Here is a 56,721-nt window from a genome sequence, read left to right on the forward strand (position 1 = left end):
AGCACGGCACCTGGCTCGTGCCGACACTGGCCATCAGCCATTTGACGCCGAAGCAGGCCAAGAATCAGTGGGAAAAGACTTTCGCCGAAGGGCGCGGTTGGACGCACGCGGTGTGCTGCCGGGCGGAAGCGGCCTCGGACGTACACTCGGCATGGTTCCAGAAGGCGGTGAAGGCCGGTGTCAAAGTTGCTCTCGGTTCGGATCTGCGCCCGCTCAAAGACGGCGCACTGCTGGAGATGGGCCTTTGGGCGCGCGCCGGAGCCACCACGTGGCAGACGCTGGTGGCGGCCACCCGCAGCGGGGCCGAGCTCTGTGGCGTCGGGCATGAACGCGGCACGGTGGAAGTCGGGAAAATCGCTGATCTGATCGTTCTCAAGGACAATCCTCTCGACAACATCAACAACATCCGCTCCTTGCAACTCGTCATCAAGGACGGCCGCGTGATCTCGGATAAGCGTGCGGAAGGCCAGGCGAAGCAGACCTGCCTATGACGCAGCCAAGCCGCGCTTGAGACGAACCATCATGGGTCGTCAATTCGGTACCTGCCAGGACCGCGGCACGGGCGCTCTGGCGCACGCAGCGACGAAAAAGTTGACGCGACCACGGTTCAGGCAGGTAATGACGCGACTTACTGACGATCCAGGTACGTGGCGATCTGGCTTTCTTCGTGCGTGACCTGGGTTCTCAGGACGGAGAGAAAATCTCGCGCGGTGTTCGAAAGCAGCCGACCTGCCGGAATCGCCTGGATACACACCACCATCGCTTCGACTGAAAGCCTGCGAAAGGTCAGCCCACGCTTGCTGTACTCAAATGCAGTGATCGGATTTACCACCCCGATGCCGAGTCCAGCCAAGACGAGCTCGCACACGCTAAAGGCATAGGGTGCGTGGACCAGAATGTTCAAGCGGACATTGTGCTCTTCGAGAAATCGCTCGAGCCGCAGCCGAGACGAATCTTCGGGATTGAGCGCGATGAAAGGAACCTCAGCCAACTGGTGGGGTTGGATCACCTTGTGCCGAGCGAGCGGGTGAGCTTCCGGCATGACCACGACGCCCGGTTGTTCTGCAAATACCGTGGTCTCGATGCCTTCCGTCGTAATTTCGTCCGCGAAAAATCCGATGTCGAACTCGCCTGCAGCAACGCGCTCCCGAACCTGACAGGAGCTCAGGATTTGCAGCGAAACGCTTGGCCACTCCATCGGTTGCCTACCCTCTCTCATCCTGGCGAGCGCCCGTGGAATCAGGCCTGCGCCGAACGCGGGATTGCATGCGATCTGCAACGTCCTGACGCCAAACTCCCTCAACGTCCTCATGCGATGAGCGATCGCGCTAAGGCCTACGAACATCCGGTCGATATCGGGCAGCAAGGCCAGGGCCTCAGGCGTAGGCTGTAATCGGCCGCGAAGACGGAGAAAAAGCGGGAAACCCGCTTCAGCCTCGAGACGTTTGATCGATTTGCTGACCGCCGGTTGCGAGATGCCAAGCAGGTTGGCGGCTTTTCTGGACGAGCCCGATTGAAGAATAGCCCTGAACATCTCGATTTCATTGACACGCATGGTGAATATTCAAGAATATGGGCTATGAATTCGTTGCATCGCGTCAGCGAAAAAGCCGAGGCAAGACGTAACGCTGTTGAACGCCGCAACCCCACCGAGGGAACCGCTGGTGCGCGCAGTGCTAGTCACCGGCGCAGACTCTTTGCGGATTCTCCGGGGTCGGGTCTTCGGTCGCTCCAGCCGACCTGCCGCCCGCCCCTCCTCGGTGGTCATCCCGGCATCACAAGGTCAGGCCGTGGCGCGCGGAGAAACGCTGGCAATGCCGCTGCTTAACTGGGCGGCCGCGCTACCAATAATCTGTGCCACTTGGTCCGCCGTCGCAGCGGAGAGTGTCCAACCGAGGTGGCCGTGCCCGGTGTTGTAGAAGACGTTGGGCTTCTTGCCTCTTCCAACACGCGGCATCATGTCGGGCATCATGGGGCGCAGGCCCGCCCAAGGCACGACTTGCCGCGTGCTGACCCCCGGAAAGCATCGAGCGACCCAATCAGTCAGTGGGCGTATTCTGTCCGCGCGGATGTCTCTGTTATCGCCGTTGAACTCAGCAGTCCCTGCAATGCGGAAGCGGTCGACCCCAAGTCTGCTGGTGACAATTTTAGTTTCGTCATCGAGCAGGCTGATGGTCGGCGCAGCTGCCTGGCTGGCTTCATCCGTCAAGTTCACGGTGATCGAATAGCCTTTTACCGGGTAGATATTCACGCGGTCGCCTAATTGGGCGGCCAGGGCACGGCTCGCGATTCCCGCTGCGATCACCACAGCGTCGAAGCGGGCCTTGACTTCTTCCCCGTTTTGCTCAAACACGATCGTTGCTTCATTCCCATCGCTCATGACGTGTTTGACACTCGTCCCGTACCAAGTGGATACCCCCAAACGCTCGATGGCCGCAGCCATCCCGATTGTGAACTTGTGGATGTCACCCGTGGAATCGCTTTCGGTGTAGTACCCGCCGTAGTACTGACCCGCCAGTGTCGGCTCGAGGGCGTGAATCTCTTGCGGCGTCACGGCGCGCCGCTCGAGGCCTCCCGCGGCAAGCAGCGCAGAAACGCGCCCGGCATGATCGAAGCCTTTTCGATCGCGGTAGATGTGCAGAATGCCTCGTTTCACCAAATCGAAGGAGATGCCCTCGGCGCTCGCCCAGTTGAATAGCTGCTCGCGGGCTGCGATGGCGAGTCGAGCAGTCTTCGTGGTGTTGCTTTCGTAGCGCGGAATATTTGCCACGAACTCAGCGAACCACGACAACTTGTGCCAGCTGGGTTTGGGATTGACAAGCAGCGGCGCATCGGGCTTGAGCATCCATTTCACCCCCTTGAGCAAGGTTGAGGGGTGCGTCCACACCTCCGCGTTGGAAGCAGACAGCTGCCCTCCATTCGCGAACGAGGTCTCCATCGCTGCATACCGATGCTTCTCGAACAAGGAGACAACGAAGCCACGCTTTGCGAGCGCGTACGCGGTGGTCACTCCCGTGATTCCACCGCCAATGATTGCGATTGATTTCATGATCCAGGCCCAAACGTCAATGAGAGGTATGCATGCGCCAGCGCGCTGCATGCCCCCTCTGTTTGGAACCTGAGAGATTCACGTCACATCGTCGAGACGGACGCTTGCTCCTGCGGTGTGATGGTAGACGACACCATCTGCTCTTCAGAGTGCTATTGCCTGATCGGTCCTTTTGCCTGAGAGTTTCCGGGGCGGTTGCTCCTTCGGCGCCTTATGTCTTGCGACAAAGGGCTCTCCCGAACAGACCGGACGATGATATGTGATCAGCACGCGTTGCGCAAGCAAGGCTAACTTGCGCCAACCAGCATAATGGCCCACTAGATCCGGGGCATCTCGAACACGACCTCGCGTAGTGGAATGCGGCATCCCGGCACCCATCAATTCCGCGAGCAAGACCCGTCGTTGTACTGCTAATTGAAGACTGCGCGGCTTAGGATCGTCAGCGCTGCGCCTGTGTGTCCGTCCCATCTCTTACGGACGAGAGATGCTGATAGAGCTTGCTCCCTTCCCCAATCGCATGCTCACGCAAGAGCTTTTCAATAAGATTGGCATCTCGCGCCACCAATGCGTCAATGAATGGTTGGTGGTGGTTCACAACGTCCTGCGGCTTGGCAACGAAGTTGTAGGTAGACGCGACAAAGATGCGGATCTGCTGCTCGACCAAGCGATAGTGCTCGGCAAGACGCTTGTTTCCGGCCAAGTCCACAATGGTTCGGTGCAGGAGGAAGTCCTTATCCGCGATGATGTGGTATTTCCCTCCCGAGCATGCGGTCAAGAGGTTCGTGAATGCCGAGGTCAATACCCGCTCACGCTCATGGTCCATGCGCTCACACAAAATGCGCGCCGCCGTTCCCTCCAGCCCCGCTCGAAGCGTGTACAGCTCCCACAGATCTTCCGTCTCTATGGACGCGGTAGCCCAACCAGTGAACGGGGTCTGCTTGACCAGCCCCTCTTGCGCGAGCTGGTACAGCGCAATCCGGATCGTCCCGCGCGAAAGACTGAGCTGATCAGAAAGGCTGACCTCGGTGATTCGAGTACCCGGCAAGATTTCTCCGGACACGATTTGCTTCCGCAAAGCTTCCGTCGCCAACTGTTCTGCAGATTGCTTTTTGACCGCGGTCAGTGCCATACGGGTACCACTCGAAGCCGTAGAGTTCGAGATTGTACGAGATTGTCAGCAATCAGCAAAGAAAAACGTGCCCGGGTGCCCGCGGGCCAAATGGGGAATCGACGATCAGGCACGAGCGGCGCACATGCCGCCCTACTTCTCCTTGAGCTTCGTCTGCAGGAGCTGCTCCTCTTCCGCCAACTGTGTGCGAAGGGCCACTAGGAATTCTTTGGCGGTGCCCGAGAGCAGTCGTCCGGCGGGAACCGCTTGGATGCAGATGACCGTTGCATCGAACGATAGCTTGCGAAACGTCAGGCCTCTGGTGCTGTAATCAAGCGCGGTGATCGGGTTCACGATACCGACACCCAGCCCTGCCAGAGCCAGTTCGCAGACGTTGAGTGCGTAAGGGGTATGGACGGCAATGTTCAACTGGACGCCGTGCTCCTTGAGCTTTTCCTCCAGCCGCCGGCGCGACGAGTCTTCCGGATTCATGGCCAAGAAGGGGACTTCGGCCAGATGGTGCGGCTGGATGAGCGTGTGACGTGCCAGCGCATGATTTTGCGGCATCACGACCACACCGGGCTGCTCGGCGAAGACGGTGCATTCCAGCCCGTCAGTAACGACCTCGTCTGCAAAAAAGCCTACGTCGAACTCGCCCGCAGCCACACGCTCCCGCACATCCCGAGAGCTCAGGATCTGCAGAGAGACGTTCGGCCGCTGGTCTTCGTTTTTCGACCGCGCCATGCGCGCCAACGCGCGCGGAATAAGTCCCGAGCCAAAGGCGGGATTACTGGCGATCTGTAGAGCGCCGACACCGAACTCCCTGAGCGCCTTAATGCGATGAGCGATGGCACTGAGCCCGACGTACATCCGATCCACATCGGGAGCAAGCGCCATGGCTTCCGGCGTCGGCTGCAACCGTCCGCGGAGCCGCAGGAACAGTGGAAATCCCGCCTCGGCCTCAAGGCGCCGGATCGCCTTGCTCACCCCGGCCTGCGACAAGCCGAGCAGGCTTGCGGCCTTCCTCGCCGATCCTGCTTGAAGGATGGCCCTGAAGGTTTCAATTTCAGTGACGCGCATGGAGCACCCAGATTGTGCGATGTCGGCAAGCATATAACCAAACGATGCCATGTGATAACTGAACGTTCAACTCCGCGACAACGCGGCTGACAAAATTGATCTTTATGGTGCATGTAACACGCGCACCAACCGCCTTTATTACTTTGCGACGCCTCCGTTCGACACTGCGTCAGCCTGTGCTCGAAGAGTTGGAACGGAGGCAGGTGCAGGCCAAGGGGAGCTCCCCCTCGGGCAGTACCTTTTACTCGACCGATTTGGAAGGATCACCCTTGGAAAAAGCCGCGCTCTATCCCGCCGACATGCATGACCGCCTCAAGAGCATGCCCGAGTTCATGGGCTTCGCTGTGCCGATTCATCGGGCATCGACCATCAAGTTCAACACGGTCGAAGATTTCACCAACCGCCGTAGCAGGCTGTTCGATGGCTTCAGCTATGGCCTGTACGGCACTCCCACCGTCAGGTACATGGAAGAGGAGATCGCGAAGCTCGAAGGCGGCAAGTACTGCCTTTCCACGCCTTCCGGCCTGTCGGCCGTCAACCTCCCCATGTTGGCGCTACTCAAGGGCGGCGATCACATCCTGGTCGCCCAGAACGCATACGGCACCACACGCGAGTTCTGCAACACTTTCCTGTCGCGGCTTGGCATCCAGCACACGATCATTCCAGCAGATGCCACGACCATTCAGCCGTGGTTGACGCCCTCGACGCGACTGGTGATTCTGGAATCTCCAGGCTCGTACACCATGGAGATCCAAGACATGGAGAAGATTGCACACGAGGCTCACGAGCACGGAGCCCTGGTCTCCATCGACAATGCTTGGGGACTGGGCCTGACCAAGCCTTTCAAGCATGGAATCGACATCGTCTGCAACGCGCTGTCCAAGTACGCGAGTGGCCATTCCGACGTCTGCATGGGGTCTGTCACAGTCAATGATCGCGAACTGTATGAGCGCCTCAAGACGGCCTCGTTCATGCTCGGGGAAGGCGTTTCCTCGGACGATGCATCCTTGGTGCTGCGAGGCCTCCAAACATTCGACGTCCGCGTCGCGGAGCACGCCAAACGTGCCCTGACTGTTGCCGACTGGCTGAAGAAGCAACCGACGGTCGCACGAGTAATCTGCCCTTCTCACCCGGAAGACAGCCAGCACAATCGGTTCTCTCAGTACTTCAGCGGCGGAAACGGCCTGCTGAGCGTGATTCTGAAGAAGACAGCGGATAGCAGCGTGATCGAGATGGTCGAAGGCTTCAAGATGTTCAAAATCGGCGCCAGCTGGGGAGGAACGCACAGCCTCGTCGCGCCGATTCGAGCCAACACATTTCCCTGGCTCGACGAAGAGGAGCGTGGGAACTGGTTGCTGCGTCTTCACATCGGACTGGAACCGTTCGACTTTCTGCAGCGTGACCTGGAGGATGGCTTTGCGGCCCTGAGCGCGCGGCAGCGGGCGTAGATCAGATCGGGAGGGGGCATTGCCTGCTCCGTCACGTGCAATCCCAATTTGGTGCACTGGACCGACTTCGCGCGCCAGTTAGGTGCACTTAGCACCTGATAGCCGCGGATGACTCGTTTTGCAGGTGTAAACCCCTATTCATAAGAGACGCCCCAAGCTGCAAGATAGCTGCCGATTGTCAGCAATCATCAATTGTCTTCTACAACTGTTGCTTTGGGGTGTTATGAAAATCACGAGCGCGAACATCTACCTGGTCAAGGGCGGCCCGATCACTCCCGTGATCCTGGAGCTTGAAACGGACGCAGGAATTTCGGGCATCGGGGAAGCGGCCATTGCCTACGGGCTAGGCGCCTCAGCCGCCGCGGCGATGCTGGACGAAATGGTCACGCGCGACGTCCTTGGGAAAGACCCCGCCCGCATCGAAGAGATCTGGCACGTTCTCTACGACCAGTCCTTCTGGACGAAAGGTGGCGGCGCCATCTCATTCGCGGGCGTCAGTGCGATCGAACAAGCTCTGTGGGACATCAAGGGCAAGGCTCACGGCCTGCCTCTGTACGAATTCCTCGGCGGCAAGATCAACAACCGTGTCCCGGTCTACGCGAACGGTTGGAACTATCACTGCTACAACGCACTGGACTGGGCGCGCGCAAGCGAACGCCCCTTGAAAGACGGCTTTCGCGCATTGAAGTGCTACCCCTTGGCCACGCAGTTGCCCGGCGGAACCCTGCGCCACGTGACGCGCCGCGCACTGGACAAGGAGTTCATGCAGCTCGCCTATGACCGCGTCAAAGAGCTTCGCAATGCGGTCGGACCCGACGTCGAGATCATGCTCGACCTGAGCGGTGGGCTGACCACGGATGAAATAATCCGTCTCGCACGCCGGTACGAAGAGTTCGACATCACCTGGATTGAAGAGCCCGTCGATCCCTTCCATGAAGAGGCGCTGAAGAAAGTCTCAGACCGCGTCAACATTCCGGTGGCGGCTGGCGAACGCGTCTACACCTCGCGCGGCTTCCATCGCCTGATCGCAGAACAGGCCGTGGACATCGTACAACCGGACATCGGCAACACCGGTGGCCTCTTCGAAACCAAGAAGATTGCCGCGATGGCTGAGGCGGCCAATATGCGCATCGCGCCTCACAACTGCGCAAGCACGCTGTCGACTGCGGCAAACGTCGCGCTGGCAGGCTGCCTTTCGAATCTGCTGAACGTTGAGTTGTACCCGTACTTCTCGGATCATCCCGGCTACGTCGAGGTGCTGACCAGGCCGTTCGAACCCCGCATGAAAGACGGCTACCTGGAAGTTTCCGATGAGGTCGGCCTTGGCGTCACGCTCGACAAGACGCGGCTAAAGGACCACCTCTGGAAAACCGTGCGTTGAAGTGCCTACCGGGTGCGGATGCGAGCGCACGCAGGCGCACCTACATCCCCTGTTCCAAACTCACAAGAGGTGTTCCATGAAATGGCATTTTCGTGTTCTGAGCGCGATCGGCGCTTTGCTCCTTCTCGCCGCGCAAGGCGCGTTCGCTCAGGGCTCCAACTGTCTTCCGGCCCCGCCCAACCTTATCGAACCCGGCACGCTGACGGTCGGCATCTCGCTCGCCGCGCCGCCGACGGCCTTCATGAAGGACGACGCGGCCGCGGGTCTCGACCCGGAGCTGATGACCGCCATCGCACAGGCCATGTGCCTGAAGCCCAAGTTCGTGAACATGGCGTTCGCTGGCCTGTTCCCCGCGCTGATCGCGAAGAAGATTGATGTGATTCACTCGCAGGTCGGGATCACTGACGTGCGCAAGCAGTCGTTCGATTTCGTCACCGTTTTCGTTGGCGGTGTGCGACTCATCACTCAGGCGAACTCCAAGCTGTACTTCAACACCGAATCGGACACCTGCGGGTACACCACGGCCATCATGGGCGGTTCGACGCAAATGGCGGCACTCGAGCGCGTGAAGGACTCGTGTCCCGCGAACAAGCCGATGACGCTTCGGCCGTTCGGTGGCCAAGCGGAAGCCATGAACGAAGTGGCGCGAGGATCTGCGAATGCGGCCTTTGTGGACTGGGCCGTTGCGACCTACGCCGTTGCCCAGCGCCCGAAGGACTTCGCCATCGCCAGCCCCATCCTGAGCGGGAAGGGGCCGAACACGCAGCGCAACCGCATCGGCATCGTATTCCGCAAGGGTGAAACCGCCAACGTCGCCGCAGTGGAGGCAGCATTCAAGCGCGTCGTGCAAAGCGGCGCGTACGACGCGATGCTTGCCAAGTGGAGTCTACAAGAAGGCGATTTGCGAAAAGTCAACGACTAAGAAGAGCGCACGGCGGAGCGATACATGCATTTCGATTTGGCGTACTTTTTTGGGCTGCTTTTCTCGACGCGGTTCTTCGGCGCGGTCTGGATGGTGGTGTGGATCACCGTCGTTTCCATGATTCTGGGTATTTTGATTGGAACTGCAGGAGGGATCATCCTGACCTCGCCGCTGCCTAAGATACATCCGTTCATTCGGGCCTACGTAACGTTCTACCGTGGCATTCCTGTGCTTGTCCAGATCGTGTTCTGGTACAACGGATTGGCGGCACTGACCGGTGGCGCCATCAACTTGCCCGCCATTACTGCCGGCATCCTAGCGCTGGGTGTCAATGAAGGGGCTTACATGACCGAAATCGTCCGATCCGGCATCCAATCGGTCGACCGCGGACAGCGTGAGGCGTCCCAGGCTTTGAACCTCAAGTACTGGACGATGATGCGCAAGGTCATCCTGCCGCAGGCCGTGCGCGTTGCCATCCCGCCTACGGGCAACGAAGTGATCAATATGATCAAGAACACCACGTTGCTGTTCACGATCGCCATTCCTGAGGTTTTCGGCACGGCCGTGAACATCTATAGCCAGAATTTCAAGTATTTCGAAGTCCTCTGCGTCATTGCGCTTTGGTACGTCGCGATCGCTTTCGTCTACACGCAAATCCAACGGCAGGTCGAACGGCATTTCAACCGCGGCCGTCGCGGACTCTACGCCTAAGCTCGCCGTACGGTCGGGCGGCTTTCGGGCCGCTCGGCCCATCGTCTTCGCACCGATCGAATCCGATTCACAGCAACAAAAACGGCGCGCGTGCGCTCGTCCTATCACAGGATCTTTTGCAATGATTAATCCTACCCTTATCCGGGCGCAAAAGCTGAACAAATGGTATGGCGCTCACCACGTCCTCAAGGACATCGATCTGCAGGTTGCGAAAGGCGAGAGGGTGGTTATCTGCGGCCCATCCGGCTCGGGGAAGTCCACGCTGATCCGCTGCATCAACCGACTGGAAAGACATGAGAAGGGAAAGATTGAGATCGGCGACGAAGAACTGAACGACACCAGCGTTTCCAGGATCCGCTCTCGCATTGGCATGGTGTTCCAGCAGTTCAACCTCTTTCCGCATTTGACGATCCAAGAGAACTGCATGCTAGCGCCGATGCATAGCCTGGGTCTCTCGCGCAAGGAAGCCGAGGCGCGCGCGAAATCCTACTTAGATCGCGTGCACATCGGCAACCAAGCATTGAAGTACCCCGCGCAACTCTCGGGCGGCCAGCAGCAGCGTGTGGCCATCGCGCGCGCACTCTGCATGCAGCCGGAGATTCTGCTCTTCGACGAACCGACTTCGGCCCTAGACCCCGAAATGGTGCAAGAGGTTCTGGACACTATGACTGAGCTCGCCAAAACCGGCATGACGATGATGTGTGTCACCCACGAAATGGGTTTTGCTCGCAGCGTTGCCGACCGTGTCATCTTCATGGATCAGGGCGAGATCGTGGAGGAAGGTACCCCGGAGGCACTCTTCGGAGGCCCCAAGACGCAACGACTGATCAACTTCCTGGGGCACGTCGGTGTCCGTCACTGAGGCCGGCCTGAGCATGCTGCGCGTCTACGTTCAAAATCAGAAAGAGCGGGGAGAGGCGTACCAGATCACGCCAGAACGGTGGCGTTCCACCGTTCATTTGCCTGCGGAGAAGGTCCACGCTACGTTCCACGACAAGTCGAACGTGGATCTCGCCGCCTTGGGCGTCGCCGACGTGTGCGTGGGTTCAGGATTCGATCCGGCCTTGATACAGCGCCACGCACGGAAGTTGAAGCTTCTACACGTCACCAGCGCCGGTGTCGAGAAATACCTGCCGCTCGACTGGCTGCCTGATGGCGCCGTCTTCACCAACAGCCGCGGAGTGCATGCCGGCAAGGCTGAGCAATATGCCTTGATGACGCTGCTAATGCTGTCGTCGAAATTTCCGCTCTTGGCTGACGCGCAACGGCATCACCGCTGGGCGCCCGTACTTACGCCCATGACTATGGGCCAACGAGTCACCATCGTTGGGCTTGGCAATCTCGGTACCGCGGTTGCCCGCGCCGCGCAAACGCTGGGGATGGATGTGACGGCGGTGACTCGCTCCGGGAAACCTGCTTCCCATGCGGCGAGGGTCGTCCCGACCAGCAATCTAAAGGATGCTGTCTCGGACGCCAACTACGTTGTGCTCACCTGCCCCCTTACCGACGCCACACGGGGCTTGATAAGTGATGAAGTCATCAAGTCCATTCCACGTGGCGGCGGGCTAATCAATATGGCAAGAGGTGCAGTCCTTGACACGACAGCGCTCATCAACGCGTTGCGAGAGAATCATTTAAGCGGCGCGGTGCTGGATGTCTTTGATGAAGAGCCACTTCCAGCCTCCAGCCCGTTGTGGAACTGTCCCAATCTGGTGATCACGCCACACGTCTCCTGCGATGAGCCGCTCGGATATATCGAGAAGACGCTGCAATCGCTAAACGAGAATCTGGCGCAGCTGCTGGAGGGTCGGCGACCGAATATAAACGTCGTCTCGCCGCTCCATCAATATTGATGCGCTATTCGGCCACTTCAGTAGCTGGCGTGTGACTTCGTAGATGTCGTCAACACCGCCACCATTCGTAGCGGAACGGCGGCCAGAAGTAAGCTAACCCTTGATTTAATTGGTCGGGGCGGCGGGATTCGAACTCGCGACCCTCTGCTCCCAAAGCAGATGCGCTACCAGGCTGCGCTACGCCCCGACGGCCGTCCGGGTTTCGAACGGGCCTGCATTGTACCCGAGATATCCGCACCATTTCGGCGCCGGCACCTTGCCAAAGCCGGGCCCATCCACCGCGCCAGGGTTAGTTCTAAATACGGAACAAGTACCAAATGTGGTATTTTCCCGGCAGGAGCGACCCGACATGACTACCGATCTGAAATCCCTGAAACGCGACCTGGCATTGGCGCATCGCCTGCTGGTGGACCAAGGCGCCATGGACGCATTCGGCCATGTCAGCGTGCGCCATCCCGACCGTCCCGACCGCTTCCTGCTGCCCGTCGCTGGCGCGCCCAGCCGGGTCACGCCCGACGACATCATCGAATACGACATGAACGCGGAGCCGGTCGAGCCGACGTCGGCGGGGCTGTTCTCGGAGCGCATCATCCACAGCGCGATCTTCCGCGCCCGCCCCGATGTCGGCGCGATCTGCCATCATCATTCGCCGGCCATCATGCCCTTCGCGCAAACGGGCGCGCCGCTAAAGCCCAGCTGCCAGACGGGCGCCGCCATGGGCGCCCAGGTGCCCTACTGGGATAGCCGCGACGAGTTCGGCGATACGCGCCTGCTGGTCGTCACACAGGTCGAAGGCGATTCGCTGGCACGCGCGCTAGGCCCATGGTGGACCGTATTGATGCGCCGCCATGGCGCGACAGTCGCGGGACGCGATCTGCATGAATGCGTCTTCCGCACGGTACATGGCTGCGCCGACGCGGCCAGCCAGATACGCGCGGCGGCATTGGGGCCGGTGCAGGTACTCAGCGAGCAGGAGCAGAATCTGGCCGGCACGCTGCGGCCCGATCCCATCAAGCGCTGCTGGTCGCACTGGACGGCGGTGATGTCACCGGCGCTGGCACTGCCCGACGCATGACGGTCGAGTCGCCGGACCTGGAGCTCGTCGGCGCATAACGCCTGGGGATAGGGAACACGGCGGCGCTCGATCTCCACGCGCCGCCGGAAATGCGCGAGGCCGGATTATTCCGACGTGGCGGCGGACTTGCCGCGGCGCGCGGCTTTCGGCGCCGCGCCAGCACCTCCATCCTTCGCCGCCCCACCCTGCGCGGCCGGATCCGCATCCAGCAAGGCGCGCAGATAATCCACGGCGGCCGGTCCCTTCAACGCGGTCTTCCAGGCATCCTTGACGATCTGGTCGTGCAGCTTCAGCGCTTCCGGCGCGGAGGTCAGCATGGCCACGCCCACCCGGATATTCGGCTGCGCGCCCAGGCGGAAGGGGCTGATGGTAAGCGTACTGCGCTCCGCCTGGCGGAATATCTGGAAGCCGTTCATCGGCAAGGTGTCCGTCACGATGCCGATCTGCACGCCCAGGTTGTCGGCCTCGATCAAACCGGCCAGATGTTCGATCTCCGCGCGGGTGGCCGCATGGCGGTCGCGCAAGGTTTTCTCGGGCAGATCATTGCGGCCCAGCAGCCCGCCGTTCAGGAAACGCGTGATCTGTTCCGCGGAAATCAGGTTGACGATGCTGGGACGCCGGCGCATATAGGTGCGCTTGCGCTCGCGCAGGATTTCCATGATCAGGTCGATATCGGCCAGCGTGCGCTTGCGGCGCGGCGCGTCTTCCGGAACGCTCTCGCGCAGCACCTGCTCCAGATTGCCGTCGAACTCGTCGGAGGCCAGCAGGAATGACACCGGACCCGCCAGCACGATGATCTGGTCCGCGCTTTCCTCCAACTGCCGGGTACGCTCGAAGTAGCTCACGGCCGAGGCCATGTATTCGATTCCCACCCCCAGCAGCGTCGGCATGGAAACATCCAGCAGGTCGGACAGGCGCTCCAGCGTGTCCACCTTGGCGATCTCGCCCTTTTCGACACGGTAAAGCGCCGTACGCGAAATACCGATCTTCTGCGCCACTTCGTCGGCGCTCAGCCCCGACGCCATGCGAAAGGCCTTGACCCGTTTTCCTATGTCTTCGTAGCGCCAGCGCATTCCTGAAACTCCTGTCCCCTGTCAACCACGCGCGATTTCCGTGGGCTGCCCGCGCCGGGCAAATCCGCCGCCGCGCAATGTGTGCGGATTGTATAGCGGCAAACCAAATTTGGGACGGTAGCCCAGGGTGGCACAGGGGCGCAGGCGCCTGGCAAAAATCAAAACGGCGCCGCGCCATGGGGCCGGTGGAAACCTGGCAGTCCATCGTCGAGGACGAGTCGGCTCGTCGCGGTTACCAACTTCATCGATTACTGCCGGCGGTACACCGATATGCCCTGTCTGGTGCGCCTGGTACCGCATGAAGGCGGACTCGTGCCGGACGGGCTGGTGCGCACATCCGATTTCCCGGATGCGCTGGGCCAGTCCAGCAATGCCGAGTGGAAAACCGTGGTCATCGACGACGCCACGGGCGCGCCGGCGGTGCCCGTGGGTTCCGTGGGCGTTCGCTGGGACCAGAAGACATGCTGGTCGCCACCGTGTACGACCTGTTCATCGCCAATTACGGCCTGGATCAAGGCCTGGGCGGCCCCAATGTCGCCGGCAGCTACGAAGACGTGCCCTACACGCCCGCCCGGCAGGAAACCATCACCGGCGTCAAGCGCGCCGACGTCATCGCGGTGGCGCGCCAGTTCGCCGACAACGCCGAAAAAACCCAGAGCAAGTCCATGGTGCTTTACCTGGCGGAAGTCCGGTGCACGCCGATCACCGGCGAGCGCCCGGCCTAGCCGAAGCGGCCCGTGATGTAGTCTTCCGTTTCCTTGCGGCGCGGCTTGACGAAGATCTGGTCGGTATCGCCGAACTCCATCAGTTCACCCAGGTACATGTAGGCAGTGTAATCCGAGCAGCGCGCCGCCTGCTGCATGTTGTGCGTCACGATGACCACCGTGTACTCGTTCTTGAGTTCGGCGATCAGTTCCTCGATCTTGGCGGTGGAGATCGGATCCAGCGCCGAGCACGGTTCGTCGAGCAGCAGCACTTCAGGCTTGATGGCGACGCCGCGCGCGATGCACAGGCGCTGCTGCTGACCGCCCGACAGGCTATTGCCGCTTTGATGGATCTTGTCCTTGACCTCGTTCCAGAGCGCGGCCTTGGTCAGCGCCCATTCCACGCGCTCGTCCATCTCGCCCTTGCTCAGGCGCTCGAACAGCCGCACGCCGAAGGCGATGTTGTCGTAGATGCTCATGGGAAACGGCGTCGGCTTCTGGAACACCATGCCGACCTTGGCTCGGATCAGCGAGATATCCGTTTTGGTGGTCAGCAGGTTCTCGCCATCCAGCAGGATCTCGCCTTCCGCGCGCTGGCCGGGATACAGCTCGAACATGCGGTTGAACGTACGCAGCAGTGTCGACTTGCCGCAGCCCGACGGACCGATGAAGGCGGTGACCTTCTTTTCCCGGATGGACATGTTCACGTTGCGGATCGCGTGGAACTTGCCGTAGTAGAAGTTCAGGTTCTTGACCTCGAGCTTCGAGGCGGTGGATTGTGCGGTGTTTTCCATATCGTTTCCCAAGGCCGCGCCTGTGGCGCGAGCGGCGGATCAGGTCGGTCGGGTCAGGACTTGCGGAACATGTTGCGGGCGACGATATTGATCGCCAGGACGACCAGCGTTATCAGGCCGGCGCCGGCCCAGGCCAGGTTGTTCCACTCCTTGAAGGGGCTGGCCGCGAACTGGTAGATCACTACCGGCAGGTTGGCCATGGGCGCGTTCATGTTCAGGGACAGGAACTGGTTGGACAGCGCGGTGAACAGCAGCGGCGCGGTTTCGCCGGAGATGCGGGCGATGGCCAGCAGTACGCCGGTCATGATGCCCGAGCGGGCGGCGCGGTAGCAGACCATGGTGATCATGCGCCACTTGGGGCAGCCCAGCGCGGCAGTGGCTTCGCGCAAGCCGTTGGGCACCAGCAGCAGCATGTTGTCCGTGGTGCGGACCACGACGGGCACCACCAGGATGGCCAGCGCCAGCGATCCCGCCCAGCCCGAATAATGGCCTACCTGGGCGACATACACGGCGTAGATGAACAAGCCGATGATGATGGACGGCGCGGATAGCAGCACGTCGTTCAGGAAGCGCGTGGCGGGCGCCAGCCAGCCGCTGCGGCCGTACTCGGCCAGGTAGGTGCCGGCCAGGATGCCCACCGGCGTGCCGATCAGCGTGCCCACCCCGACCATCAGCAGGCTGCCGGTGATCGCATTGATCAGCCCGCCGGCCTGCCCCGGGGGCGGCGTGATTTCGGTGAACAGCGTGAACGAGATCGCGGCGCCGCCTTTCAGCAGCAGGGTGACGATGATCCAGAACAGCCAGAACAGCCCGAACACCAGCGCCGCCATCGACAAGGTCAGCATGACCTTGTTGACGACACTGCGGCGCCGGTAGATGGCGTTCTGCATATTGATGACGGATACGGCCATGACGATTTCCGGCGCCTCAGTTTTTCTTGCCTTCCTGCAGCGACAGCCGAACCAGTAGCAGCTTCGACAGCGCGAGGACGATGGTGGTGATGATGAACAGCACCAGGCCCAATTCCAGCAGGGCGGATTTCTGCATGCCGCCCGCCTCATTGAACTCGTTGGCCAGCGCGGATGCGATGGAGTTGCCCGGCGAGAACAGCGAACCGCTGAGCGAGAACGAGTTGCCGATGACGAAGGTCACCGCCATGGTTTCCCCCAGCGCCCGGCCCAGCCCCAGCATGATGCCGCCGATGACGCCCGACTTGGTGAAGGGCAGGACGACCCTCCACATGACTTCCCAGGTGGTGCTGCCCAGGCCGTAGGCGGATTCCTTCAGCATCGGCGGCACCAGCTCGAATACGTCGCGCATTACGGCCGTGATGAAGGGAATGATCATGATGGACAGGATCAGCCCGGCGGTGAAGATGCCGATGCCGAAGGGCGGCCCGGCAAACCAGCCGCCGATCAGCGGGATGCTGCCCAGCACGTCGATCAGCGTGGGTTGCACGTACTGCTGGAACACCGGCACGAAGACGAACAGGCCCCACATGCCGTAGATAATGGACGGAATCGCCGCCAGCATCTCGATGGCCGTACCCAGCGGACGGCGCAGCCAGGTGGGCGAGAGCTCGGTCAGGAAGATGGCGATGCCGAAGGACACCGGCACGGCGATCAGCAGCGCGATGATGGACGTCGCCAGCGTGCCGTAGATGGGCACGACAGCGCCGAAGTTGCGCTTGACCGGATCCCAGTCGTTGGTGAAGAGAAACGACAGGCCATATTCGGCCAGTGTTTCGCGGCTGCCGTAGATCAGCGAAACCAGTACCGCGGCCAGCAGGCTGAACACCAGGAAGGCGAACAGACGCGTCAGATTCTTGAACAGCGCATCCATCAGCGCGTTGTTGTTTTGCTTCATTGGGGAGGGTGTGCCGTGAAGTGCGGGGACGTCCGCATCGTGCGGAATCGGCACATTATTATCCACTACCGCGCTCATGGATGGGCTTTCCTTGGGGTAGAGAAAGGCCCGGGCGACAGTACCCGGGCCTTGCGGGGAACAGCTTTACTTCCAGACAGCCTTGCCGTCGGCGGCCTTGATCTGGCTCCAGGAAGCGCGGATCTGCGTCGTCACGGCGTCGGGCAGCGGCACGTAGTCCAGCGCGGCGGCGGACTGCTGGCCGTTCTTGAAGGCCCAGTCGAAGAACTTCAGCACGGCCTCGCCCTGGGCGGGCTTGTCCTGGACCTTGTGGACCAGGATGAAGGTGGCCGAGGTCACGGGCCAGGACTTGTCGCCCGGCTCGTTGGTCAGCACCACGCCCATGCCGGGCGCGCTCTTCCAGTCGGCGTTGGCGGCCGCGGCGGCGAAGGCGGCCTGCTCCGGCTGCACGAACTTGCCGGCTTCGTTCTTCAGCTGCGTCCAGGCCAGCTTGTTCTGCTTGGCGTAGGCGTATTCGACGTAGCCGATGGAGTTCTTCAGCTGGCCCACGTAGGCGGACACGCCTTCGTTGCCCTTGCCGCCCTGGCCCACCGGCCACTTGACGGCCTTGCCTTCACCGACTTGCGCCTTCCAGTCGGCGGAAACCTTGGACAGGTAGTTGGTCCAGCCGAAGGTCGTGCCCGAACCGTCCGAGCGGTGCACCACGATGATGTCGGCCGACGGCAGCTTCAGGTCGGGGTTCATCGCCGTGATCTGGGCGTCGTTCCACTTCTTGATCTTGCCCTGGAAGATGTCGGCCAGCACGGGGCCGGACAGCTTCAGTTGGCCGGCCTGGATGCCGTCGATGTTGACCACGGCGACCGTGCCGCCGATCACGGCCGGGAATTGCAGCAGGCCGTTCTTATCCAGGTCCGCGCCGCTCATCGGATCGTCCGACGCGCCGAAGTCCACGGTCTTGGCGATGATCTGCTGCTGGCCGCCGCCCGAGCCGATGGATTGGTAGTTCACCGCGGTGCCCGTGGCCGCCTTGTAGTCCGACGCCCACTTGGCGTAGACCGGGTACGGGAACGAGGCGCCGGCACCGGTGATGTCGGCGGCCTGCACGGCAAAAACCGCAGCGCTCAGGGCGATGCCCAGGGAGATCTGCTTGAACACACGCATTGTGGTTTCCTTATCGTCTGTGGGTGAATGACCGCGGTGCAAGCCGAGCTGGCCAGGCCGCTTTGTCGTCATGGCCCGCATCTTAAGAGCCGAAAATGACAAGATAGTGACAGTCATATTTACCCACCCCCCGAAGCGCTTCGCGCTTCCCCCCTCAAGGGGGGCGACGCTGGAGGACCGGCGGAGCCGGATCCTCGGCGTCCTGAATTGGGCTTCACCCCCGAAGCGCTGCGCGCTTCCCCCTCAAGGGGGCGACGCTGGAGGACCGGCGGAGCCGGATCCTCGGCGTCCTGAATTGGGCTTCACCTCCGAAGCGCTGCGCGCTTCCCCCTCAAGGGGGCGACGCTGGAGGACCGGCGGAGCCGGATCCTCGGCGTCCCCGGTCGGGCGGCACCTGTTCGGCGCCTCGGGCATTTATGCTGCCGGGGATTTGACCAAAGCTGGAGGACCGGCGGAGGGCTGGCCGCCCGCCCGGATCCTCGGCGTCCCCGGTCGGGTGGCACCTGTCGGGCTCCGCGGGCGTGTCTGCTTGGGGCAAATTTTATCCGGGCAAAATTTTGCCTACGCCACGCTCCCGTTGCCGTTGCCTAGCTTGCGCATCAGGTACTCGTGCACATTGAAGGGCGCGGCGCGGCTGCGTACGCGTACGTAGTCGCCGTCCGGCTGCTGCTGCCAGGCCAGCTGGTTGTCCCGCAAGGCGTAGGTGAAGGCCTCGTCGATGACGCGCTTCTTCAGGGCCTTGTCGTGGACGGGAAAAGCGATTTCCACCCGGCGGAAGAAATTGCGGTCCATCCAGTCGGCCGACGACAGGTAGACGGTTTCCTCGCCGTCGGCGTGGAAATAGAACACCCGGGAATGTTCCAGGAAGCGCCCGACGATGGACCGTACCCGGATGTTGTCGGACAAGCCCCGTACGCCGCCGCGCAGGGCGCATACCCCGCGCACGATCAGGTCGATCTTGACGCCGGCCTGGCTGGCCTCGTAAAGCTCCTCGATGACGCCGGTTTCCAGCAGGGAGTTCATCTTGGCCATGATGCGCGCCTTGCGGCCTTCGCGCGCGGCCTGCGCCTCGGCGCGGATCAGCCCCACCATGCTCCCATGCAGCGTGAACGGCGACTGCAGCAGGGATTTCAGGGGACGGCGGGCGCCCAGTCCCGTCAGTTGCGCGAACACCTTGTCCATGTCTTCGCAGATGGCCGGATCGGCCGTCAGCAGGCCGAAATCGGTATAAAGCCGGGCGGTGCGGGGGTGATAGTTGCCGGTACCCAGGTGGGCGTAACGGCGCAGCCGCCCCTGCTCGCGGCGCAGGACCACGGCCATCTTGGCGTGGGTCTTGTGGCCCACCACGCCGTACACCACGTGGGCGCCGACCTCCTCCAGCCGCGCCGCCCAGTTGATATTGGTCTGCTCGTCGAAGCGCGCCATGAGCTCCACGACGACCGTCACTTCCTTGCCGGCGCGCGCCGCGGCCAGGAGGATCTGCATCAGTTCGGAGTCCTCGCCCGTGCGGTAGATGGTCTGCTTGATGGCCATCACGTCCGGGTCCAGCGCTGCGGCGGTCAGGAAATCGATCACTGGCTGGAAGGATTGATAGGGATGGTGCAGCAGCCGGTCGCCGGCGGCGATGGCCGCGAACATCGCCGCGGGATTGACAGCCGGCTGGTTGAACGGCGCCGGCACCGCCGCGCGATACTCTGGAAACAGCAGCGCGGGACGATCGGGTACGTTGCACAGGGTCATCAGCCGCGACAGGTTCACCGGGCCGTTGACGCGATACGTATCGCTGGGCGATAGCGAGAATTCCCGCTGCAGAAAGGCTTCCAGCTCCGGCGGCGTCAGCTTGTCGATCTCCAGGCGCACGGCCGAACCGAAGTTGCGCTGCGACAGCTCCCCCTGCAGCGCCTGCCGCAGATTGGTGACTTCTTCCTCGTCGACGAACAGGTCGCTGTTGCGCGTCACGCGCCATTGATAGCAGCCCTGCATTTCGAGCCCGGGAAACAGCTCCCCCACGAAGGCGCGCATTAGCGACGTCAGCAGTACGTAGCCATCGGGATGGCCGGACAGCGCAGGCGGCATGGCGATCAGCCGCGGCAGCGCCCGTGGCGCCTGCACGATGGCGATGGAGGCCTTGCGTCCGAAGGCGTCGACGCCGCGCAGCGATACGATGAAATTCAGGCTCTTGTTGTAGACCCGCGGAAAGGGGTGCGCGGGATCCAGCCCGATGGGGGTCAACAGCGGCATGACATCGCGATGGAAGATTTCGCGCGCCCAGGCTTGCTGCGCCTCGTCCCACTCCGACGCATGGTGCAGCGCGATGCCGTGTTGGTGCAGCCTGGGCAGTATTTCGTCGTTCAGCAGGTCGTATTGGCGATCCACCAGGATGTGCGCGGCGGCCTGCACCTGCGCATAGGCTTCCCCCGGCGTCAGGCCGTCCGCGCCGACCAGGTTCGGCGTCTGGCGCTGCTGCTCTTTCAGGCTGGAAATACGGATTTCAAAGAACTCGTCCAGATTCGAGCTGACGATGCATACATAGCGCAGGCGCTCCAGCAAGGGCGTCGCCGGGTTTTCCGCCATGGCCAGGACGCGTTCATTGAACTTGAGCAGCGACAGTTCCCGGTTCAAAAACAAGGGCTGGGAAGCCACGTTCGATGTCATTCGGATTCCGTATCTTTGATTTTTGATTACAGCGGACGGGTTTTACGTCGGTTTTATGACTATTCCATGACAACTTGGTATCCAATCCTGCAAGGCTACGCTGAATTTCCGACACCCGCGACCATGCGTCAAGTCGCGGCTCTCTATAATGACGCGTCCCCCGCTTTCTCGCTTTCTGCCGCATGGATCATCTACTGGCCGCCGTCGACCTGGGTTCAAACAGCTTCCGCCTGTCCATAGGACGCGTCGTCCAGCAGGAAGGCGCGGCGCAGATCTACCAGATCGACAGGCTGAAGGAAACGGTGCGACTGGCCGCCGGCCTGGACGCCGACAAACGGCTTTCGCGGGACGCCGTGGACCGCGCCATCGAAGTGCTGGAACGCTTTGGCGAAAGGCTGCGCAGCTTCCATCCCAGCCGCGTGCGCGCCGTCGCCACCAACACCTTCCGCGTGGCTCGTAACACCGCGGAATTCCTGCCCCGGGCCGAAGCCGCCCTGGGTTTTCCCATCGAAGTCATCGCCGGCCGGGAAGAAGCCCGCCTGATTTTCTCCGGCGTGGTCCATACGCTGCCCCCGTCGCCGAACAAGCGCCTGGTGATCGACATAGGCGGCGGCTCAACGGAAGTCATCATCGGCAAGGGCTATGAGCCGGGGCTGATGTCCTCGCTGTACATGGGCTGTGTCAGCTACAGCCGGCAATTCTTCCGCGACGGCGTCGTCGATGCCCATCAGATGAAGCTGGCCGAACTGGCCGCCCGCCGCGAAGCCGAAGTCATCGCCAAGCAGTACCGCAAGATGGGCTGGAAGGAGGCCTATGGTTCTTCCGGCACGGCCAAGGCCCTGTACGCCATTCTTACCGAATGCGGTTTTTCCAACCGCGGCATTACGCGCGCGGGGCTGAACAAGCTGAAGGACCGCATCGTCCGCTCGGGCCGCGTGATTCCTTCGGAACTGCCCGGCATCAAGGTGGAACGCGCCGACGTGCTGCCCGGCGGGCTGGCCATCATGAGCGCGCTGTTCGATGAATTGAATATCGATGTCATGCACACCGGCGACGGCGCCTTGCGCCTGGGGGTGCTGTACGACCTGCTGGGCCGCGACGATCAGCACGACAAGCGCGACGAATCGGTGCGGCAGTTCATGAAGCGCTACCACATCGACGCCAACCAGGCGGCGCGCGTGCGCCGCGCCGCGCTCACGCTATTCCAGGAAGCCGGCATCGAAGACAGCTCGGAGCGCCACGAACTGGCGCGCGCCTTGGGCTGGGCCGCCGATCTGCACGAAATCGGGCTGTCTATCGCGCACAACGACTATCACAAGCATTCCGCCTACGTGCTGGGCAATGCCGACATGCCGGGCTTTTCCCGCGACGACCAGCGCCTGCTGGCCCTGCTGGCGCTGGGCCATCAGGGCAAACTCGCCAAGCTGGAACCGCTGGTGCGCAACCGGGAAGAATGGCTGACCATCCTGTGCCTGCGGCTGGCCGTGCTGCTATTCCGCCGTCGCGAGGACCTGGAAACCCTGCCGCTGACCGTTTCGGTACGGGGCGATTCGATCGTGATCCGCGTGCGGCACGAGTGGCTGGCGGACCATCCGCTCAGTGACTTCACCCTGCGCGCCGAGGAATCGGAATGGCGCAAGGTGGGGTTCTCGTTCGAGTTGCTGGAGTTCTAGGCCGCGGGCGCCCTGGCGCCGCACAGGGCCTTTCGCGAGGCGGACGCCGCGCCGCGGATCGGCGCCGGAACGTCAGGCTGCCTTGCGTACCGGCCGGCCGATACCTTGCGCGGCAGCCGCCGCCTCGGCCTCTTCCATCAGCGACGGCAGGCCGAAGTGACGGCGATACCGTTCATCCATGCGGTTCATTTCCAGCAGAACCGGAAAATCGGCCGCATTGAAATCCGGATCCCAGGCCGGCTCGCCGCAGATCCTGGCGCCCAGCTTCAGATAGCCCTTGATCAGCGGCGGCACACGGGCCGGCAGCGTCGTGCTGTTGAGCTTTTCCAGCGGATAGCGGTGCAGCGGCTGCACGCGCGGTAGGGTGGCGTCGCCCAGATGGCCGGCCACCGCACGCCAGACCTCCGCGGCGGTAACGCCGTCATCGCGCAGGCTGACGCTGGCACAACCCAGCAGATAGTCGTAGCCGCCGCGCCGCATGACTTCGGCAACGCCGGACCACAGCAACATGATCACCGCGCCGTTGCGAAAGTCGGGGTGCGTGCAGGAACGCCCCGCTTCCACCAGCCGGTCTCGCAGGGGCCCCAGGCCGGACAGATCGAACTCCGATTCGGAATAGTAGCCGCCGGCCTCGCGGGCATTTTCCGGCGTCAGCAGCCGATACGTGCCCACCACGCGCCCGGTATGCAGTTCACGCACCATGACGTGCTCGCACCAGGCATCGAAACGGTCCTGATCGATGCCGTCATGGGCATCCGGGAAGACAGCGCCCATGTCTTCGGTAAAGACCCGGAAGCGCAAGCGCTGGATTTCCTCGATCTCTTCCGCCGTACGCGCCAAACCGACGACGAGGCCGCCCGCGGCGGGATTGGTCCACGTATCCGGCGTGGCGGTGCGATCGGGGTCGATGCGGACTAGTTCAAGCATTCGGCCAACTCCTAGGTGTCCGGGTAGTGTGGGCGTCATGTATGTCAGGTATTTGACCGACATGTTACGTGACTGTGAAGCATCGTGCTTCGGACTCTGGCCAGGAATTGCGGGTTTTCACCGCAACAAAAAGGTGACAGGCTAGTCGGCCGTCAGGCTGGCGGCGAGGCTCTGCGCGCACGACATGGCCAGCGCGGGTTCCTCCGCTTCGACCATCAGGCGCAGCTTGGGTTCGGTACCGGAAGCGCGGATCAATACACGCCCCCGGCCGGCCAGCTGCGCTTCGCATTCGCGCTGCGCCGCCTGCAGGCCAGGATGGGACTTCCAGTCCTGCCCGGGCGTCAACGGAACGTTGATCATCTGTTGAGGGTACATGCGCAGATCGCTGATCCAGTCAGCCAGCGTGCTGTCGTTGCGGCGGAGCGCGGTCAGGACCTGCAGGGCCGCGATGATGCCATCGCCCGTGGTGTGGCAATCCAGGCAGATCAGGTGCCCGGAGCTTTCGCCGCCGTACAGCCAGCCACGCGCCTGCATTTGCTCCAGGACGTAGCGGTCGCCCACATCGGCGCGGTGGAAACCCACGCCCACCTGCTCCAGGCGGCGCTCCAGCCCATAGTTCGTCATCAGCGTGCCCACCGCGCCGGCGACGGCGCCGCGCTGCATGCGCTCCTTGACGATGGCGTACAGCAGCTCATCGCCGTTGTAGATGCGGCCGCTGGCATCCACCATCTGCAGGCGGTCCGCGTCGCCGTCCAGCGCGATGCCCAGGTGCGCTCCGCGCGAACGGACTTCGGCAGCCAGCGCCTCCGGATACAGCGCGCCGACGCCCTTGTTGATGTTGAAGCCATCCGGCTGGACACCGACCGCGTACACGTCGGCGCCCAGTTCGCGAAAGACGTGCGGCGCGATGTGGTACGCGGCGCCGTGGGCGGCATCGACCACCAGGCTGAGCCCATTCAGGTCCAGGTCGTTGGGGAAGGTGCTTTTGCAGAATTCGATATAGCGCCCCGCCGCGTCATCCAGGCGCCGGGCGCGCCCCAGGGCTTCCGAGGTCACGCAGCCCAGCGGTTCGTCCAGGGCGGCTTCGATGGCGGCTTCCGTCTCGTCCGGCAGCTTCATGCCGCGGCTGGAGAAGAACTTGATGCCGTTATCGTGATAAGGGTTGTGCGAAGCGCTGATGACGATGCCGGCGGTCTGCCGCAGCACGCGCGTGAGGTAGGCAATGGCCGGCGTGGGCAGCGGACCGGCCAGCAGCACGTCGATGCCCGCGGCGGAAAAGCCCGCCTCCAAGGCGGACTCCAGCATATAGCCCGAGATCCGCGTGTCCTTGCCTATCAATACCTTCGGGCGGCTGCCGCCGCGCGTGTCGCGGGCCAGCACCTTGCCGGCCGCGTACCCCAGCCGCAAGGCGAATTCCGCATTGATGACGGGACCACCGACCTCGCCCCGCACGCCATCCGTGCCGAAGTATTTACGTGTACTCATGTATGTATGTCCTATGGCGAAGCGCCGGATTGCCTGCCGGCTTACTTGCTGGTTTCCCTGACGGGATTCCGGATATCGGTGGGAATGCCGCCCTGCTCGACAGCCTGCCACACTTTGAGTGCATCCACTGTCGCGGCGACGTCATGGACGCGGACGATGGCCGCGCCGCGGGCGACGCAGGCCAGGGCCGCGGCGATGCTGCCCGGTAAGCGGCCGCGCACGTCGCGGCCGGTCGCGTGGCCTATCATCGATTTGCGTGAAACACCGACCAGCAGCGGGTAGCTGGAAACCCGCAGGCTGCCCAGCCGCCTGGCCAACTGGTAGTTCTGGTCCGGCGTCTTGCCGAAACCGAAGCCCGGATCCAGAACGATACGGCGCGGGTCGACCCAGGCGCTGCGCAGCTTCTGCGCACGCGCGCCCAGGAACAGGCCGATCTCGCCCAGCAGGTCGCTGTACTCGGGCTTTTCCTGCATCGTACGGGGCTCGCCCTTCATGTGCATGACGCACAGCCCGCAGCGCGACGGGGCCACGGCCTCGATGGCGCCGGGCTGACGGAAGCCATAGATGTCGTTGATCATGTCGGCGCCGGCATCCAGCACCGCGCGCATCACGACCGGTTTGAAGGTATCCACGGAAAGCGGCACGCCGCAATCGCGCAGGGCCTCGATCAGCGGCAACACGCGCGCCAGCTCGTCCTCTTCGGACACGGGGGCGGCGCCGGGGCGGGTCGATTCGCCGCCTATATCCAGGATGTGCGCGCCTTCTTCCACGAGTTGGCGGGCATGGGCGATAGCGGCGTCGGCGTCGTCATGGTCGCCGCCGTCCGAAAAGGAATCCGGCGTGACATTGACTATGCCCATGACCAGCGGGCGCTCGAGGTCGAACTCGTAGCGCCCGCACAGGAAGGTATTGGCCATCTATACGCGTCGCGCGAGGCAGTCCTCAGACCGCCGGAGCGGTGCTGTTGCCCCCCGGAGCCAGACCGCTGGGCGGGCTGTCGGGAGCGTCGGACGGACCCTGCGGGGTCTTCGGCGGACGCGGCGGCCGGCCAGAGATGATGTCGTCGATCTGGTCGGCATCGATGGTTTCCCATTCGAGCAGGGCGGCGGCCATGGCTTCCACCTTGTCGCGATTGCCCTCCAGGATCTTGCGCGCCACGTCGTACTGCTCGTCGATGATGCGGCGTATCGACGCATCGACCTTCTGCATGGTGGCTTCCGACACGTGGGTCGTCTTGGTGACGCTGCGTCCCAGGAAGACTTCGCCTTCGTTTTCCGCGTACACCATGGGACCCAGGTCCTGATCCATGCCGTAGCGCGTGACGATATCGCGCGCGATGGCGGTGGCGCGCTCGAAGTCGTTCGAAGCACCCGTCGTCATCTGGTCCATGAACAGTTCTTCGGCGATGCGCCCGCCGAACAACACGGCGATGGTGCTGAGCAGGCGCTGCTTGTCCATGCTGTAGCGGTCGCTTTCCGGCAACTGCATGGTCACGCCCAGGGCACGCCCGCGCGGAATGATGGTGACCTTGTGAACCGGATCCGTCTTGGGCAGCATGCGCGCCACGATGGCATGACCGGACTCATGGTAGGCGGTGTTTTTGCGTTCCTCTTCCGGCATCACGATGGAGCGGCGTTCGGCGCCCATGATGATCTTGTCCTTGGCCTTTTCGAAGTCCGACATATCGACGGTGCGGCCGTTACGGCGCGCCGCGAACAGCGCCGCCTCGTTGACCAGGTTGGCCAGGTCGGCGCCCGAGAAGCCGGGGGTGCCGCGCGCCAGGACGGATGCATCCACGTTCGGCGACAGCGGAACCTTGCGCATATGCACCTTCAGGATTTGATCGCGGCCGCGGATATCCGGCAGCGGCACCACGACCTGGCGGTCGAAGCGGCCCGGACGCAGCAGCGCCGGATCCAGCACGTCGGGACGGTTGGTGGCGGCGATCACGATGACGCCCTGGCCGGATTCGAAGCCGTCCATTTCCACCAGCATCTGGTTCAGGGTCTGTTCGCGCTCGTCGTTGCCGCCGCCCAGGCCGGCGCCACGCTGACGGCCCACCGCATCGATTTCATCGATGAAGATGATGCAGGGGGCGTGCTTCTTGGCGTTCTCGAACATGTCGCGCACGCGGGCCGCGCCCACGCCGACGAACATTTCCACGAAGTCCGAACCCGAAATGCTGAAGAAAGGCACCTTGGCTTCGCCAGCGATGGCCTTGGCCAGCAGCGTCTTGCCGGTACCGGGCGAGCCGACCATCAACACGCCGCGCGGAATGCGGCCGCCGAGCTTCTGGAACTTGCTGGGGTCGCGCAGGAAATCGACCAGCTCCTGCACGTCTTCCTTGGCTTCGTCGCAGCCGGCGACATCGGAGAACGTGATCTGGTTGGTGTTCTCATCCAGCATGCGCGCCCGCGACTTGCCGAAGCTGAAGGCGCCGCCGCGCCCGCCGCCCTGCATCTGTCTCATGAAGAAGATCCACACGCCGATCAGCAGCAGCATGGGGAACCATGAGACAAAGATATTCATCAGCAGCGATTGTTCTTCGCGCGCCTTGCCGGAAACCTGCACGCCGTACTTGAGCAGGTCGGAAACCATCCAGAGATCGCCCGGCGAAGTCAGCGTATACGGGCGACCGGCATCCGGCGTCACGTAGAGCATGTCTCCCTGCACGTCGACCTTGCGGATGCGCCCCGCCTTGGCGTCGTCCATGAACTGCGTATAGCTGACGCCGTCCTGGGACTGGGTGCGCCCGTCGAATTGCTTGAAGACGGTGAACAGCACCAGCGCTATCACCATCCACACCGCAACTTTGGAAAATGAATTATTCAAGGTCGATCTCCTGCTTTCGATTCCGACCAGTGATTGCGGCACTCTCTGCCATAGGACACAACCACAAGGATGTCAATAGCGATTCTACCCCGTCGAGGGGCTTACGTGGGACGTTCCCCCGGGAACGTCGATTTCGAGGCAATTTCGGGCCTTGGGTGGTCTTAGCCCGGATGTTTCAGGGTCCTCGCGACAAGAAAAGTTTCAGACGAATTAGGCCGCGATGCCTTCGGCTTACGCTCCACCACCCGTTTGAAATGCTGCTTGAACGATTGCACGATCTGGGAAAACCCGCTTCCATGGAAAGCTTTTACGATCAGCGCGCCGTCCGGCTTCAAATGAGCCAGCGCAAATTCCAGCGCCAGCTCGCAGACATGCTGGATGCGCGCCGCGTCGGCGTCGCCTACCCCGGACAGGTTGGGGGCCATATCGGAAATCACAAGGTCCACCGCCTGCCCCCCCAGGGTTTTCTCCAGTATTTCCAGAACGGCATCCTCGCGGAAGTCTCCCTGGATGAACTCCACCCCCGCCACGGGCTCCATCGGCAGAATATCGAGCGCGACGATGCGGCCATCCACGACTCCCCCGGGTCCGGCCAGACGCTCGCGCGCGACCTGCGACCAGCTGCCCGGGGCGGATCCCAGGTCCACCACGACGTCGCCGCGTCGCATGAGCTTTTCGGTTTCCAGGAGTTCGATCAACTTGAAGGCGGCGCGGGCGCGATAGCCCTTCTGTTGCGCCATCTTCACGTAGGGATCATTGATATGCTGATGCAGCCAATCCTTGGAGAATTTATTCTTGGCCATTCCCGTACAATTCCGCCATGCCTATATTAGAAATTACATCTCGAGAGCGTAGCGCGCTGCGGTCGGCCGCCCACGCCTTGCGCCCGGTCGTCCTGATCGGCGACAAAGGACTGTCGGACGCGGTCCTCAAGGAAATCGACGCCAATCTGACCTCGCACGGCCTGATCAAGGTGCGCGCGGGCGGCGAAGACCGCGACACGCGCGAGGAAATGCTGGCGTCCATCTGCGACTCGCTGTCCTGCGCGCCCGTCCATCACCTGGGTAAAGTCCTGATTCTGTATCGGCCCAGCGCCGCCATGCCCACGCCGGTCGCGCCGGCCGCGCCCGCCAGCCAGGCCAAGCGCAAGGCCTCGGAGCCTTATACGCCCAAGAAGCTGGCCGCGGAAGGCAAAAGCCTGGCGAAACCGGCCCGGGCGCCGCGCAAGACGGCGGTCCCAGGGGATGACCATCCTCGCCACGACCGGACCGAGCTCAACAAGGCGGGCAAGCCCGTGCGTCCCAGCACGCGTAAAACCGCCGCCCCCGCGCATGGTATTCCCCGGCGCTCGGGCAGCGCGCTCAGCCTGCGCGCCGGCGCCCGCGGCGCCGTCCAGCGCCCCGCCGCGCGGCTCGGCCGCAAGACGGACAAGCGCTAGCGCCACCGGCCGCGACCTGAAGTCGCCGCCGGCCGGCGCTGCACCGCTTTACAGATAGCGGACGCTGATCACCTCGTACTCGCGTACGCCCGACGGCGCCTGGACTTCCACCACATCGCCTTCGCTCTTGCCGATCAGCGCGCGCGCCACCGGACTGGACACGGAAATCTTGTTCGCGCGGATGTCGGCCTCGACGTCACCGACGATCTGATACACCAGGCGGTCGCCCGAATCCAGGTCTTCGATCTCCACCGTCGCGCCGAAAACGGCACGCCCATCGGCTTCGAGCTCCAGCGGGTTGATCACGTGCGCGTTCGACAGCGTGGCCTCCAGCTCGGCGATGCGGGCCTCGATAAAGCCCTGGCGCTCGCGCGCGGCGTCATATTCGGCGTTTTCAGACAGGTCGCCCTGGGCGCGGGCCTCCGCGATGGCATTGATCACGGAGGGCCGCTCAACGGTCTTGAGCCGGTGCAGTTCGCGGCGCAGGCGTTCGGCGCCGTCTACCGTCAACGGAATGGCTGACATATCGCAATCTCTACTAAAAGTGGAAAACGCCCCCGCCGGGGGCGTTTCGATAAAGGTCAAAGCGCGGCGGCGTCATGCCGGCCAGGGTATGCAAAACAGGGACGGTGCTATCGCGTGCGGCAATCGGCAGGCGCCGCCGCAAAGGCCGCGCGCCAAGCCCCATCCGGGAAGGAACCCGCAGGTATCCTTACCGTGCCTCCTTGCCGTGCCTGCTCTTCCCTGCCGGCGTCCACGCCGGCGGCGGCAAGCTTCGACCAAAACAAAACCCCGGCTCGGAAACCGGGGCGATCAGGTGACATTGTGGTCAAAGTCGGACTGAATTGCAAGCCGCCAGGCAGCTGGCTGCGAAGCCCGTCGGACGACGTAACCGCCAGTACCGCCGATCGCGGGGCACGGGTCGCCGGCTCCGGCCTGCGAACCCCGACCGCGAGCCCTGGGCGGCGCGGCCCGCCCCGCGAGCTCCGGGGATCGCCCCCCGAGCCCGCGTCAGCCTTCCTGGCGCTCCCGGCCCAGCGGGCGCAGCAAGGCATACAGGATGATGGCGCCGAAAGTCGCCGTACCGATGCCGCTCAGCGCGAACCCGCCCAGGCGCACGGTGAAATCGCCGGCGCCCAGAACCAGCGTGACAGCCGCCACGATCAGGTTGCGGTTGTCGCTGAAGTCCACCCGATTGACGACCCAGATGCGCGCCCCGGCCACCGCGATCAGGCCGAAGACGACTACCGACATGCCGCCCAGCACCGGGCCGGGTATCGTCTGGATCAGCGCCCCGAACTTGGGTGAAAAACCCAGCAGGATGGCGATCAGCGCGGCGACCGCGAACACCACGGTGGAGTAGATGCGCGTCACGGCCATGACGCCGATGTTCTCGGCATAGGTCGTCACGCCCGTGCCGCCCACCGCGCCCGACACCATGGTGGCGATGCCGTCGCCGACGAAGGCGCGGCCCAGATAGCGGTCCAGGTCCCGGCCGGTCATGGCGCTGACCGCCTTGATATGCCCCAGGTTTTCCGCCACCAGGATGATGGCCACCGGCACCAGCAGCCCCATCGCCGACGCCTGGAAGACCGGCGCGGCGAAGCGCGGCAAGCCCAGCCAGGCAGCCGCGGCCACGCCGGAGAAGTCCATCGGCTTGCCCAGCCCCAATCCATTGGCGCAGATGGCATACACAACGCAGGCCAGTATCAACCCGGCCAGGATAAGCAGTCGCTGCAGCATGCCGCGCGTGTACACGGCGATGGCCCCCACGCAGAGGATGGTGACGATGGCCATGCAGGCGTCGAAGCCGGACGTGCCCATGGCCCCCTTGACGGCGACCGGCGCCAGATTCAGGCCGATGACCGCCACGACGGCGCCCGTCACGACCGGAGGCATCAGCGCCTCGATCCAGCGCGCGCCGCCACCGGCGCCCGCGCTGGCGGACCAGACCAGCACGCCGATCAGCGCGTACACCAGACCGCACAGGATGATGCCGCCGAGGGCGACGCCGATGTTGGGATTCGGCCCCCCGCCCGCGTAGCCGGTCACGGCGATCACCCCGCCGATGAAGGCGAAACTCGAGCCCAGATAGCTGGGAACGCGCCCGCCCACGAAAACGAAGAAGATCAGCGATCCGACACCCGACATCAGGATGGCGACATTGGGGTCGAAACCCATGAGCAACGGCGCCAGCACCGTGGAGCCGAACATGGCGACCACGTGCTGCAAGCCCATCGCCGCGGTCTTGGGCCACGGCAGGCGTTCGTCGGGCGCCATGACGGCCCCCGGCGCGATTTCGCGGACCAGCCGCCAGCGTGGGAAATAGGAACCGGACATTTCTCCCCCCTGTTGTGTAAGAAACGGCCGCAAGTTTATCGGGGCTCAAGTTTTTACGGTAGCGTGCCGTTATTCCGCTTGCTACTCATCCTTGGCGGTCGACGTTCCGCAGCCGTGCCGCCGCGCTATGTGCCCGGCGTCGGCAGAAGCCTCCACGCTCCAGTCACAGATCGCTGCCTTGCGCCAAGAGCAGGCCGAAGCCGTCAAGGGCTCGATCACCGACTGAGCGAGCGCGGGAGCCGATCGGCCATCGGATTGGCGGATATTATCGAGGTTTGCACCGCGCCTTGCCGCCTTGGCGGCGGGCTATCGCCGCCTCCTTTCACTGCACCATCTCATGACCGAAATCTGGCTGATCCGCCATGGAGAAACCGACTGGAACCGTGCCCGCCGGCTGCAAGGCTGGAAGGACACGCCGCTGAATACCCATGGCCTGAACCAGGCGCGCCATTTGGCCGAACGCCTGCAGCATGATGCCCGCAATGGCGCCTTCGACGCCCTGTACAGTAGCGACCTGGAGCGCACCATGCGGACCGCCGAGCCCGCCGCCGCGCGCCTGGGCCTGCGCGTCCGGCCCGAACCCGGCTTGCGCGAACGCTGCTACGGCGTGCTGGAGGGCGTCACCATGGACCGCATGGACATTGAACAGCCCGAGGCAGCCGCCGCCTGGAAGAGCCGCGAACCGGACCGCGTGGTGGACGGCGGCGAAACGCTGCGCCAGTTTCACAACCGCATCGTCGCCACCGTCGATGACATCGCCGAACGCCATGGCGGTGGCCGGGTGCTGGTCTTCACCCATGGCGGTGTGCTGGATATCGTCTGGCGCCATGCGCATGGCATCCCGCTGACGCACCCGCGCGATGCCGCGCTGCTGAACGCGGGCGTGAACCGCCTGGCGGTGGACGACCGCACATGGCATGTAATGGGATGGGGCGACGTCACGCACATCGCCACGCTGTCGGCGGACGATATCGTTTGACGCGGCGCCGGCGACGACCGCAAGGCCCGCGGACTAGGGTCGGCGGCTTGCGCGGCGCTCGCCTATACGCCCTGCCGCGGCTTGCGTGGCGCGTTGCGCGCCAGCCTGTCGTAGACCACATTCGGCAATAGCCGCATCAGCCTGGCCACCACGCCCATCTGCCAGGGAATCACCGTATAGCCGCGTCCGCGTTCGATCGCCATCGCCGCGCGCGCGGCGAAAGCATCGGCGTCCATCAGGAACGGCATGCGATAAGGGTTGTGCGCCGTCATCGCCGTGCGGATATAGCCCGGCGCGATGGTGACCACGCGCACGCCATCGCCCGCCAGCTCGTTGCGCAGGCTTTCACAATAGGTGGTGACGGCCGCCTTGGACGCGCTGTAGGCGCCGGCGCCGGGCAGCCCACGCACGCCGGCCACGCTGGATATGCCGACCAGGCGGCCCGATCGCGCGCGGCGCATGGGCTCGATGAAAGGCTCGAAGGTCGCCACCGTCGCGAGCAAATTGGTCTGGACGATGGACTGGAACACCTGGAAGTCCTCTTCGTGTTCCGTCAATGTACCGGCGCTGATGCCGGCGCTGGCGATCACGCCATCGACGATACCGCCGCTGCGCGCCAGAAAATCGCGCGCCGCCGCGTGCAGCGCCGCGCGGTCCCGCACGTCCACTGCGTACCAGGCATGCGATCCCGGCAAGGCCTGGACCAATTCACGCAAGGCGTGCTCGCGCCGCCCCACCAGGCCCAGGGAGACCCCGCGGGCGGCGTAGTGGCGCGCCAGCGCCTGCCCCAGGCCGCTGCTGGCTCCGGTTATGAAGACATGCCGCATGAGCGTCTGAAAGCTTGTCCGGCTATCCGGGCTATCCGGGCTATCTGGCTCACGGCCAGAAGATCCAGGCCAGGATCCCCAGGACGATCCCCCACTTCAACACGTAGTAGAGGGTCTTGTTGTACTTCTTGATGCGCTTGCCGAAACGGCGCACGGCATAGACCGAACCGAAAATCCGGTTGATGCCGCCGGTGCGGTCGCCCTCTTGATTGGGCGAGGTCGCCGCCCTCAGCAGCACGCCGCCGATGAAATGGTTGACCGCCTGCGCCCAGCGATAGCGCATGGGGCGCTCGATGTCGGCGAACAGAATGATGCGGTTGACGTCGGTCTTGTTCTCGGCGTAATGGATGAAGGTTTCGTCGAACACCACGGCTTCGCCGTCACGCCAGTAATAAGTCTGGCCGTCGACGTCGATATAGCAATCCGCGTCGTTGGGCGTGATCAGGCCCATGTGGAAGCGCAGGGATCCCGCGTAAGGATCGCGATGGCGCGGCAGCCGGCTGCCGGGCGGCAGCGCCGTGAACATCGCACCCTTGATGGACGGGATGCCGGCCAGCAGGCTGGTGGTGACCGGACACAAGGCGCGCGCCGAAGGATGGTCGGTGTCGTACCACTTCAGGTAGAACCGCTTCCAGCCACTCTTGAAGAAGGAATTGAAGCCGGCGTCGTTATAGGTGTTGGACACCTTGATGTGCCCGGCCGAGAACAGCGCCTCCGCTTCGGCGCGGATGTCCTGCCAGCGCTGCTGGAGCACCTTCAGTTCAGGGAATTCCGACAGCGCCAGGTAGGGTTCGTTCGGGACGCGCGAAAACGCGTACATGAACACGTTGATGGGCGCCGTGAAGGTGGAATGGTCCAGTGCCTGGCGCGCAAAACGATGGCGGACCCTGCCGCGGAAGTGCACGATCGTCGCGCAAATGACGAACAGGGCAAGTATCCACCATTTCATATCGACCTCCAGCGCGCGGCGCTGCCCTTCTAGTCCTCAATGGACTGACGCGGCCGTGCCGCTACAGTCCGGTTACCTGCGACCGCCGCGACAGGATTGCCGCGGCGCACAAGGCGCTCAGCCCGCCGCCACGAGCGAGTCGTGCAGCGTTTGCAAAGGATACACCTGCAAACCATGCCCTTGCCGCATGTACTGCATGCCTTCCACCGCGGCGCGGGCGCCGGCGATCGTGGTGTAGAAGGTCACCCGCGCGGCCAGCGACTGCGTGCGGATGGCGCGCGAATCGGCGATGGCGTTGCGGCGCTCTTCCACCGTGTTGATGACCAGCGAGACTTCGCCGTTCTTCAACATGTCCACGATATGCGGGCGGCCTTCGGTAACCTTGTTGACCACCTGCACGGGGATGCCAGCCGCATCGATCTCGGCGGCGGTGCCGCGCGTGGCCACCAGCTTGAAGCCCAGGGCGTGCAGGCCGCGCGCCACTTCGACGGCACGGGGCTTGTCCTGCGGCTTGACGCTGATGAAAGCCGTGCCGCTTTCGGGCAGGCGGATGCCGGCGGCCATCTGCGACTTGACGAAGGCCTCGCCGAAGCTGGCGCCCACGCCCATGACTTCGCCCGTCGACTTCATTTCGGGGCCGAGGATGGTGTCCACGCCCGGGAACTTGACGAAGGGGAAGACGGCTTCCTTGACGCAGAAGTAGCTGGGCACGATCTCGCGCGTGACGCCCTGCGAGGCCAGCGTCTTGCCGGCCATGGCGCGCGCCGCGATCTTGGCCAGCTGCAGGCCCGTCGCCTTGGACACATAGGGCACCGTGCGCGATGCGCGCGGATTCACTTCCAGCACGTAGACGTCGCCGTCCTGGATGGCGAACTGCACATTCATCAGGCCGCTGACGTTCAGCGCCTTGGCCATCATGGTGGTCTGGCGCTTGATTTCCGAGATGATGTCTTCCGACAGCGAATACGGCGGCAGGCTGCAGGCCGAGTCGCCCGAATGCACGCCGGCCTGTTCGATGTGTTCCATGACGCCGCCGATGAAGACGGTTTCGCCATCGGCCAGGCAATCGACGTCCACTTCGGTGGCGTTGTTCAGGAAGCGGTCCAGCAGCACCGGCGAATCGTTGCTGACCTTGACCGCTTCGCGCATGTAGCGCTCCAGGTCCTGCTGTTCATGCACGATTTCCATGGCGCGGCCGCCCAGCACATAGCTGGGACGCACGACCAGGGGATAGCCGATTTCCGCAGCATGGGCCAAAGCTTCCGCTTCCGTGCGCGCGGTGCGATTGGGCGGCTGGCGCAGGCCCAGCTTGTTCAGCAGCTTCTGGAAGCGTTCGCGGTCTTCCGCGACGTCGATGGATTCCGGGCTGGTACCGATGATGGGCACGCCGTTGGCTTCCAGCGCGCGCGCCAGCTTCAGCGGCGTCTGGCCGCCGTACTGGACGATCATGCCAACCGGATTTTCCTTGTGAACGATCTCCAGCACGTCTTCCAGCGTCAGCGGCTCGAAATACAGGCGGTCGGAGGTGTCATAGTCGGTCGACACGGTTTCCGGGTTGCAATTGACCATGATGGTCTCGTACCCGTCCTCGCGCAGCGCCAGCGCGGCGTGCACGCAGCAGTAGTCGAACTCGATGCCCTGGCCGATACGGTTGGGACCGCCGCCCAGCACGATGATCTTCTTGCGGTCGGTGGGCGCGGCTTCGCACTCTTCTTCGTACGTGGAGTACATGTACGCGGTGCGCGTGGCGAATTCCGCCGCGCAGGTATCGACGCGCTTGTAGACCGGGCGCACGTTCAGCTGATGGCGCAGGCGCCGCACCTCGGATTCCGAAGTATCCAGCAGGAAAGCCAGACGGCGGTCCGAGAAACCGCGGCGCTTCAGGTGCCACAGCGTGTCGTAATCCAGCTCGGCCAGGGTCTTCTGTTCCAGCGCCAGTTCGATGTCGACGATTTCCTTGATCTGCGCCAGGAACCACGGATCGATGTGCGTCAGATTGTGCACTTCGTCCAGTGTGAAGCCCTGGGCGAAGGCGTCGCCCACGTACCAGATGCGTTCCGGACCAGGCTCGCCCAGTTCGACCTGCAGCTTTTCGCGGTCGGTGGTCTTCTGGTTCAGCCCGTCCACGCCGACTTCCAGGCCGCGCAGCGCTTTCTGGAAGGATTCCTGGAAAGTCCGGCCGATGGCCATGACTTCGCCGACCGACTTCATCTGCGTGGTCAGGCGGGCGTCGGCGGTGGGGAATTTTTCGAAGGCGAAACGCGGCACCTTGGTGACCACGTAGTCGATGGTCGGCTCGAAGGACGCCGGCGTCGCGCCGCCCGTGATTTCGTTGCGCAGCTCGTCCAGCGTGTAGCCGACGGCGAGGCGCGCGGCGACCTTGGCGATCGGGAAGCCCGTGGCCTTGGAGGCCAGCGCCGACGACCGCGACACGCGCGGGTTCATTTCGATGACGATCATGCGGCCGTTGGCGGGGTTGACCGCGAACTGCACGTTGGAGCCCCCCGTATCCACGCCGATTTCGCGCAGCACGGCGATGGAGGCATCGCGCATGATCTGGTATTCCTTGTCCGTCAGCGTCTGCGCCGGCGCGACCGTGATGGAATCCCCGGTGTGCACGCCCATGGGGTCGAGATTTTCGATGGAGCACACGATGATGCAGTTGTCGGCGCTGTCGCGCACGACTTCCATCTCGAATTCCTTCCATCCCAGCAGCGATTCTTCGATCAGCAGCTCATTGGTGGGCGAGGCTTCCAGGCCACGGCGGCAGATGGTTTCGAACTCTTCCGCGTTGTAGGCGATGCCGCCGCCCGTGCCGCCCAGCGTGAAGCTGGGGCGGATGACCGCGGGAAAGCCCGAGGTGCCCAGTTCGGTGGCGATGCGCTTCTGCACTTCCCAGGCTTCGTCCATGGAGTGGGCGACGCCGGATTTGGCGGACTCCAGGCCGATGTCGGTCATGGCCTGCTTGAACTTCTGGCGGTCCTCGGCCTTTTCGATGGCTTGCTCGTTGGCGCCGATCAGTTCGACCTTGTAGCGTTCCAGCACGCCGTTATGGGCGAGGTCCAGCGCGCAGTTCAGCGCCGTCTGGCCGCCCATGGTGGGCAGCAGGGCATCGGGCCGTTCGCGCTCGATGATTTTTTCGACGGCCTGCCAGGTGATGGGTTCGATGTAGGTGACGTCCGCCGTTTCCGGGTCCGTCATGATCGTGGCGGGGTTGCTGTTGACCAGGATGGTGCGATAGCCCTCGGCCTTCAGCGCCTTGCAGGCCTGGGCGCCCGAGTAGTCGAATTCGCAGGCCTGGCCGATGATGATGGGGCCGGCCCCGATGATCAATATGCTCTTTATGTCTGTTCGCTTGGGCATGGTGCAATCTTTAGGCAGTCTTGGCTTGGCCGGACATCTGGCTGATGAACTTGTCGAATAGCACGAGGATGTCGTGCGGCCCCGGGCTGGCTTCAGGGTGTCCCTGGAAGCAGAAGGCGGGCCGGTCGGTCAGTTCGAAGCCCTGCAACGTGCCGTCGAACAAGGAAATATGGGTAACGCGGGCGTTCTTCGGCAGCGTGGCCGCGTCCACTTCGAAGCCGTGGTTCTGGCTGGTGATGAAGACGCGCTTGCTGTTGATGTCCTGCACGGGGTGGTTGGCGCCGTGGTGGCCGGTCTTCATCTTGCGGGTCTTGCCGCCTACCGCCAGGCCCATGATCTGGTGGCCCAGGCAGATGCCGAACACCGGCAGCTTGCGGTCCAGGAAGGCGCGCGTGGCGTCGACGGCGTAGTCGCAAGGCTCGGGGTCGCCGGGGCCGTTGGCCAGGAACAGCCCGTCCGGGTTCAGTTTCAGCGCTTCTTCGGCGGGCGTCTGGGCCGGCACCAGGGTGATGTGGCAGCCACGGTCGGCCAGCAGGCGCAGGATGTTGCTCTTGACGCCGAAATCGTAGGCAACAACGTGGAACTTGTCGGTCTTGGGGTGGCTGAAGCCCTGGCCCAGGTGCCACGTGCCTTCGGACCATTCGCTCCGCTTGTCGATCGATACCGTCTTGGCCAGGTCCTGGCCCGACATGCCGGGGAAGGCGCGCGCCAGCTCCAGGGCGCGATCGACGTCGTCGCCAACCAGGATGCAGCCGCCCTGGGCGCCCTTTTCCCGCAGGATGCGCGTCAGCTTGCGGGTATCGATGCCGGCGATGGCGACGATGCCCTGCGCCTTCAGGTAGTCGGGCAGCGAGCTGGTGGAGCGGAAATTCGACACGCGGGCCGGGCAGTCGCGCACGATCAGGCCGGAAGCGAACACCTGGCGCGATTCGACGTCTTCATGGTTGACGCCGGTATTGCCGATATGCGGGTAGGTCAGCGTGACGATCTGGCCGGCGTAGCTGGGATCGGTCAGGATTTCCTGGTAGCCGGTCATGGAGGTGTTGAACACGACCTCCGCCACGGTGTGCCCCGGCGCGCCGATGGAAATGCCGCGGAATACGGTACCGTCCGCCAGGGCCAGAATAGCGGGAGAAGGCCGATGCACCCCATCGGACCCCTCGGAAAAAACCCCTGGAAATAGTTGCGGCAGCACGATAAACCCCGGCTTGAGAATTCAGTAATCAAACCTTGGGATTATAACCTGAACCGCTTTTTTCCCCGGAAAGCCGCGCCAGCGCTGGCTTTGCGGCCCACGCGGGCTGGTCGCGGGAAGCGCGCAGCGCTTCGAAAACGGCCTTCATCACCATCCGACGCACGCAGCCGCCGCAGCCGATCCGGGACGCCGCGGATCCGGCTCCGCCGGTCCGCCAGCGTCGCCCCCTTGGGGGAAGCGCGCAGCGCTTCGGGGGGTTACAACTTTTCTGTTTCGCCGGCGCGCGGCTGCCATTTCATCAGGCGCCGCTCCACCAGGGTGACGATACCGTCGAGCACCAGCGCGAACAGGGTCAGCACCACGATGCCGGCAAAGACCGTGTTGACGTCCAGCGTGCCTTCGGCCTGCAGGATCAGGTAGCCGACGCCGCTGGCCGAGCCCAGGTATTCACCCACGACGGCGCCGACGAAGGCCAGGCCCACGGACGTGTGCAGGCTGGAGAACACCCAGCTGGTGGCCGACGGCAGGTAGACATAGCGCAGCAACTGACGGCGGTCGGCGCCCAGCATGCGGGCATTGTCGAGCAGCGTCGTACTGACCTCGCGCACGCCCTGGTAGACATTGAAGAAAACGATGAAGAACACCAGGGTGACCGCCAGCGCGACCTTGGACCAGATGCCCAGGCCGAACCACATGCCGAAAATAGGCGCCAGGATGACGCGCGGCATGGAGTTGGCGGCGGTGATGTAGGGATCGAGGATCGCGCTGGCCTTGGGCGACAGCCCCAGCCACAGGCCGCAGGCCAGCCCGGCCACCGTGCCGATCAGAAAGGCGAGCACGGTTTCGGTCAGCGTCACCCACAGATGCCGATAGATATCGCCGTCCGTGATGAACCAGGCCCAGATGCGTTGCGCGACTTCCAGCGGCTGGCCGAAGAAGAAGGCGATGTTCGGGCTGCGTGAAGCGATATGCCAGGCCAGCAGCAGGATGACCAGGAGCGAAATCTGCCACAGGCGCAGGAATTTGGTACCGGTTTTGATCATGTTGGACAGGGGCAGCCTAGGCGTCTTTCGTTGCGGCCGTCAGGCCTGTTTCTGCTGGGCATAGCCCTTGAGCACTTCCTCGCGCAGCACGTTCCAGATGGCGGCGTGCAGCTCGACGAAGCGCGGATGCGTGCGGACTTCCGCCACGTCGCGCGGACGCGGCAGGTCGATGGCGAACTCGCCGATGGGATGCGTGGCCGGGCCGGCCGACAGCACCACGACGCGGTCGCTCATGGCGATGGCTTCGTCCAGGTCGTGCGTGATGAACAGGACGGCCTTGCGCTTGGCCATCCACAGCTCCAGGACTTCGTTTTCCATCAGTTGGCGCGTCTGGATATCCAGGGCGGAAAACGGCTCGTCCATCAGGATGATGTCGGGATCGCGGATCAACGTCTGCGCCAGCATCACGCGCTTGCGCATGCCGCCGGACATCTGGTGGGGATAGCGGTGCTCGGACCCGCCCAGGCCGACGCGGCGCATCCATTCACGGCCGCGCTCCGCCGACTCCCGGGGGGACAGGCGGGCGAACTGCAGCCCGGCCGTGACGTTGTCCAGCGCGTTGCGCCAGGGCATCAGCGCCTCGCCCTGGAACATATAGCCGGCGCGGCTATTGATGCCGGACAGCGGCTGGCCGAACACGCGCACCTGGCCCGACGACGGGGCCAGCAGGCCCGCGCCGACGTTCAGCAAGGTGGACTTGCCGCAGCCGGTCGGGCCGACCACGGAGACGAACTCGCCTGGCGCGATGGACAGGCTGGCGTCCCGGACGGCGGTATAGCGCTGACCCCCTTCCCGGGAAACGAAGGTGCAGGTGATATTGTCCAGCGCGAGTGCTGCGTCAGCCATTCGGATACTTCTGGTTGGCGCGCTTGGCGAACTCGTTGGTCCACATCTTGGACGGATCGACCTTCTTGGGATCGAAGTCGGGCACGAAGGCGGCCAGCGCCCTGACCGCCGTGGCGGCGCCGTCTTCGGGAATGATGCCGTCCGGCGAAAAACCGTCCATGCTGGCCTGCAGGGAGGCCTTGTAGACTTCCGGCTCGCCCAGCAGGTAGCTCTTGGGCACCGCGTTGACGATGGCGTCCAGATTGTTGCGTTGCGCCTGGATCCACTTGTCGGCGCGCACAATGGCGTTGGCCAGGGCCTGCACGGTATTCGGGTTGGCGTCGATATAGCTCTGCGAGCAATACAGGCAGCCGGCCGGCATGTTGCCGCCGAAGATTTCCTTGGTGTCCTTCAGCGTGCGGGTATCGACGACGATCTTCAGGTCGCCCGATTTTTCCAGCGCCGTGACCACGGGATCGGTATTGGAGATGGCGTCGATCTGGCCGGTTTTCAGCGCGGTGATCGCGCCGGCGCCGGCGCCCACGCCGATGATGGAGACGTCCGAAGCCTTCAGGCCATGCTTGGCCAGGAAGAAGTTCACCACCATATTGGTGGACGAGCCCGGCGCGGTCACGCCGATCTTCTTGCCCTTCAGGTCGGCGGGCGATTTGTAGTTCGGCATGTTCTTGGTCGACACGCCGAAGCCGATCATGGGCGCGCGGCCCTGCAGCACGAAATCGCGATAGAACTGGCCCTTGGATTGCAGGTTCAGCGCGTGCTCGAAGGCGCCGGAGACAACGTCCGCGCTGCCGCCCACCACGGCCTGCAAGGCCTTGGCGCCGCCGGCGAAATCGGCGATGGTGACGTCCAGGCCTTCATCCTTGAAGTAGCCGCGGACTTCGGCGATGGTCAGGGGCAGGTAGTAGGTCAGCGCCTTGCCGCCCACGGCGATCGCGACCTCTTTCTTTTCCAGCTTCTGCGCCCGCACGATGGCGGGGGCCAGGCCCAGGGCGCCTGCCGCGCCGGCAAGCTTGAGCCAATCACGTCGAGTCACGGACATTTTTTTGTCTCCAGGTGGTGAATCCTATGTGCCGATGGCGCCCGAAGCAGCCAGGGCGGCGATAGCCGCAGCATCATACCCCAGGGATTTCAGCACTTCCTCGGTATGTTCCCCTAAGCGCGGGCCCACCCAGCGCGTCCCGCCGGGGGTTTCCGACAGCTTGGGCGTGACGGCCGGCAGCTTGACCGGGCTGCCGTCGGCGAAGCGATGCTGCTCGATCATGCCGCGCGCCAGGAACTGCGGATCGCTGAACATGTCGGCCACGCTGTAGATCTTGCCGACCGGCACGTCGGCGCGCTGCAGGGTGTCCAGGGCTTCATCGATGCTGTGCGTATCGCACCAGGCCTGGATGGCGCCGTCGATGTCGTCCACCCGGCGAGCCCGGCCGTCGTTGCGCGCCAGCGCGGGGTCGTGAGCCAGGTCGTCGCGGCCGATGGCCAGCATCAGGCGATGGAAGATGGCATCGCCATTGCCGGCGATGACGATGTTCTGGCCGTCGCGGGTGGTGTAGGTGTTGGATGGCACGATGCCCGGCAGCGCTCCGCCGGTGCGCTCGCGCACCACGCCGGCGACGTCGTATTCCGGCACCAGGCTTTCCATCATGTTGAAGACGGCTTCGTACAGGGCCACGTCCACCATCTGCCCCTGCCCGCCCGACGTGCCGTTCCAGCGGCCGCCGGTGGCGTCGCGATGCCGCAAGGCCATCATGGCGCCGATGACGCCGTGCAGCGCGGCGATGGAGTCGCCTATCGATATGCCGACGCGCACCGGCGGGCGGTCGGGATGGCCCGATACATAGCGCAGCCCGCCCATGGATTCGCCGATCGCGCCGAAACCGGGACGGTCGCGCAACGGGCCCGTCTGGCCGTAGCCGGACAGGCGCACCATGATGGTGGCGGGATTCAGGGCGCGCAGCTGTTCGTAGCCCAGGCCCCATTTCTCCAGGACGCCGGGGCGGTAGTTTTCGATGATGACGTCGGCGTCCAGCGCCAGCTTCAAGGCGACTTCGCGCGCCGCGGGGTCCTTCATGTTCAGGGCCACCGAACGCTTGTTGCGGGCCTGCACGGTCCACCACAGCGAATTGCCTTCGTGCAGGTGCCGCCAGGTGCGGATGGGATCGCCGCCGCCCTTGCCGTCCGGCCCATTGGGCGTTTCGATCTTGATGACGTCGGCGCCGAATTCGCCGAACATCCGTGCCGCGAAAGGGCCGGCGATCAGCGTGCCGAGTTCAAGGACTTTCAGTCCGGTCAAGGCGGACATGAGGATAGTCTCCGTTGTCATTCGACGGACCGGACCCTGCCGGCCCGCGCCTTACGTTGCCTTGCGCTCCATCAGCGCCCAAGCGATGGTGCCCGCATCCACGTATTCGAGCTCGCTGCCGGCCGGCACACCGCGCGCAAGGCGGGTCACGGACAAGCCGCGTTCGCGCAGCGCTTCGCCGAGGAAATGCGCGGTGGTCTCGCCTTCCGCCGTAAAGTTCGTCGCCAGGATGACCTCGGTGACGACGCCGTCGCCGGCACGCGCCAGCAGGCGTTCGAAGTCCAGCTCGCGCGGACCGACGCCTTCCAGCGGCGCAACGCGTCCCATCAGCACGTAGTACAGGCCGCGATAGCCGTGGCTGGACTCGATCATGTTCTGGTCGGCCGGCGTTTCCACGATGCACAGCTGCGTCGGATCACGCTTGGGATTGCCGCAGGTCGCGCAGATTTCCTCTTCCGTGAAGCTGTTGCAGCGCGCGCAATGGCGCAGGTTGTGAACGGCCGACGCCAGCGCCTGGCCGAGCAGGTCCGCGCCGCGCGGATCGTGCTGCAGCAGGTGGTACGCCATGCGCCGGGCCGAGCGCACGCCCACGCCGGGCAGGCGCCGCAGCGCCTCGATCAGGGCACGCAGGGGTTCGGGTTCGGGAAGCGTAGGTTCCATGGGTCGCGCGGACGCCGGCATGGACGCGAATCCGCGTGCCGCGGCGGCCGCTCAGGACCGGGGCGCGACGCGCGGGTGCGCCGTGCGGGTTCAGAAGGGGAACTTCATCCCCGGTGGCAGGGGCATGCCGGCGGTGACGCCGGACATCTTCTCCTGCGCGGTGGCCTCGGCCTTGCGCAGGGCGTCGTTGAAGGCGGCCGCCACCAGGTCTTCCAGCATGTCTTTGTCGTCGCCCGTCAGCGACGGATCGATGGCGACGCGCTTGACGTCGTTGCGGCAGGACATGGTGACCTTGACCAGGCCGCCGCCCGACGTTCCTTCGACCAGGATGTCGGCCAGCGCTTCCTGCGCCTTTTTCATGTTTTCCTGCATTTGCTGGGCTTGACGCATCAAGCCTGCCAATTGTCCTTTCATCATGATGGAAGCATCCTTTTCAGCGGATAAACGAATAGGGTAAGGCGGCCACGTTCAGTGGGCGGCCGCGGCCGGCGGATCGACGTGGCGGATGGAGCCGGGCACCACCTGGCCGCCGAAATCCGATAACAGCGCCTGCACGAAAGGATCGGCGTCCACGGCGGCTTCCGCCGCTTTCTGCCGTTCGGCCCGCACTTGCTGCGCGACCGCGTGCGCGGTGGCTTCACCGGTGGCGCCTACCAGTACTTCCAGGCGCAGGCTCTGGCCGAAGTGTTCGCACAACACAGTCTGCAAGCGCACGCGGCTGGCGCTGTCGGCCAGCGTACGGACAGCCACGCGCAGTATGACCGTGTCGCCCTGCACGCCCTGCCATTCGCTCTGGCGGGCCAGTTCGGCGGCCAGGCCGGTGACGGGCAGGCGGGCGGCCAGCTCCGGCCAGTTGGCTTCGGACATATCGGTCACGCGCGGGCCGCGGCGGGATGCGGCGCGCGGGGCGCCGTTCGATAGGCCGCCCCGTGCCGGCGCGCGGCGCACGGGCGAGGCCGCCGAGGCCGCGGAAGCCCCCATGCCGGCGCCGGTGGCCATGGTTTCGAAATCGTCGTCGTCGGGGCTGGCGATGAATCCTTCGCCGTCCGGCCCGGAGTAGGCGTCGTAGCCGCCTTCCGCGTCGTCGGGGATGGCCTCGTCGACCCAGGCCGGCGGGCCGTCGTCGGCCGCGGGCGGCGCGGTGCTTACAGGCGCCGCGGGTGCCGGTGCCGTTGCCGGTGCCGTTGCCGGTGCCGTTGCCGCGGACGCTGCTGGCGCCGCGGATGTCGCCGGGGATGCTGACGCTGCCGGTACCGCAGGTGTCGCCGGGGACGCGGATACCGCCGCCGACGCATGCGCGGGGGCGGGTTCTGGCTGACTATCGGAGGAAGCCGCGCCCGCGGCGGGGCCAGCGCCAGGCACATCATCCCAAGGCGCAAGGCCGGCGGCCGGCGCGGACCGCGGCGTCACCGCGGAAGCAGGCTGCGTTGCGGCCAACGCAGCCGCGCCAGGCCGCGCCGCGGCATCAGCCGCCGCCGGCGCGGACGCCACGGCGTGCGATGGCGCGGCGTCCGCGGCCGATGCGGGAGCCTGGGACGATGCGGCGGCCGCAACCGACGCGGACGCGGGAGCCTGAGACGGGGCGGCGGCCGCAACCGGCGCGGACGCGGGAGCCTGAGCCGGCGCAGCGGCGGCAACCGGCGCGGACGCAACGGCCTGAGACGGCGCGGCGGCGGATGCGGGGACGGCTGCCGGTGTCGCGGACGCACCAGCCGCTGCCGCGGGCGGCATGGCCGGCAGGGTTTGCGGCCCGGCATCGCCGCTCAAGGACAGCATGCGCAGGCACGCCATGACGAAGCCCGCATACTCATCCGGCGCCAGCGCCAGTTCGCCGCGGCTATGCACGGCCACGGAATAGAACAGCTGGACAGCATCCGGATGCAGGCTGCGCGCCAGACGGGCAATATCGGCCGCCAGCGGATCGTCCGAGGAAATCGCCCCAGCCACCCGCTGCTCGATCGCCACGCGCGACAACAGCCCGGCCAGGTCCGCCAGCGCGCCGCCGTACGACAGCCCGCGCGTGGCCAGTTCATCTGCCACCGCCAGCACCGCGCGCGCGTCGCCGGCGCCCAGGGCGTCCAGCAGCCGCACCAGATGCCGCTGGTCTATGGTGCCCAGCATGCCCCGCACGGCTTCTTCCGTCAGATTGCCGGCGCTATACGCAATGGCCTGATCCGTCAGCGAAAGAGCATCGCGCATGGAGCCGGAAGCCGCCTGCGCGATCAGCCGCAACGCCGGCACCTCGAAGGCCAGTTGCTCTTCGCCGAGCACCTGGCGCAGATGCCCGACGATCGCATCGGGCGGCATCTGCTTCAGATTGAACTGCAGGCAGCGCGACAGCACCGTGACCGGGATCTTCTGCGGATCGGTCGTCGCCAGGATGAACTTGACATGCGGCGGCGGCTCTTCCAGCGTCTTCAACATGGCGTTGAAGGCGTGGCCGGTAAGCATGTGGACTTCGTCGATCATGTAGACCTTGAAGCGCCCCGCCCCCGGCGCGTACACCGCCTGCTCCAGCAGCTGCGTCATCTCATCGACGCCGCGGTTCGACGCCGCGTCCAGCTCCAGATAGTCGACAAAGCGCCCGGCATCGATCTCCGTGCATGCCTGGCAAACCCCGCAGGGCTTGGAGGTGATACCCGTTTGGCAATTGAGCGACTTGGCGAGGATGCGCGACAGCGTGGTCTTGCCGACGCCGCGCGTACCGGTGAACAGCCAGGCATGGTGCAACCGCTGGGTATCCAGCGCGTGCGTCAACGCGCGCACCACATGATCCTGTCCGACCAGGGTATCGAACGAGCGTGGCCGCCACTTGCGGGCCAATACGAGATAGGTCATGGGCGGATTGTAGAGCGCGCGGCGCCAGAACAAGAAAGGACGGAGCGATGCCGGGCACCTGATCCGTCCTTCTGTGGCGTATTCGGGAAGGCGAGCCTTACTCCGGCACTGACCCTAAACGGCTATGGCTGCTTCGTTCCCGACCTGACCAGGTTCACCGCCGGACCATGCGAAGGGGCCCGCCAGACAAGATTCTAGCAGGTTCGAGATCCGGGCCCGTTTCCAGCCGAGACGCCGGCGTCACGCCGCGCGATGAACCGTCGCCGAACATGAGCGGTAATCCCGTCCGCAATGGAATCAAAACAGGGACGGGCCGGAACCAGCGAATGTGGCCAGGCACGAAGGCCCCGCCCAAAGGCATCGTGTTCACCCGCAAGGAGATTCAAACGTGACCATCAACACCAACCCCATGATGCAAGCCGCCCTGCAGGCCACCGTCGAAGCGCTCAATTCGCAGAACCGGCAGGATCAGTTCAATGCCCAGATGAGCTACCTCGACAAGCACCTGTCCAAGGAAGACATCGTCTTCGAAAATTTCCGCGGGACCAACGGCGAACCGGCCCTTCCGCAATGGTGCGCCAACACCTTCGTCAGCTATCTGTACAAGAATCCTGGCAATGCCTCGGCGGCCGCAACGCCGCCCGTGTACTTCTCGGAGGAAGTCGCGCAGGCCGAGACCTCGGCAGTCGAATCCATGCGCGTCATGCTGGCCCAGCCGTTCGTGGACGCCAAGACGAAGGCGATGCTCCAGCAATCGATCCAGCAGTTGCAGGCCAATACGCAAACCTCGCACTGCCAGGAGCAAATGACCAAAGTGCTGGAAAACGCCAAGGCCGCCATCATCCACCGCGAACTGGCGGAAGAACCCCAGTGCGCCGAAACCATCCGTATCGTCGACACGGTGCTGGCCAATATGAAGTCTTTCCAGCACCCCGGTATGTCGGCACAGGCCGCCGAGTTCTTCGGCGTCTACGGCGAGGCGGTAAAACAGCAGTGCGAATACACGGTCGCGAACGGCAGGAATCCTTATCCGATGACGCACGCGTTCTTCGATGCTTGCGACAATGCTCGCGTCACCCATGACCGCGCCTGGGACAAGGCGCTCGAAGCCATCCGGCCGCAGACGCGACAAATGGCGGAACAGTTGAAGAGCCTGCTGCGCCCTTACGCCGAACTCTTGCCGCAAGCCGCGGCCGCCGGCGCCGGCTCGCAGCCAATGCAGACGCCCGCTACCCGCGAACGCGCCGATAGCTGGCAGATGGTGTAACGCCTGTAGAGGCGCCCCGGGGCAGGACGCGCAACCCTTCGCGACCTGCCCCGGGGCGGCGATGCCACCCTTAGGGGCCAGTGTTAGAATCGCAATCCTTCCTGACGCGGCCTCCGTCATACGCGTCACACTGCCCGGCCGCGAAATCTCGCCGTAGTTAAATGGATATAACCGGCCCCTCCTAAGGGTCAATTGGTGGTTCGATTCCACCCGGCGAGGCCACCGCACCGTATCCGCCCCCTGGCGCGCTTGGTTCTCAAGCCGCCTGCCATCCAGTACTGCCCCAATTTCTTCCGACGCCCCCCGGGCTGACGACGCGGGCCGCCTCTTCACTCCCCCTCGCATTCATAGGCCGGCATGCTGATGCATGCAATATTCCGGGCGTCGCCGCGCGCCACGGATGAGCACGCGTCGGACGCATTTCGTCGCCATCTCGGATATGATGCCCCCGGAAGCTTAAAAAGATTGTTTAAATTCTTGGGCTAACCCTATAATTCGATTCAATTTTCTGACGCGCCCCAGGGCGGTGCGTCGATTCAGTCTTACGGACATGTCCTAACCATGGCGCTATTTTCGACACGTTCAGTGGTAACAGCGGCCGCGCCGGTGCTGATTGCCGCCTCCCTATTGCTATCGCCCGGCGCCCGGGCGGCGGCAGCTGATCCCTGCAAGGTGAACGCCAAGTCCGCGGCCTGCAAGGCGGCGCAAGCGAAGGCGGCGCCGAAGACCAGCACGACCACGACCGTCACCAAGAGCACGACCACCGCCAAGACCGGCAACAAGACGACGGTGGCGAAAACGCAGAGCAAGACGACCACGGTCGCCAAGAAAACGCCCGCCGGCAAGACCAATACGACCGTGCGCAAGGAAGTGGTCGCGGATACGACCACCAAATCGGGCAGCAAAGTCGTCTCCCACAAGAGCACGGCTACGCGCAGCAAGGTCACCGCCGCCGCCGCGCCGGCCACGACCTCGGCCCAGGCTGCCGCCTTGCGTTCCAGCGTGGCCTATGTGCAGGATCTGGCCACGTCCACCGTGCTCTTCTCCAAGAACGAAGACACGATCAAGCCCATCGCCTCGATTTCCAAGCTGATGACCGCGCTGGTGGTGGTGGATGCCAACCAGCCCATGGACGAGATGCTGGAGGTCACCGATGACGACATCGACCGCCTGCGCCACGCCGCTTCGCGCCTGCCCGTTGGTTCGCGCCTGACGCGTGCCGACATGCTGCACATTGCCTTGATGTCCTCGGAGAACCGCGCCGCCCATGCCCTGGGCCGCTACTACCCCGGCGGCATGCCGGCCTTCGTCAAGGCCATGAACGCCAAGGCCCGCGATCTGGGCATGATGGACACGCACTTCGTCGAACCCACCGGCCTGTCCAGCGAAAACGTGTCCTCGCCGCGCGACCTGGCGCGCCTGTTGCGCGCCGCCGCGCAGCGGCCGCTGATCCATCGCTACACCACGGATACGGAATACGATGTCGACATGGGCAAGGGCCATGTGCGCACGTTCCGCAATACCAACGCGCTGGTGCGCAACGCGGATTGGGACATCAAGGTATCGAAAACCGGCTTCATCAACGAAGCCGGTGAATGCCTGGTGATGCTGGTCAACATGCAGGGCCGCGAGCTGGCCATCGTGCTGCTCGACTCGCAAGGCAAGTATTCGCGCATCGCCGACGCCGTGCGCATTCGCAAGTTCGTGCAGAACGAAGTCGCGATGATGTGAAATCCCGCTCCGGCGCCGCGAACGCGGCGCCTGGGTTCCACGGGGTCTTCAGGACCGCCAGGCCGAATTGCGGATGACGCTGCAGAAATTGCCGCGATGAAAATGCGGCTCCTTGTCGGCGATGACGTCGGCCTTGACGTTGCCGAAAGTGGTATCCGGCTTGTGCCTGATACCCTCGTAGAAGGTCTGGATGATATTTTCCTTGAAGTGCTCGCCGCGCGGATGCGCGTGCACGACGGCTTCGCGGTCGGCATCGGCCAAGCCGGAATAATCGATCCCCAGCACATCCATCTCCACCCCGGCCGTCACGAGCGCGACGACGGGATGCATATGTTCGGGGATGCCAGGCGTCGTGTGCAGCGCGATCGCCGTCCAGACCAGATCAATATCCTCCCACGCGATCCCGCGGCTCTGCAGGAAGTCGCGCGCCGCGTTGGCGCCGTCCACTTCGAAACGCAGGTCGTCGCTGGCATGCCGATGGGTCAGGCCCATGTCGTGGAACATGGCGCCCGCGTACAGCAGCTCCGGATCGAACTTCAGGCCGCGCCGCTTGCCGGCCAGCGCGCCGAAGTAGTACACCCGGCTCGAATGATGGAATAGCAGGGACGATTCGGTGTCGCGCACCAGGTCGGTGATCTCGCGCGCCAACCGGCTATCGGGGATGGCGATGCCGCCTACGCTCAGGGTCATGATTGCTGCTCCGGGGAAAGTGTGTGCGGCCATTGTGCGATCGCGACGCCCTGGCATCAATCGGCGGTATACGTCATATACTGCCATTTCGCGTGTCATCGGGACATGAGTGGAGCCTCATCGGAAATGGCCAGATCCATCGCCATCCTGGCCCTGCCCGGGGTGCAGTTGCTGGACGTATCGGGCCCCTTGGACGTATTCGCTCAGGCGAATGTGGAAGCCGGGCGCGCCTGTTATGAGCTGCATGTCGTCGGCTACGAGCGCGGACCGTTGCGCAGTTCATCCGGCGTACGGATGCTGCCGGATGCCGTCGCGGGGCAGACGGACGCGCGCTTCGATACGCTGCTGGTCGCTGGCGCCCCGCATGCGCACCAGTTGGCCTTGCGCAGGGACGTGATCGAATGGCTGCGCGCCAGCGCAAAGCGGGCGCGGCGCTACGGATCGGTCTGCACCGGCGCCTTCGTGCTGGCAGCCGCGGGGCTGCTGGATGGGCGTCGCATCACCACCCATTGGGCGGCGGTCCGGACCTTGGTACAGGCGTACCCGACGATTACGGTGGACGAAGACGCCCTCTACGTGCGCGACGGCAAGCTACGCACCGCCGCCGGCGTGACGGCCGGGCTGGACCTGGCCCTGGCGCTGGTGGAGGAAGACCTGGGGCGCGACGTCGCGCGGCGCGTGGCCAGCCAGTTGGTGATGTTCTTCAAGCGTCCGGGCGGCCAGTTGCAGTTCAGCCGCAAGGGCGAAACGCATCCGGCCGGCCGTTCGGTGCTGCAGGAGGTGCAGCGCTGGGTCGCGGCCAATCCCGGCCTGCGGCATGACGTCGCCAGCCTGGCGGAACACGCGGGGCTCAGCCCGCGTCATTTCGCGCGGCTGTTCCGGGCGGAGACCGGCGTCACGCCCGCGTCATGGGTGGAAGCGGCACGCGTCGAAGCGGCGCGGGCCATGCTGGAATCCGGGGCGCGCATGCCCAAGCAAGTCGCGGCGGAATGCGGCTTCGCCAACGCCGATACGCTGCGCCGGGCGTTCTACAAGCATGTCGGCGTTACGCCGGCGGAATACCGGCGCCGGCATGTTCGCACGCCGGAGGCGTGATCACTGCATATTCGCCGAAACATGCGACCGGCACACGCGACCGGCGCCGGCCGGATCGCCGGTCCCTGCCGTGGCAGTATGTGCCCATTCGCACAGACCGCATGGATCTTCGCTATTCCAGCGCGACCGTCACCGGGCGCGCGCCCAGCAGATCGACCAGCACCGCAGGCGCGATGCCGATCAGGTAGCCGCGCCGGCCACCGTTGACGTAGACGGCCGGATAGTCGAGTACGCTGGCCTCCACCCACACCGGCATGCGCTTGCGGGTACCGAAGGGCGACGTGCCGCCCACCTGATAACCGGAATGGCGCTGCGCGACTTCCGGATGGCACGGGCCGACCTTTTTCAAGCCCGCCTGCCGCGCCAGGTTCTTGGTCGACACTTCGCGATCGCCGTGCATCAGCACGATCAAGGGCCGCGCCGCTTCGTCTTCCATCACCAGCGTCTTGACTACGGCATGCGGGTCCAGGCCCAGTTGGCGCGCGGCCTCGCCGGCGCCGCCGTGGTCCACATAGTCATAGGTGTGCTCGGTATAAGCCACCTTGTGCTGCTTCAGGAATTGCGTCGCCGGTGTTTCGGATACGTGTCTTGTTTTGCTCATGATGCGGGATTGTAGAAAAGAAAAGCCAGGCTCGGCGCCTGGCTTTTCCTGGTCTCGCGCCGATATACCGCGCTTACTCCAGCTTAATGTTCTGCTTCTTGACGATTTCCTTCGCCCAGTCGTACTGCGACTTGATTTCCTTGGCGAATTCCTCCGGCGTGTTGCCGGACGGTTCGGAGCCCTGCTCGTCCAGCGCCTTGATCACCTTGGGATCCTTCAGCGCCACCACGGCGGCGTCGCGCAGCTTGTTGACGATGTCCATCGGCGTGCCGGCGGGCGCCAGCAGGCCGTACCACACCGGCTGGTTCACCGCGGGGAAGCCGACTTCCGCGAAGGTGGGCACATTGGGCATCGTCTTGATGCGGGTGGGCCAGGCCACCGCCATCGCGTTGATCGCCTTGGCCTGGATCTGCGGCATGGACGACGGCAGGTTGTCGAACAGGATTTCGATCTGGCCGCCGACAGCGTCGGCCAGCGCGGGACCCGATCCCTTGTACGGCACGTGCACGATGTCCGTACCCGTGGCCAGCTTGAAGGACTCGCCCATCAGGTGCAGCACGCCGCAGGTGCCCGAGCTGCCGTAGGAATACTTGCCCGGATTCTTCTTCAGCACATCCAGGAATTCCTTGAAATCCTTGACCGGCATCTTCTTGGGATTCACCGAAACCACGTTCGCGGTGTTGGCGAAGTTGGTGACCGGCTGGAAGTCCTTGATGGGATCGTAGGGCAGATCGTTGGGACGGCAGGCCGGGTTCACGGCCATGGTCGACACGGTAGCGATGGACAGCGTATAGCCGTCTGGCGCGGCCTTGGCGGCTTCGGCCGCGCCGATGGCGCCGCCCGCGCCGCCCTTGTTTTCCACGACCATGGGCTGGCCCAGTTCCTGGCTCATGCGCTGGGTGACCAGGCGCGCGATGATGTCGGTGGAGCCGCCCGGCGCGAACGGCACGATCACCCGGATGGCATGGCTGGGATATTTGTCGGCGGCCTGGGCGGAGGTGGCGAGTACACCCGCGCCCAACGTGATTGCCAGCGCCAGCGTGCGCATTTTCATCATTTGAAGGATCTCCTGTATGTTCTTCAACCCGCCCGTCGCGGGCTGATTTGACTGCGGATGCGCATTTCCTTTGCTTCTTGGGCCGGTGCGCATTCCTGCACAATCGGCAGGATAGCAGCATTCGTTTACAGGAGGTACGGGGACTGCCCCTGAGCGAGCCGCGCGCCGGCACGCGGGCGGCATGCCATGCCGCCACGGGCCCATGCCGTCTCCTGGACGGCACGGGCCGGCGCCGATGATTACGGCTTCCGCTTGGCGTTGGTCATGTCGGCCGGCACCACCCATTGCTGGAACTGCGCCTCGGTCACATGGCCGAGCTGCAAGGCCGCTTCCTTCAAGGACAGGTTTTCCTTGTGCGCCTTCTTGGCGATCTGCGCGGCCTTGTCGTAGCCAATGTGCGGATTCAAGGCGGTGACGAGCATCAGCGAACGATCCACCAGTTCGGCGATGCGCTGGTGGTTGGGCTCGATGCCCTTGGCGCAGTGTTCGTTGAAGCTGTTCATGCCGTCGGCCAGCAGGCGCACCGACTGCAGGAAGTTGTGTATCAGCAGCGGCTTGAAGACATTCAGCTCGAAGTTGCCGCTGGCGCCGCCGATGTTGATGGCGACGTCGTTGCCCAGCACCTGGGCGCCCAGCATCGTGACGGCCTCGCACTGCGTGGGATTCACTTTGCCGGGCATGATGGAGCTGCCGGGCTCGTTTTCCGGGATGCTGATTTCGCCCAGGCCGGAACGGGGGCCGCTGGCCAGCCAGCGCACGTCGTTGGCGATCTTGATCATGCCCGCCGCCAGCGTTTTCAAGGCGCCATGCATGAACAACAGCGCTTCATGCGAAGCCAGCGCCTGGAATTTATTGGGCGCCGATACGAAAGCCGCGCCGGTATCATGCGCCAGCTGCGCCGACACGCGCGCGCTGAACTCGGGGTGTGCGTTCAGGCCGGTGCCCACGGCCGTGCCGCCGATCGCCAATTGATGCAGGCCCGGCAGCGCCGCGCGTATCTGCTGTTCGGACAGGTCCAGCTGCGCCACGTGGCCGGACAGTTCCTGGCCCAGCGTCAGCGGCGTGGCGTCCTGCAGATGGGTGCGGCCGATCTTGACGATGTCGTAGAACGCCGCGCTCTTTTCCGCCAGCGTGGCGCGCAGCGCCTTCAGGGCGGGCAGCAGATGCTGTTCGACCTGCACGGCGGCCGCCACGTGCATCGCCGTGGGGAAGGTGTCGTTGGACGACTGGCCGCGGTTCACGTGGTCGTTGGGATGCACCTTGCGGCCTTCGCCGCGCTCGCCGCCCAGGATTTCCGAGGCGCGATTGGCCAGCACCTCGTTCATATTCATATTGCTTTGCGTGCCCGAGCCGGTCTGCCAGACCGACAAGGGAAATTCGTTGGGCCATTTTCCGGCGATGACTTCATCGGCGGCCTTGACGATGGCGTCCGCGATGCCGCCATCCAGTTCGCCAAGCTGGGCGTTGACCTGCGCCGCGGCCTTTTTCAGCCTCGCCATCGCATCGACCAGCGGCACCGGCATCTTCTCCGTGGAGATGGCGAAGAACTGCAGCGACCGCTGCGTCTGCGCGCCCCACAGGTGATCGGCCGGGACGTCGATAGGGCCGAAGGTGTCTTTCTCGGTGCGGGTCTTCATGGTGATGCGGCTCCGTTGTTCGCCGTCGCGGCGCGCGCCGGCGTTCCTATAATCCTTTGTTTTTACCACTCGCCCCGCGTCATGTCCCCCTCCAGCAGCCTGACCCTGCATCTGCCCGACGACCTCGCCACCGACGACCTGGCGCGGCGTTTCGCGCCCTTGCTGGACGGCAGCGCCGGCATCACGCCGCCCGGAGGCCGGATCCACCTCTCCGGCGACCTGGGCGCCGGGAAGACCGCCTTCGTCCGCGCGCTGTTGCGCGAAAGCGGCATTAAGGGCCGGATCAAAAGTCCGAGCTATGCCCTGCTTGAAAGCTATAAAGTTTCTAACTTATACTTCTATCACTTTGATTTTTATAGATTTAGCGATCCGCGCGAGTGGCTGGACGCAGGATTCCGCGATTTACTGCGGGATGATGTGGTCGTTTTGATCGAATGGCCGGAGCGGGCGGAGGGCTTATTGCCCCCTCCCGATCTGCACATAAGCCTGGCTTACGCCGATCAAGGACGCGACGCCACGTTGACCGCGCATACCGCTCGAGGACAACTATGGCTGAACGCGATTGTCCCCCCGCAGGCGCCCCGGTCCACCGGAGCGCCCTCACCCGGCGCCGCCTGATCGGCGCCGCGGCCACGCTGCTCGTCCTTCCCGTCATCCCACGCCTGGCCCAGGCCGCCACCATACTGGCGGTGCGGACCTGGCCGGCCGACGAATACACGCGGGTTACGCTCGAACTGGACAGCGAGCTCAAGGCGGAACAATTCACGCTGGAAAATCCCGACCGGCTGGTCGTCGATATCCAGGGCCTGTCGATGAGCCAGTCGCTGAACGATCTGGCGGCCAAGATACGCAAGGACGATCCGTATATCCGCTCGCTGCGCATCGCGCAGAACCGTCCCAATGTCGTGCGCCTGGTCTTCGATCTGAAGCAGGCGGTGGCGCCGCAGATCTTCACGCTCAAGCCGGTGGCGGATTATCAGTTCCGGCTGGTGCTGGACCTGTATCCCAAGGTGGCCCAGGATCCCTTGATGGCGATCCTGAAGAAACCGCCCGGACCGGACGTGGACGATCCGCTGGCGCGCATCCTGGACGATATCTCGCGCAATCCGCCCGGCCCCGCCACGGCGACGATCCCGCCGCCCGCGCCGCTGCCGAACAATCCGCCGCCCGCGGTGGCCCTGCCGCGCCCCAGCGAGCCCACGCCGAAACTCAGCGGGCGCAAGCGCATGCTTACCATCGCGCTGGATCCCGGCCACGGCGGCGAAGACCCCGGCGCCAGCGGCCAGACCGGCCTGCGTGAAAAAGACGTTGTCCTGCGCATCGCGCACCGGTTGAAGGCCTTGATCGACGCGCAGCCCAATATGCGCGCCTATCTGACGCGCGACGACGATTACTTCGTCCCGCTGCACGTCCGCGTACAGAAGGCCCGTCGCGTGCGCGCGGACCTGTTCGTATCCATCCATGCGGATGCCTGGATCAAGCCCAGCGCGAGCGGCTCATCGGTGTTTGCGCTGTCGCAGCGTGGCGCATCCAGCGCCGCGGCGCGGTGGATGGCGAACAAGGAAAACGCCGCCGACCTGATCGGCGGCGTGAACCTCGGCGCGCATGACGAACAGGTCGCGAAGGTCCTGCTGGACCTCTCGACATCGGCGCAGATCCACGACTCCCTGAAGCTGGGCAGCGTGCTGCTGGAAGAAATCAAGAAGATCAACCGGCTGCACAAGGACGACGTCGAACAGGCCGGTTTCGCCGTGTTGAAGGCGCCGGACATTCCTTCCATCCTGGTGGAAACGGCGTTCATCAGCAATCCCAACGAGGAAGCGCTGCTGAAATCGTCGGCTCACCAGGACAAGCTGGCGTTGGCCATGTTCACGGGCATACAACGCTATCTGACCACCAACCCGCCGTTGGCGCGGGTTGGCGACGTCAGCTAGCCGGCCGGCGGCGGCGCAGCAGTTTCCATACGCCCGCCAGGACCAGCGGCGCAATGGCCGCCGCCAGTCCCACCAGCACGATCAGGTTCAGGTGCTCCTTGACCGCCGGGATGTTGC

At 64.2% G+C, this 56,721-nt stretch carries 49 protein-coding genes, 2 tRNA genes, 1 other RNA gene, 1 pseudogene and 1 riboswitch (1 of these 54 only partly in view); of the genes and pseudogenes, 18 read left to right on the forward strand and 35 right to left on the reverse strand.

Going from position 1 to position 56,721, the window contains the following annotated elements; genetic code table 11:
* On the forward strand, positions 1-491 hold a 491-nt coding region (locus tag ACNA0R_RS05935), incomplete at its 5' end, for an amidohydrolase family protein (RefSeq protein WP_415825035.1).
* Positions 492-628: 137 nt separating this feature from the next.
* On the opposite strand, the gene ACNA0R_RS05940 is transcribed toward ACNA0R_RS05935, so the two are convergent.
* The 4 genes from ACNA0R_RS05940 to ACNA0R_RS05955 all read right to left on the reverse strand — a co-directional run bounded on the left by ACNA0R_RS05940 (position 629) and on the right by ACNA0R_RS05955 (position 5,270).
* Positions 629-1,555, reverse strand: a complete 927-nt coding sequence (locus ACNA0R_RS05940; RefSeq protein ID WP_415825036.1) for a LysR substrate-binding domain-containing protein — start codon at positions 1,553-1,555, stop codon at positions 629-631.
* A gap of 228 nt (positions 1,556-1,783) precedes the next feature.
* On the reverse strand, positions 1,784-3,049 hold the full coding sequence (locus ACNA0R_RS05945; protein WP_415825037.1) for a D-amino acid dehydrogenase: 1,266 nt from the start codon (positions 3,047-3,049) through the stop codon (positions 1,784-1,786).
* A 154-nt stretch (positions 3,050-3,203) separates the two neighbouring features.
* Positions 3,204-3,298: riboswitch (glycine riboswitch) on the reverse strand.
* A 190-nt stretch (positions 3,299-3,488) separates the two neighbouring features.
* A complete protein-coding gene (locus ACNA0R_RS05950) occupies positions 3,489-4,178 on the reverse strand; it encodes a GntR family transcriptional regulator (protein WP_415825038.1) in 690 nt (229 codons plus the stop codon).
* Between the two features lie 132 nt (positions 4,179-4,310).
* On the reverse strand, positions 4,311-5,270 hold the full coding sequence (locus ACNA0R_RS05955; protein ID WP_415825040.1) for a LysR substrate-binding domain-containing protein: 960 nt from the start codon (positions 5,268-5,270) through the stop codon (positions 4,311-4,313).
* Positions 5,271-5,506: 236 nt separating this feature from the next.
* On the opposite strand from ACNA0R_RS05955, the gene ACNA0R_RS05960 reads away from it, so the two are divergent.
* The 6 genes from ACNA0R_RS05960 to ACNA0R_RS05985 all read left to right on the forward strand — a co-directional run bounded on the left by ACNA0R_RS05960 (position 5,507) and on the right by ACNA0R_RS05985 (position 11,552).
* A complete protein-coding gene (locus ACNA0R_RS05960) occupies positions 5,507-6,685 on the forward strand; it encodes a trans-sulfuration enzyme family protein (RefSeq protein WP_415825041.1) in 1,179 nt (392 codons plus the stop codon).
* A gap of 223 nt (positions 6,686-6,908) precedes the next feature.
* Positions 6,909-8,066, forward strand: a complete 1,158-nt coding sequence (locus ACNA0R_RS05965; protein WP_415825042.1) for a mandelate racemase/muconate lactonizing enzyme family protein — start codon at positions 6,909-6,911, stop codon at positions 8,064-8,066.
* Between the two features lie 76 nt (positions 8,067-8,142).
* A complete protein-coding gene (locus tag ACNA0R_RS05970) occupies positions 8,143-8,988 on the forward strand; it encodes a transporter substrate-binding domain-containing protein (RefSeq protein WP_415825043.1) in 846 nt (281 codons plus the stop codon).
* 24 nt (positions 8,989-9,012) lie between these two features.
* Positions 9,013-9,699 (forward strand): amino acid ABC transporter permease, encoded by a 687-nt coding sequence (locus ACNA0R_RS05975; RefSeq protein WP_415825044.1) that lies wholly within the window; start codon positions 9,013-9,015, stop codon positions 9,697-9,699.
* Positions 9,700-9,820: 121 nt separating this feature from the next.
* Positions 9,821-10,561, forward strand: coding sequence for an amino acid ABC transporter ATP-binding protein (locus tag ACNA0R_RS05980; RefSeq protein WP_415825045.1), 741 nt, complete (start codon positions 9,821-9,823; stop codon positions 10,559-10,561).
* Positions 10,562-10,574: 13 nt separating this feature from the next.
* Positions 10,575-11,552: a D-2-hydroxyacid dehydrogenase gene (locus tag ACNA0R_RS05985; protein ID WP_415825046.1), complete on the forward strand. Its 978-nt coding sequence runs from the start codon at positions 10,575-10,577 to the stop codon at positions 11,550-11,552.
* A gap of 110 nt (positions 11,553-11,662) precedes the next feature.
* On the opposite strand, the gene ACNA0R_RS05990 is transcribed toward ACNA0R_RS05985, so the two are convergent.
* A tRNA-Pro gene (locus ACNA0R_RS05990) sits at positions 11,663-11,739 on the reverse strand.
* 162 nt (positions 11,740-11,901) lie between these two features.
* Between ACNA0R_RS05990 and ACNA0R_RS05995 the strand changes: the two genes are divergently transcribed.
* Positions 11,902-12,627 (forward strand): class II aldolase/adducin family protein, encoded by a 726-nt coding sequence (locus ACNA0R_RS05995; RefSeq protein WP_415825047.1) that lies wholly within the window; start codon positions 11,902-11,904, stop codon positions 12,625-12,627.
* 104 nt (positions 12,628-12,731) lie between these two features.
* Here the strand turns inward: ACNA0R_RS05995 and ACNA0R_RS06000 are convergent, their stop codons facing one another.
* Positions 12,732-13,700: a helix-turn-helix domain-containing protein gene (locus tag ACNA0R_RS06000; RefSeq protein WP_415825048.1), complete on the reverse strand. Its 969-nt coding sequence runs from the start codon at positions 13,698-13,700 to the stop codon at positions 12,732-12,734.
* Positions 13,701-13,940: 240 nt separating this feature from the next.
* Between ACNA0R_RS06000 and narZ the strand changes: the two are divergent.
* Positions 13,941-14,374 (forward strand): annotated as a pseudogene (narZ, locus tag ACNA0R_RS06005) (nitrate reductase subunit alpha); the annotation flags it as partial.
* A gap of 47 nt (positions 14,375-14,421) precedes the next feature.
* Here narZ and pstB read toward each other — a convergent pair.
* The 5 genes from pstB to ppk1 form a co-directional block, all read right to left on the reverse strand.
* Positions 14,422-15,198, reverse strand: coding sequence for a phosphate ABC transporter ATP-binding protein PstB (pstB, locus tag ACNA0R_RS06010; RefSeq protein WP_415825049.1), 777 nt, complete (start codon positions 15,196-15,198; stop codon positions 14,422-14,424).
* A 53-nt stretch (positions 15,199-15,251) separates the two neighbouring features.
* The gene (gene pstA, locus ACNA0R_RS06015) at positions 15,252-16,109 is read right to left on the reverse strand and encodes a phosphate ABC transporter permease PstA (protein WP_415825050.1); all 858 of its coding nucleotides are present in this window, start codon (positions 16,107-16,109) and stop codon (positions 15,252-15,254) included.
* Between the two features lie 16 nt (positions 16,110-16,125).
* Positions 16,126-17,142 carry a phosphate ABC transporter permease subunit PstC gene (pstC, locus tag ACNA0R_RS06020; protein ID WP_415825051.1) on the reverse strand — a complete coding sequence of 339 codons (1,017 nt, stop codon included), beginning with the start codon at positions 17,140-17,142 and terminating at the stop codon, positions 16,126-16,128.
* A gap of 66 nt (positions 17,143-17,208) precedes the next feature.
* Entirely contained in the window at positions 17,209-18,243 is a 1,035-nt protein-coding gene (pstS, locus tag ACNA0R_RS06025) for a phosphate ABC transporter substrate-binding protein PstS (RefSeq protein WP_415825052.1), read from the reverse strand.
* 561 nt (positions 18,244-18,804) lie between these two features.
* On the reverse strand, positions 18,805-20,898 hold the full coding sequence (ppk1, locus tag ACNA0R_RS06030) for a polyphosphate kinase 1 (RefSeq protein WP_415825053.1): 2,094 nt from the start codon (positions 20,896-20,898) through the stop codon (positions 18,805-18,807).
* A gap of 182 nt (positions 20,899-21,080) precedes the next feature.
* Between ppk1 and ppx the strand changes: the two genes are divergently transcribed.
* Positions 21,081-22,571 carry an exopolyphosphatase gene (ppx, locus tag ACNA0R_RS06035; protein ID WP_415825054.1) on the forward strand — a complete coding sequence of 497 codons (1,491 nt, stop codon included), beginning with the start codon at positions 21,081-21,083 and terminating at the stop codon, positions 22,569-22,571.
* Positions 22,572-22,643: 72 nt separating this feature from the next.
* Here the strand turns inward: ppx and ACNA0R_RS06040 are convergent, their stop codons facing one another.
* The 5 genes from ACNA0R_RS06040 to ACNA0R_RS06060 all read right to left on the reverse strand — a co-directional run bounded on the left by ACNA0R_RS06040 (position 22,644) and on the right by ACNA0R_RS06060 (position 28,618).
* On the reverse strand, positions 22,644-23,498 hold the full coding sequence (locus ACNA0R_RS06040; protein WP_415825055.1) for a GNAT family N-acetyltransferase: 855 nt from the start codon (positions 23,496-23,498) through the stop codon (positions 22,644-22,646).
* Between the two features lie 141 nt (positions 23,499-23,639).
* Positions 23,640-24,983 carry a phosphoglucosamine mutase gene (gene glmM / locus ACNA0R_RS06045; protein ID WP_415825056.1) on the reverse strand — a complete coding sequence of 448 codons (1,344 nt, stop codon included), beginning with the start codon at positions 24,981-24,983 and terminating at the stop codon, positions 23,640-23,642.
* A gap of 41 nt (positions 24,984-25,024) precedes the next feature.
* On the reverse strand, positions 25,025-25,900 hold the full coding sequence (gene folP, locus ACNA0R_RS06050; RefSeq protein WP_415825057.1) for a dihydropteroate synthase: 876 nt from the start codon (positions 25,898-25,900) through the stop codon (positions 25,025-25,027).
* A 25-nt stretch (positions 25,901-25,925) separates the two neighbouring features.
* On the reverse strand, positions 25,926-27,815 hold the full coding sequence (gene ftsH, locus ACNA0R_RS06055) for an ATP-dependent zinc metalloprotease FtsH (RefSeq protein ID WP_415825058.1): 1,890 nt from the start codon (positions 27,813-27,815) through the stop codon (positions 25,926-25,928).
* 161 nt (positions 27,816-27,976) lie between these two features.
* Positions 27,977-28,618 (reverse strand): RlmE family RNA methyltransferase, encoded by a 642-nt coding sequence (locus tag ACNA0R_RS06060; protein WP_415825059.1) that lies wholly within the window; start codon positions 28,616-28,618, stop codon positions 27,977-27,979.
* Positions 28,619-28,635: 17 nt separating this feature from the next.
* Here ACNA0R_RS06060 and ACNA0R_RS06065 point away from each other — a divergent pair, with 17 nt between their 5' ends.
* Positions 28,636-29,253, forward strand: coding sequence for a YhbY family RNA-binding protein (locus ACNA0R_RS06065; protein ID WP_415825060.1), 618 nt, complete (start codon positions 28,636-28,638; stop codon positions 29,251-29,253).
* A 48-nt stretch (positions 29,254-29,301) separates the two neighbouring features.
* Here ACNA0R_RS06065 and greA read toward each other — a convergent pair whose 3' ends face one another.
* Together greA and ACNA0R_RS06075 are read right to left on the reverse strand one after the other, a co-directional pair.
* Positions 29,302-29,778: a transcription elongation factor GreA gene (gene greA, locus ACNA0R_RS06070; protein WP_415825061.1), complete on the reverse strand. Its 477-nt coding sequence runs from the start codon at positions 29,776-29,778 to the stop codon at positions 29,302-29,304.
* A gap of 486 nt (positions 29,779-30,264) precedes the next feature.
* On the reverse strand, positions 30,265-31,593 hold the full coding sequence (locus ACNA0R_RS06075; protein ID WP_415825062.1) for a solute carrier family 23 protein: 1,329 nt from the start codon (positions 31,591-31,593) through the stop codon (positions 30,265-30,267).
* Positions 31,594-31,930: 337 nt separating this feature from the next.
* On the opposite strand from ACNA0R_RS06075, the gene ACNA0R_RS06080 reads away from it, so the two are divergent.
* A complete protein-coding gene (locus ACNA0R_RS06080) occupies positions 31,931-32,572 on the forward strand; it encodes a histidine phosphatase family protein (RefSeq protein WP_415825063.1) in 642 nt (213 codons plus the stop codon).
* A 62-nt stretch (positions 32,573-32,634) separates the two neighbouring features.
* Here ACNA0R_RS06080 and ACNA0R_RS06085 read toward each other — a convergent pair whose 3' ends face one another.
* From ACNA0R_RS06085 to ffs, 12 genes are all read right to left on the reverse strand, one after another.
* Positions 32,635-33,399 (reverse strand): SDR family oxidoreductase, encoded by a 765-nt coding sequence (locus ACNA0R_RS06085; protein WP_415825064.1) that lies wholly within the window; start codon positions 33,397-33,399, stop codon positions 32,635-32,637.
* A gap of 49 nt (positions 33,400-33,448) precedes the next feature.
* Positions 33,449-34,348, reverse strand: coding sequence for a lipid A hydroxylase LpxO (gene lpxO / locus ACNA0R_RS06090; RefSeq protein WP_415825065.1), 900 nt, complete (start codon positions 34,346-34,348; stop codon positions 33,449-33,451).
* A gap of 117 nt (positions 34,349-34,465) precedes the next feature.
* Entirely contained in the window at positions 34,466-37,711 is a 3,246-nt protein-coding gene (gene carB / locus ACNA0R_RS06095) for a carbamoyl-phosphate synthase large subunit (protein ID WP_415825066.1), read from the reverse strand.
* 10 nt (positions 37,712-37,721) lie between these two features.
* Complete coding sequence (carA, locus tag ACNA0R_RS06100) at positions 37,722-38,858, reverse strand: glutamine-hydrolyzing carbamoyl-phosphate synthase small subunit (RefSeq protein WP_415825067.1); 1,137 nt, start codon at positions 38,856-38,858, stop codon at positions 37,722-37,724.
* A 305-nt stretch (positions 38,859-39,163) separates the two neighbouring features.
* The gene (locus tag ACNA0R_RS06105) at positions 39,164-39,949 is read right to left on the reverse strand and encodes an ABC transporter permease (protein ID WP_415825068.1); all 786 of its coding nucleotides are present in this window, start codon (positions 39,947-39,949) and stop codon (positions 39,164-39,166) included.
* A 39-nt stretch (positions 39,950-39,988) separates the two neighbouring features.
* On the reverse strand, positions 39,989-40,795 hold the full coding sequence (locus ACNA0R_RS06110; RefSeq protein WP_415825069.1) for an ABC transporter ATP-binding protein: 807 nt from the start codon (positions 40,793-40,795) through the stop codon (positions 39,989-39,991).
* On the reverse strand, positions 40,788-41,834 hold the full coding sequence (locus ACNA0R_RS06115; RefSeq protein ID WP_415825070.1) for an ABC transporter substrate-binding protein: 1,047 nt from the start codon (positions 41,832-41,834) through the stop codon (positions 40,788-40,790). The genes ACNA0R_RS06110 and ACNA0R_RS06115 overlap by 8 nt, the downstream gene beginning before the upstream one ends.
* A 24-nt stretch (positions 41,835-41,858) precedes the next feature.
* Positions 41,859-43,094 carry a CaiB/BaiF CoA transferase family protein gene (locus tag ACNA0R_RS06120; RefSeq protein ID WP_415825071.1) on the reverse strand — a complete coding sequence of 412 codons (1,236 nt, stop codon included), beginning with the start codon at positions 43,092-43,094 and terminating at the stop codon, positions 41,859-41,861.
* Positions 43,095-43,145: 51 nt separating this feature from the next.
* Positions 43,146-43,754 (reverse strand): recombination mediator RecR, encoded by a 609-nt coding sequence (gene recR / locus ACNA0R_RS06125; protein ID WP_415825072.1) that lies wholly within the window; start codon positions 43,752-43,754, stop codon positions 43,146-43,148.
* A gap of 90 nt (positions 43,755-43,844) precedes the next feature.
* Positions 43,845-44,171 carry a YbaB/EbfC family nucleoid-associated protein gene (locus ACNA0R_RS06130; RefSeq protein ID WP_086063738.1) on the reverse strand — a complete coding sequence of 109 codons (327 nt, stop codon included), beginning with the start codon at positions 44,169-44,171 and terminating at the stop codon, positions 43,845-43,847.
* 51 nt (positions 44,172-44,222) lie between these two features.
* Positions 44,223-46,592 (reverse strand): DNA polymerase III subunit gamma/tau, encoded by a 2,370-nt coding sequence (gene dnaX, locus ACNA0R_RS06135; RefSeq protein ID WP_415825073.1) that lies wholly within the window; start codon positions 46,590-46,592, stop codon positions 44,223-44,225.
* 86 nt (positions 46,593-46,678) lie between these two features.
* Positions 46,679-46,776, reverse strand: an RNA gene (gene ffs / locus ACNA0R_RS06140) — signal recognition particle sRNA small type.
* Between the two features lie 204 nt (positions 46,777-46,980).
* Here ffs and ACNA0R_RS06145 point away from each other — a divergent pair.
* The 3 genes from ACNA0R_RS06145 (at position 46,981) to pbpG (ending at position 49,590) form a co-directional block, all read left to right on the forward strand.
* Entirely contained in the window at positions 46,981-47,859 is an 879-nt protein-coding gene (locus ACNA0R_RS06145) for a hypothetical protein (RefSeq protein WP_415825074.1), read from the forward strand.
* Positions 47,860-48,006: 147 nt separating this feature from the next.
* Positions 48,007-48,081: transfer RNA gene (locus tag ACNA0R_RS06150), tRNA-Arg, on the forward strand.
* Between the two features lie 339 nt (positions 48,082-48,420).
* Positions 48,421-49,590 carry a D-alanyl-D-alanine endopeptidase gene (gene pbpG / locus ACNA0R_RS06155; protein WP_415825075.1) on the forward strand — a complete coding sequence of 390 codons (1,170 nt, stop codon included), beginning with the start codon at positions 48,421-48,423 and terminating at the stop codon, positions 49,588-49,590.
* Positions 49,591-49,638: 48 nt separating this feature from the next.
* Here pbpG and ACNA0R_RS06160 read toward each other — a convergent pair whose 3' ends face one another.
* The gene (locus ACNA0R_RS06160) at positions 49,639-50,280 is read right to left on the reverse strand and encodes an HD domain-containing protein (protein ID WP_415825076.1); all 642 of its coding nucleotides are present in this window, start codon (positions 50,278-50,280) and stop codon (positions 49,639-49,641) included.
* A 126-nt stretch (positions 50,281-50,406) separates the two neighbouring features.
* On the opposite strand from ACNA0R_RS06160, the gene ACNA0R_RS06165 reads away from it, so the two are divergent.
* Positions 50,407-51,375 (forward strand): GlxA family transcriptional regulator, encoded by a 969-nt coding sequence (locus ACNA0R_RS06165; protein ID WP_415825077.1) that lies wholly within the window; start codon positions 50,407-50,409, stop codon positions 51,373-51,375.
* A gap of 112 nt (positions 51,376-51,487) precedes the next feature.
* Here ACNA0R_RS06165 and ybaK read toward each other — a convergent pair whose 3' ends face one another.
* The 3 genes from ybaK to fumC form a co-directional block, all read right to left on the reverse strand.
* A complete protein-coding gene (ybaK, locus tag ACNA0R_RS06170; RefSeq protein ID WP_415825078.1) occupies positions 51,488-51,976 on the reverse strand; it encodes a Cys-tRNA(Pro) deacylase in 489 nt (162 codons plus the stop codon).
* A 73-nt stretch (positions 51,977-52,049) separates the two neighbouring features.
* Positions 52,050-53,033: a tripartite tricarboxylate transporter substrate binding protein BugE gene (locus ACNA0R_RS06175; protein ID WP_415825079.1), complete on the reverse strand. Its 984-nt coding sequence runs from the start codon at positions 53,031-53,033 to the stop codon at positions 52,050-52,052.
* A gap of 239 nt (positions 53,034-53,272) precedes the next feature.
* The gene (fumC, locus tag ACNA0R_RS06180; RefSeq protein WP_415825080.1) at positions 53,273-54,670 is read right to left on the reverse strand and encodes a class II fumarate hydratase; all 1,398 of its coding nucleotides are present in this window, start codon (positions 54,668-54,670) and stop codon (positions 53,273-53,275) included.
* An 81-nt stretch (positions 54,671-54,751) separates the two neighbouring features.
* Between fumC and tsaE the strand changes: the two genes are divergently transcribed.
* The gene (tsaE, locus tag ACNA0R_RS06185; protein ID WP_415825081.1) at positions 54,752-55,288 is read left to right on the forward strand and encodes a tRNA (adenosine(37)-N6)-threonylcarbamoyltransferase complex ATPase subunit type 1 TsaE; all 537 of its coding nucleotides are present in this window, start codon (positions 54,752-54,754) and stop codon (positions 55,286-55,288) included.
* The gene (locus tag ACNA0R_RS06190) at positions 55,219-56,604 is read left to right on the forward strand and encodes an N-acetylmuramoyl-L-alanine amidase (protein WP_415825082.1); all 1,386 of its coding nucleotides are present in this window, start codon (positions 55,219-55,221) and stop codon (positions 56,602-56,604) included. Before tsaE ends, ACNA0R_RS06190 begins: the two co-directional genes overlap by 70 nt.
* Here the strand turns inward: ACNA0R_RS06190 and ACNA0R_RS06195 are convergent.
* Positions 56,597-56,721, reverse strand: the 3' end of a protein-coding gene (locus tag ACNA0R_RS06195; RefSeq protein WP_415825083.1) for a VTT domain-containing protein. It continues 517 nt past the right edge of the window; 125 of the gene's 642 nt are visible here — the last part of the coding sequence; its start codon lies off the right edge, out of view; it ends in the stop codon at positions 56,597-56,599. The genes ACNA0R_RS06190 and ACNA0R_RS06195 overlap by 8 nt on opposite strands.

Source organism: Bordetella sputigena, assembly GCF_965137885.1.
Classification (GTDB): Bacteria; Pseudomonadota; Gammaproteobacteria; order Burkholderiales; family Burkholderiaceae_B; genus Bordetella_C; species Bordetella_C sputigena.

What these genes read in the sequence shown, in the direction of transcription:
- ACNA0R_RS05940 (WP_415825036.1), bottom strand. Translation starts at nt 1,555, where the DNA reads ATGCGTGTCAATGAAATCGAGATGTTCAGGGCTATTCTTCAATCGGGC.
- ACNA0R_RS05945 (WP_415825037.1), bottom strand. Translation starts at nt 3,049, where the DNA reads ATGAAATCAATCGCAATCATTGGCGGTGGAATCACGGGAGTGACCACC.
- ACNA0R_RS05950 (WP_415825038.1), bottom strand. Translation starts at nt 4,178, where the DNA reads ATGGCACTGACCGCGGTCAAAAAGCAATCTGCAGAACAGTTGGCGACG.
- ACNA0R_RS05955 (WP_415825040.1), bottom strand. Translation starts at nt 5,270, where the DNA reads ATGCTTGCCGACATCGCACAATCTGGGTGCTCCATGCGCGTCACTGAA.
- ACNA0R_RS05965 (WP_415825042.1), top strand. Translation starts at nt 6,909, where the DNA reads ATGAAAATCACGAGCGCGAACATCTACCTGGTCAAGGGCGGCCCGATC.
- ACNA0R_RS05970 (WP_415825043.1), top strand. Translation starts at nt 8,143, where the DNA reads ATGAAATGGCATTTTCGTGTTCTGAGCGCGATCGGCGCTTTGCTCCTT.
- ACNA0R_RS05975 (WP_415825044.1), top strand. Translation starts at nt 9,013, where the DNA reads ATGCATTTCGATTTGGCGTACTTTTTTGGGCTGCTTTTCTCGACGCGG.
- ACNA0R_RS05980 (WP_415825045.1), top strand. Translation starts at nt 9,821, where the DNA reads ATGATTAATCCTACCCTTATCCGGGCGCAAAAGCTGAACAAATGGTAT.
- ACNA0R_RS05985 (WP_415825046.1), top strand. Translation starts at nt 10,575, where the DNA reads ATGCTGCGCGTCTACGTTCAAAATCAGAAAGAGCGGGGAGAGGCGTAC.
- ACNA0R_RS05995 (WP_415825047.1), top strand. Translation starts at nt 11,902, where the DNA reads ATGACTACCGATCTGAAATCCCTGAAACGCGACCTGGCATTGGCGCAT.
- ACNA0R_RS06000 (WP_415825048.1), bottom strand. Translation starts at nt 13,700, where the DNA reads ATGCGCTGGCGCTACGAAGACATAGGAAAACGGGTCAAGGCCTTTCGC.
- pstB (WP_415825049.1), bottom strand. Translation starts at nt 15,198, where the DNA reads ATGGAAAACACCGCACAATCCACCGCCTCGAAGCTCGAGGTCAAGAAC.
- pstA (WP_415825050.1), bottom strand. Translation starts at nt 16,109, where the DNA reads ATGGCCGTATCCGTCATCAATATGCAGAACGCCATCTACCGGCGCCGC.
- pstC (WP_415825051.1), bottom strand. Translation starts at nt 17,142, where the DNA reads ATGAGCGCGGTAGTGGATAATAATGTGCCGATTCCGCACGATGCGGAC.
- pstS (WP_415825052.1), bottom strand. Translation starts at nt 18,243, where the DNA reads ATGCGTGTGTTCAAGCAGATCTCCCTGGGCATCGCCCTGAGCGCTGCG.
- ppk1 (WP_415825053.1), bottom strand. Translation starts at nt 20,898, where the DNA reads ATGACATCGAACGTGGCTTCCCAGCCCTTGTTTTTGAACCGGGAACTG.
- ppx (WP_415825054.1), top strand. Translation starts at nt 21,081, where the DNA reads ATGGATCATCTACTGGCCGCCGTCGACCTGGGTTCAAACAGCTTCCGC.
- ACNA0R_RS06040 (WP_415825055.1), bottom strand. Translation starts at nt 23,498, where the DNA reads ATGCTTGAACTAGTCCGCATCGACCCCGATCGCACCGCCACGCCGGAT.
- glmM (WP_415825056.1), bottom strand. Translation starts at nt 24,983, where the DNA reads ATGAGTACACGTAAATACTTCGGCACGGATGGCGTGCGGGGCGAGGTC.
- folP (WP_415825057.1), bottom strand. Translation starts at nt 25,900, where the DNA reads ATGGCCAATACCTTCCTGTGCGGGCGCTACGAGTTCGACCTCGAGCGC.
- ACNA0R_RS06060 (WP_415825059.1), bottom strand. Translation starts at nt 28,618, where the DNA reads ATGGCCAAGAATAAATTCTCCAAGGATTGGCTGCATCAGCATATCAAT.
- ACNA0R_RS06065 (WP_415825060.1), top strand. Translation starts at nt 28,636, where the DNA reads ATGCCTATATTAGAAATTACATCTCGAGAGCGTAGCGCGCTGCGGTCG.
- greA (WP_415825061.1), bottom strand. Translation starts at nt 29,778, where the DNA reads ATGTCAGCCATTCCGTTGACGGTAGACGGCGCCGAACGCCTGCGCCGC.
- ACNA0R_RS06075 (WP_415825062.1), bottom strand. Translation starts at nt 31,593, where the DNA reads ATGTCCGGTTCCTATTTCCCACGCTGGCGGCTGGTCCGCGAAATCGCG.
- ACNA0R_RS06080 (WP_415825063.1), top strand. Translation starts at nt 31,931, where the DNA reads ATGACCGAAATCTGGCTGATCCGCCATGGAGAAACCGACTGGAACCGT.
- ACNA0R_RS06085 (WP_415825064.1), bottom strand. Translation starts at nt 33,399, where the DNA reads ATGCGGCATGTCTTCATAACCGGAGCCAGCAGCGGCCTGGGGCAGGCG.
- lpxO (WP_415825065.1), bottom strand. Translation starts at nt 34,348, where the DNA reads ATGAAATGGTGGATACTTGCCCTGTTCGTCATTTGCGCGACGATCGTG.
- carB (WP_415825066.1), bottom strand. Translation starts at nt 37,711, where the DNA reads ATGCCCAAGCGAACAGACATAAAGAGCATATTGATCATCGGGGCCGGC.
- ACNA0R_RS06105 (WP_415825068.1), bottom strand. Translation starts at nt 39,949, where the DNA reads ATGATCAAAACCGGTACCAAATTCCTGCGCCTGTGGCAGATTTCGCTC.
- ACNA0R_RS06110 (WP_415825069.1), bottom strand. Translation starts at nt 40,795, where the DNA reads ATGGCTGACGCAGCACTCGCGCTGGACAATATCACCTGCACCTTCGTT.
- ACNA0R_RS06115 (WP_415825070.1), bottom strand. Translation starts at nt 41,834, where the DNA reads ATGTCCGTGACTCGACGTGATTGGCTCAAGCTTGCCGGCGCGGCAGGC.
- ACNA0R_RS06120 (WP_415825071.1), bottom strand. Translation starts at nt 43,094, where the DNA reads ATGTCCGCCTTGACCGGACTGAAAGTCCTTGAACTCGGCACGCTGATC.
- recR (WP_415825072.1), bottom strand. Translation starts at nt 43,754, where the DNA reads ATGGAACCTACGCTTCCCGAACCCGAACCCCTGCGTGCCCTGATCGAG.
- ACNA0R_RS06130 (WP_086063738.1), bottom strand. Translation starts at nt 44,171, where the DNA reads ATGATGAAAGGACAATTGGCAGGCTTGATGCGTCAAGCCCAGCAAATG.
- dnaX (WP_415825073.1), bottom strand. Translation starts at nt 46,592, where the DNA reads ATGACCTATCTCGTATTGGCCCGCAAGTGGCGGCCACGCTCGTTCGAT.
- pbpG (WP_415825075.1), top strand. Translation starts at nt 48,421, where the DNA reads ATGGCGCTATTTTCGACACGTTCAGTGGTAACAGCGGCCGCGCCGGTG.
- ACNA0R_RS06160 (WP_415825076.1), bottom strand. Translation starts at nt 50,280, where the DNA reads ATGACCCTGAGCGTAGGCGGCATCGCCATCCCCGATAGCCGGTTGGCG.
- ACNA0R_RS06165 (WP_415825077.1), top strand. Translation starts at nt 50,407, where the DNA reads ATGGCCAGATCCATCGCCATCCTGGCCCTGCCCGGGGTGCAGTTGCTG.
- ybaK (WP_415825078.1), bottom strand. Translation starts at nt 51,976, where the DNA reads ATGAGCAAAACAAGACACGTATCCGAAACACCGGCGACGCAATTCCTG.
- ACNA0R_RS06175 (WP_415825079.1), bottom strand. Translation starts at nt 53,033, where the DNA reads ATGATGAAAATGCGCACGCTGGCGCTGGCAATCACGTTGGGCGCGGGT.
- fumC (WP_415825080.1), bottom strand. Translation starts at nt 54,670, where the DNA reads ATGAAGACCCGCACCGAGAAAGACACCTTCGGCCCTATCGACGTCCCG.
- tsaE (WP_415825081.1), top strand. Translation starts at nt 54,752, where the DNA reads ATGTCCCCCTCCAGCAGCCTGACCCTGCATCTGCCCGACGACCTCGCC.
- ACNA0R_RS06190 (WP_415825082.1), top strand. Translation starts at nt 55,219, where the DNA reads ATGGCTGAACGCGATTGTCCCCCCGCAGGCGCCCCGGTCCACCGGAGC.